The following is a 55,536-nucleotide window of genomic DNA, read 5'->3' on the forward strand; positions in this document are numbered from 1 at the left end:
ACGGCACCGCGGGCGGCCCCGGCAACGGCGGGCTGCCGTTCGGGCCGCTCGGGCTGGTCGGCTTCCCCGGCGCGTGGGCGGCCGGCGGCGTCGGCGCCCTCGCGCCCGGCACCAGCGGCGGAGGCGGCGGAGGCGGTGGCGGCGGCTGGTACGGCGGTGGCGGCGGCTCGTCCGGCGGTGCTCCCCCGGTCCCGCTGATCGCCGGGTTCGACGGCGGCAACGGCGGCTCGGGCGCGAGCCACACCACGGCGGGCGCGAGCAACGTCAGCGTCACGGAGACCACTGACGACGCCTCGGTCACCATCTCCTACCAGGTACGCGACACGACCCTGAGCTACCTCGGCGCGACCTCGGGCCCGGTGGGCGCACCGGCGAGCCTGCGCGCCCGGCTCACGTACACCACCGGCGGGGCCCCGATCCCGGGCGCGACGGTCCAGTTCGCGCTGACCGGCACGCCCGGCTGCAGCGCGGTCACCGACGCGGCCGGCGAGGCGGCGTGCACGGTCACGCCGCAGGCTCCCGCGAACGCCCGCGCGCTGACCGCCTCTTACGCCGGGGACACCGTCCGGCACGCGTCGAACGTGTCCACGTCGTACGAGGTCAGGCGCAAGCCGACCACGCTGACCTGGACCGGTGACGCCACCGGCGACTACCACGACCCGGTGACGCTGGCCGCGAAGCTGACCCTGACCGACACCGGCACGGCGCTGCCCGGCGAGCCGGTCACCCTGGCCCTGAACGCGGCCGAGTCCTGCGACGCCGTGACCGACGGCGACGGCGTCGCGAGCTGCACGGTCGTGCCGCAGGAGACCCCCGGGCCGTACCCGGCGACGGCTGATTACACCGGGGACGAGGTGCACCTGCCCAGCACGGCGACCGCGGAATTCACCGTCACCAAGGAGCAGACCCGGCTCGCGTACGCCGGAGATCTGTTCGTCGCCAACGACGAACCCGCACGGCTGGCCGCCCGCCTCACCGAGGGCTCGGCGCCGCCGCTGCCCGGTGACGGCACGCCTGTCGCAGGCGCCCCGGTGACGTTGACGCTGGGCAGCGGCCCGTCGGCGCAGTCGTGCACCGCCGACACCGACGCCACCGGCACCGCGGCCTGCGCGATCGCCGACGTGGCCCAGCCGCTGGCCGCCGACGGCAGGCTGCCCGTGTCGGCCGCCTACCCCGGCAGCGCCTTCTACGAGCCGAGCCGCGCCGCCACGACGGTGGGCCTGCAGCACGAGACCGGCCGGGCGTACGGCCTCTCCGGCAAGCTGAAGGTCCTGGTCGGCTCCTCGACACTGCCCGCGTCCCCGGACACCGGCGCGGTGCGCACCGCCGATCCGTCGGCCACCGGCACGCCCTGCACGGCCACGGTGAACGTGCTGGTCCTGCGGGCGGCGGCGCTGTGCGCGAACGTCACGACACGCACCGCCCCGGGCGGCTCGACCGCCACCGCGACCGTCGGTTCGGTCGAACTGGGCCTGCCCGGCCTGCCCGCCATCGCGCTGCGCGACGTGCGCACCACGTCCGTCACGGACTGCGCCGGGTCCACCGGCACGGTCACCGTCGGGCAACTGCTGATCGGAGGCGTCGCGGTCACCGCGACCACCGGTCCGAACAGCATGGTCGCGATCCCGGGCGTGCCCGGGGCGAAGATCGTGTTCAACGAGCAGGTGCCCGCCGACGGGGGTCTGACGGTCAACGGCGTGCGCATCGTCGTCCCGCCGACGCTGGGCGTCAGCGCCGACCTCGTGCTCGCCTCGGCCACCAGCGACATCCACCACTGCCGCTGACCGCGACGGGCGGCCGGGCCTGCGCGGCCCGGCCGCCCGGCCTCACGGCTACATGCACACCCGCCACTGCCCGTCCTCCTTGAGCAGCGGAACGCCCAGCGAGTACGTCGATCCGTCGTCCGCCCTGGTCAGCTTCAACGTGACGACGCCGCTCACGGTCGAGTTGTGCTGCTCCACGCTCACCCCGGTCACCGAGTAGTCCTTGACCCGCGGCCGGGCGGTCTGCTCCGTGATGAACTGCTGCTCGGTGGTCAGCTCGCGCGTGCGCCGGCACAGCTGCGCGTACGCGCCCGCGTAGTCACCGGCGATCAGGTCGTCGGCGTACGCCGTGGCGGCGTCCCTCGCGGGTGCGGTCGCCGCGTCGATGCCGCGCCAGGCGAAGTAGCCCGCGACGGCGGCACCGCCGCAGCACAGCACGAGGACGATCGCGACGATGATGAGGATCTTGCGTACCGGGCTCTTGGGCTGCGGCGGGCCAGGGGGCAGAGGCGTCATGGCGCTCACTGTGCGCGACGGCCGCAAGTGCCACGCGGCCCGCGCCGGCATGTCGCCTCGCGACCCGGCAGGGTCACGGTATGCGTGAGTTCCGGTTCTCGTCGAACGTGTTCGCGGTGCCCCCGGGCGAGGCCTTCGTGCAGCGCTGCCGACAGGCCGAACAGCTCGGTTACGACACCATGTCCGCCGCCGACTCCTGGGTGCGCCCGCCCCGTTCCCGGTGCTGGTCGCGGCCGCGGCCGCGGCGGCCGAGCGGCTGCGGGTCGGCACGCTGGTGCTCGACGTGCCGTTCTGGAACCCGGCGCTGCCGACCCGGGAGATCGCCACAACCGACCTGCTCACGGGCGGGCGGCTGGAGGCAGGCGACGCGCCCTCGGCGACCACGACAGGTGGCGCACGCCATGGGAAAATGGCCGGGACATGACCATCGCGGCGCACGTCGACGGCGTCCCGGCACCGCACCTGCGGCCCTACATCCGCCGTTACCTCGGCTATCACTACCGCGGGTTCGCCCCGGGCGTGCACCTCGGCCTGCCCTCACCCGACCTGACCGTGGTGATCAGCTTCGAGGAGCCGACTCTCGTCGCGCTGAGCCCGGATCATGCGCCGAGCGGCTACACCGCCCTCGCCAGCGGTCTGGCCATGGCTCCCGCGTTCATCCACCACGACGGCACCCAGTTCGGCGTGCAGCTGGCGCTCACCCCGGCGGGCGCTCGCGCCCTGTTCGGCATGCCCGCCGCGGCGCTGGCGGCGGCCGTCGCTCCGCTGCCGCTCGAACCGCTGACCGACCGGCTGCGTATGGCATCGTGGCCGCAGCGGTTCGCCCTGCTCGACGCGGCCCTGACGCGTCGCCTCGCCCCGGTGGAGCCCGCGCCCGAGCTGTCCTACGCCTGGCGGCGCATCCTGCGTTCCGGTGGCGCGCTGCGCGTCGGCGAGCTCGCCGCCGAAACGGGCTGGAGCAGACGGCACCTGTGCGCCCGTTTCGCCGCCGAGTACGGCGTCGGGCCCAAGGATGCCCTGCGCATCGTCCGTTTCGGGCGTTCGACGCGGCTGGTCCGGGACACCCACCGGCCGGCGCTCGCCGAGATCGCCGCCGCGTGCGGGTACTACGACCAGGCCCATCTCGCCCGGGAGTGGCGCGAGTTCGCGGGCGTCGCGCCGTCGCACTGGGCGCAGGCGGAGGAACTTCCCATTCATCCAAGCCAGGAGCACGTCGACGCGGCCACGCTGGTCGTATGAGTGACAACGCCATGGTCTGGCCCTGCCTGACCTATACCGACGCGCCCGCCGCCATCGCGTTCCTGGAGGAGGCGTTCGGGTTCAAGGCCACCGCCGTGCACGCCGACGGGCAGCGGGTCGAGCACGCGGAGCTGCGCTGGCCGCCCGGCGGCGGGATCATGCTCGGCAGCCCGCGCCCGGACGACGTGCACGACATCCCCGCCGGTCAGGGCCTGGTCTACCTCGTCACCGACCAGCCGGACGCGCTGTTCGCGCGGGCCGTGGCCGCCGGGGCGACCGTGCTGCGCGAGCTGCGTGACGAGGACTACGGCTCCCGTGGTTTCAGCGTCCGCGACCCGCAGGGCGTCATCTGGAGCTTCGGCACCTACTCAGGCGCGTGAGCCCCGCTTCTGGCAACAGCGGGTCCCCGCCCACCGGGGGGCGGGGACCCGCTGCCAGGACACGTCACGCGTGGATCGTGGTCCGCGAGCTGATCCCCCTCAGCCGACCGGCGAGAGTTCTGCGGCGCTCGGCGCCGGTTCCGGCCTGCGCCTGGCCTCCCGCCAGGCGGGCAGGTAGAGCGGGGCGGCGACGGCGAGCACCGCCGCGCCGACCAGCATCGCCGTGCTGATGCTCGTCGCGGCGGCGAGCGCGGTGAGCACGACCCCGCCCAGCGCGCCGGCGGGCTGGCCCATCATCGAGTTCAGTGAGATCACGCTGGTCCGGTAGGGACCGTCGACCTGGCGGTGCAGCAGCCCGGTGTGCAGCGGATTCGACGCGCCGTGCACCGCGTAGCAGGCCAGGAACGCGACCAGCACGCCCACCGGCCCGGCGAACAGGCCCATGCCCACCACGGTCAGGCCCTGCAGGATCCGCAGCAGCGCCGCTCCGGGCGCGGCTCCGGGCCAGCGCAGCAGCAGCGGGGTCAACGCGGCCCCGGCCGCCGACACGAGCCAGGCCGCCGAGTTCGCCGGGCCGAGCAGCGCGGCAGCCCGGTCGGCGTCGCCGACGACCTCGGCGAGCCGCACCGGCAGCAGCGACTCGAAGGTGACCATGCCGAAGCCCCAGAACAGCTCGACGGCCACGAGTGCGAGCAGCACCCGGGAGCGGCGGAGCAGCCCGAACGCCTGCCCGACCATCCGGGGCGCCTCACGCACCGAGGCCCGCAGTGCGGCCGCACCGCGTGCCGGGCGCACCTCGACCATCAGCGCCAGCAGCACGGCCAGGGCGACCACCTGCATCGCCGTGGCGGCGACCACCGGGACGGTGAGCGCGCTGAACGGACCGACCGGGCCCAGCGCGATCAGGCCACCGCTGAGCAGCGCCCCGGCGGAGATCGCCACACCGATGACGGTGCCGGCGTACCCGAGGCCCGGTTCGTACTTCGCCTCCGGGTCGGCGGCCAGGGTCGCGTCGACGTACCACGACTCCAGTGGGCCCGAGTCGAGCGCCCGGTGGATGCCCTGCAGCGCCCAGACGGCGAGGAACAGCGCGACCGAGTCGGCCACCACGAACAGCCCGAGCGAGAGCAGGTTGATGATCCATGCGGTGGCCAGCACCGGCTTGCGGCCGAGCGCGTCCGCCAGCCCGCCGGTGGGCAGTTCCAGGGCGAGCACGAGGATGCCCTGTGCGGTGAAGACCAGCCCCATCTGCGGCAGGGTCAGCCCGCGCTCCTGCATGAGCAGGATCAGCACCGGGATGATGAGGCCGGCGGGCAACCAGCGCAGGCCGTGCAGCAGCAGGAAGCGGCGGCGGACCTGCTTGACGGTCAGCGCGCTCACCGCAGCTCCTCCGCCCGCGGGAAGTCCACCAGGAACACGTGGACCTGTGCGGCGCCCTCCTCCTCGGCGAATACGGCGTCCTGCCGGTACTTCACGATCAGCTCCCAGATCTCGTCGTTGAGGGCGCGCAGCCGCGACGGCGCGAGGGTCAGCACGGTGTCGCTGATCGTCGCGGCCTCCCGCCATTCCTGCGGGGCGGTCTGCTGCGCCGCCAGCCAGCGCTCGGCCTGCTCGCCCATGAGTTTCAGCTGCTGGTGCTCGATCCATGCGGCGGCGGCACGGGCGTCGGGGTCGTCGTCGAAGTCGGTCGGCCGCCAGGTGCTGGTGTCATGGGCGGCCCGCCAGAAGCGCTGGCGGCCGGTGCCCAGCTCGGCCTCCTCGACAACCAGGCCGACGTCGCCGAGCTGGCGCAGGTGGTAGCTGGTCGCGCCGGTGTTGGTGTCGAGCAGGCGGGCCAGCGTGGTGGCGGTGGCCGGGCCGTCGAGCCGCAGCAGGCCCAGCAGGCGGGCGCGCAGGGGGTGGGCCAGGGTCCGGATCTGCAGGGCGTTCAGGTGTACGACGCTGTGCGAAACAGCGTTCGACTCGTCGTCCATGTGATGCACAGTATCTGTGCACACTTGTTGTGCACAAGAGGTGTGCACAACAAGTGTGCTTAACCGAGCCCCGCCCCACCCGGCTCCGGCTCCGGCTCCGGCTCCGGCTCCGGCTCCGGCTCCGGCCGGATGATCGCTGTTTGCGGTCAAGACCTGCGCTCAGACCCCACTTTTTGACCGCGAACGGCGATCATCACTGCAGCCTGCGACCGCCCGGCGTTAAGAAGGGCACCTTCCTCTACGCATAGCGATAAGAAGGTGCCCTTCCTTCGTTCGGGTGGGTTAAAGGCGGGCGGCGAGGCGGGCGGCGCCCTGTTCGCCGGGGCCGGCGAGGACGGCGGTGGTGGCGGAGAGGCGGGCGGTGATGTGGCGGATCACGGCGGCGCGGACGGGGGCCGAGGTGGTCAGGACGCTGCCGGCCAGGACGACGGGGCCCGTGGTGTGGACCTCGGCGAGGGTGTCGGTCAGGTGGGCGGCGGCGCGGTCGGCGAGGGCGAGGGCCTGCGGGTCGCCGTGTTCGGCGGCGGCGCTGACCAGTGGGGCGAGCCGGGAGAGATATCGCGGGGGTTGGGCGTGCAGGGCGCCGATCAGGTCGTCGGCCGCCTGGCGGGAGGGGGCGGCCGGGATCGTGCCGAGCACGGTCTCGGCGACGCCGCGGGTCAGCAGGCCGTCCGGGACGCGGGTGTACAGCTCACGCGCGGTCAGCGCGGCCGCCTCGCGGCCGAGCCAGAAGCCGGAGCCGAGGTCGCCGAGCAGCCAGCCGATGCCGTCGGCGGTGGTGGTCATGAACCCGTCCTCGATCCGGGCGGCGATCGCCCCGGTCCCCGAGATGAGCACGGTGCCGCACGGTTCGAGCGTTCCGGCCGCGTAGGCGACCTCGACGTCGCCGACCGGCCGCACCGGCACCGTCAGCCCGAGTTCGGCGAAGGCGGCGGAGAAGGCATCGGCCACCACGGGGTCGGCGAACCGGCCGGTGCCGGCGATGCCCATCACGGCCGAGCGCACCTCGCGCGGGTCCAGCCCGGACAGTGCCGCCCGCACGGCGGAAGCGACCGAGGTCACGGCGTCGGCGAGCGGCACCGAGACCGGGTTGCCGGCGCCCGCGCGGCCGAAGCCGACGCGGGCGCCGTCGAGCGTGGTGATCAGCGCCCGCGACGACGTGCCGCCGACGTCGAGGCCGAGGACGAGTGTCACGGGCGCTGATCCTTTCACTTCACGTCGAACCTGGGAACCCGCTCAGCAGCGGCCCAGGTCCTCCCACTGCTGGGTCCAGCCGGGCTCGCTGCCCTGCGTCCACCAGCGGGCCCGCCACAGGTGCACGCCGTCGCCGGACTTCGGGCCGCCGGGGTTGCCGTTGGCGCTGCGCTCCCACTTGACCTGGTTGCCGGTCGTGTAGACGCCGCTGATGTTCCACAGCGGCGCGTTGACGCAGCCCGTGCCGCCGGTCGGCGGGGCCGACGGGGACGGCGACGTGCTCGGCGGGGCCGACGGCGAGGACGACGGCGGCGTGCTCGGGCCGGTGCTCGGCGACGCGGTCGGGCAGGTGCCGCCCGCGCCGACGCTGTCGGTGTGGCTGACGCCCTGCGCCCGGTACGAGGCGACGCGGGCGTTGGCCTGCGCCGGGGTGAGCACCTCGTTCTGCGTGTACAGCAGGTAGTCGACCTGCTGGCGATAAGTGGCCATGCCGCCGGTGTGCGCGGCCGAGTCGATGAACCACAGGTTGAAGTTGATCGACATGTTCGTCTCGGGGTAGTAGATGCCGCTGTGGTCGGCGACCAACGTCCCGTCGATGTAGTACTTCACGTGTCCGGCCGAGACCGTGAACACCAGGTCGTGCCAGCCCGCGTAGGACTGCCGCTGCTCACCGTGGGCGTTGACGGCCTCCCACGGGTCGGGGCGGTAGGTCTCCCAGGTGGTCTCGTACATGATGTTCGACGGCTCGCCCCACCCGCCGTTGGGCAGGTACTCGAAGTCGATCTCGCCGTAGTTCGGGTCCATCGGGGCGGCCAGCGGGGTGATGGTGAAGAACGTCTCCACCAGGTGGTCGCCGTCGTTGCCGGAGACCGGCGCGTCGGTGAACTTGACCCGCGAGGCGTACGTGCCCTCGAAGAACTTCTGCTGGTGCAGGAACTCCGCCTGGCTGGTGCCGCCGGCCGTGCCGTCGGTGGACGCCTGCAGCTGCAGGGACTTCGCGCCGTCCACGGTCGGGAACGAGACGTTGGACGCCGGCCAGGACGCGCCCGGGATGCCGGGCCCGCCGGAGTTGGTGCGCACCGACCAGCCGCGCTGGTTGATCAGCGGGTCGGCCGGGCCGCTGTAGCTGAAGTCGTCGAACAGGGCGTTGCAGACGGCCGCCGAGGCGACCGCGGTGGTGCCCGCGGTCAGTGCGACCAGTGTGCCGGCGGCGAGCGCCGTCACGGTGGCGCCGACAGCCGCGATGATGGGACGTCGGAGGGTCACTGTTCTCTCCTTTCGGGGTGGCGGACTACGGTGGTGGGCAGCCCCGGCGCGCCGCGTGAGAGGCGGCGCGCCGGGGTCCTTCTGCCCCCGTGGGTCCGTGGGAGGTGCCTTCTTGCGGGCACGGTCGGGCACGCCGAAGAGCGCGCTCTCCCCGAGTTCGGCGTAGACGCTCGTCCGTGCGGTCCGTGGGTGGTGCTACTTGAGCGCGCCGGAGGTCAGCCCGGCGCGGATCTGCCGTTGGAAGAAGACGTACGCAAGCAGGACCGGCAGGATCGCGATGATCAGCCCGGCGAACAGGCCGCTCCAGTCGCTGCGGTAGCCCTGGCTGACCGCCAGCTCGGCGAGGCCCTGGGCGAGCACGTAGTGGTCCGGGTCCGGGTTGAGCACCTTCGGCAGCAGGTACTGGTTCCACAGGCCGAGGAAGTTGAAGATGCCGACGCTGACCATCCCGGGGCGGGCCATCGGCAGCATGACCCGGAAGAACACCCCGGCGTGCGACGCGCCGTCGATGAACGCGGCCTCGGCGACGGCGCCGGGCAGCGAGCGGAAGAAGCCGTGCAGGAAGAACACCGTGAACGGCAGGGCGTACGCGGCGTACACGAGGATCAGCCCGTGGTAGGTGCCGAGCATGCCGAGGTTGTCGACGACGAAGAACAGCGGCACCAGGGCCAGGAACACCGGGAACAGCATGCCCGCGATGAGCGTGTAGTACAGCAACCGGTTGCCCGGGAACTCGTAGCGGGCCAGGCAGTACGCGGTCAGCGCGCCGAGCAGCATGGTCAGCGCCAGCGCGCCGCCCACCACGATCAGCGTGTTGAACAGGTACTGCCCGATCGAGGCCTGTTCCCAGGCCCGCGACCAGTTGTCGAAGCGCGGTGACGCGGGCGGCGTCCACGGGCTGTCGAAGATCTCGGCGTCGGTCTTGAACGACGACATCAGCGCCCACAGCAGCGGCAGCGTCACCAGCGCGGCCCACAGGGTGAGGAAGGCGTGTTTGGTCCTCATGCCAGCTCCACCCGCTCCCGCTTGGTGACCCGCAGCAGCAGCACCGCGATCGACAGGGTGAGGAAGAAGATCGCCACCCCCATCGCCGAGGCGTAGCCGAACTTGCCGAAGGTGAACGCGGTCCGGTACAGCCCCAGGCCCATGACCTCGGTGCTGTTGTCCGGGCCGCCCGGCCCGACCGTCATGATCTGCACCAGGGCGAAGCCGTCCAGTGCCGCGATGCCCAGGTAGATCCAGCCGACCTGCACGCTCTCCCAGATCAGCGGGAGCGTGATGCGCCCGAACACGGTCATCGGGCCGGCCCCGTCGATCGCCGCGGCCTCCATGATGTCGTCGGGCACCGACTCCATCGCGGCCGAGAACAGCACCACGTAGAAGCCCACCGACGACCAGATCATCACGGCCATCACGCACCACAGCGCCAGGTCCGGCTCCGCCAGCCAGGACTTGCGCCAGGAGTCCAGGCCCACCGCCGACAGCGCGCCGTTGAGCAGCCCGCTGTTGGGGGTGTACACGAACTGCCAGAGCACCGCGATGATCGCGACACTGAGCAGTTGCGGGAAGAAGTACACCACCCGGTAGACCCGGGTGCCCTTCGTGGCGGCGGCCAGCGCCAGCGCCAGCACGATGACGGCCAGCGGCACGACAAGCAGCATCAGCCCGTTGTTGCGCAGCCCCGCCAGGAACAGCGGGTCATCCCACAACTTGCCGAAGTTGTCGAACCCGGTGAACTCCGGGGCGCTGTCCACGCCGTTCCAGTTCGTGAACGCCAACTGGAACGCCTGCAGGTACGGCGACAGCACGAACACGCCGTACAGCGCCAGGGGCACGATCAGCGCCCCGACCAGGAACCGGTACTTGCCGTGCCGCATGGCCGATCACCGCTGGTGCTTGACGATGGAGCTGTCCTTGGCGACCGCGTCGGCGGCCTTCTGCACCCGCTCGGCCCACTGCTGCGGGTTGATCCGCTTGGTGGCCAGCTCGCCGGTGGCGTCGTCGAGCGCCTTGCTCAGCGGCGCGTACCAGGTCCGGAACTTGTAGCTGAACACGTTCGGACCGGCCGCCTTGACCGCCTCGGCGACCGAGCCCAAACCGCTGCTCAGGCTCAGCCCGTCGGTCGCGCCGGTGACCACCGGCAGCGCCTTGGCGCTCTCGGCGAAGCCGCGCGCCACCTTCTGCGAGAACAGGTGCCGCAGGAACTCCAGGCCGCCGGGCACGTTCTTGGCCTTGGCGGGCACGATGAACGACTCGCTGCTGGCCGCCATGACCGCCCCGTTGGGCAGCTTGTCCGAGCCGGTCAGCGCGGGCACGGTGCCCATCACCATGTCGAACCCGGCCGGGGTGACCGCCTGCTGCTCACCCTCCAGCCACGACCCGCACGGGATGAACGCGACCTGGCCCTTGCACCAGGCGTTCTGCGCCTCGGTGTGGGACAGGCCCTCCGAGCCGGGCATGATGTGCCCGCGCACCGCGAGCTGGTAAATGGCTTCGGCGGCGGCCAGCATCGCCGGGCTCTGCCACGCCCCGGGCTGCAGGTTGTCGATCGACTTCACCAGCTCGAAGCCGCCGGCCTTGGCCGCGAGCGACACCAGCGGGTCGTTGAGGTACTCCGGGTACTTGCCCTGCCAGGTCCACGGGTGCAGACCGGCCTTCTTGATCTCGTCGTTGAGGGTGAGCATCTCGTCCCACGTCTTCGGGAACGTCCACCCGTGCTTGGCGAACAGCGACTTGGAGTACCAGACGCCCCACAGCACCGACGAGTAGTTGAGCACCAGCGGCTTGCCGTCGAAGGTGCCGTCGGAGATCACACCCGGCATCAGGGTGTCGCGGACCTTCTTGGCCGGGTCGTCCAGGCTCGGCGCGTCCAGCAGTGACGTCAGGTCGGTGAGCTTGCCGGCCGAGACGAGCGTGGCCAGGTCGAGGCGGCCCGCGCCGCTGTTGTCGACGACGTCCGGCGGGCTGTCGGCGACGAAGCGCGGCTGGAGCACCTCGCCGACGCCCTGGATGCCCTTGTGGTCGACGGCGACCTTCGGGAACTTCTGCTTGAGGCTGGTGCCGGCGTCGATCGCGTACTGGTCGCCGTACCCGCCCTTGAAGATCACGACCTCGAGCGCGGCCTCGCCGGAGACGCCCAGCGGGTTCTCCGCGCTGGTGTCGCCCTGCTTGACCTTGTCGCCGTCGTCGCCGCCCGCGGTGGCGCAGGCCGCCAGGCCCGTGCTCGCCGCGACCGCGGCCACTCCGGCCAGCGCGGTGCGTCTTGTAAGGTTCATCGTGTCGCCCTTCATGCACTTCAGGAGGGGTTGATGTGTTACGCGATACGCCGGATGCGCCCGGCGTATCGCGCTTCCAACTGCTGGTTGTGCTCATAGCCGCCCGCGATGTTCGCGGACAGGTAGATGGGCGGGGTCTGCCCCGCCTCCGAAAGGCGCCGGACCACCTCGGTGACGACCATCTGGGCCAGCACGGCCGCGGTCACCGACGACACCGCGCCGGACTGGTTCTCCAGAATCACGTCGCCGTACGGGGCGCCGTTGTCGAGCACCACGTCGGCGATCTCGCTCAGCCGCCTGCCGGACGGGTGCCGCGGCTCCGAACGCGCGGTGTGCTCCAGCGACGTCACCGCGATCAGCCCGTGCCCGCGCTCCTTGATCAGCAACGCCAGCTCGACCACCACCCCGTTGATGCCGGAGTTGGAGGCCAGCACGAACACGTCCGCGGGCTCGATCGGGGCCAGCTCGTAGAGCCGGTGCGCCACCTCGGTGCGCCGCTCCAGCAGCTGGTCCTCCAGCACCTCGACCGGCTCGCCGCCCCACAGCACGATGTCGCGCAGCGCGATGCGGTTGGTCGGCACCAGCCCGCCGGCCCGGCCCGCGATCTCCATCGCGAGGGCCTCGGAGTGGCCGCTGCCGAAGGCCTGCACCACCCCGCCCGCGTTCAGGCTGTCGGTGATCAGGTCCGCGGCCCGCTGCACGTTGCCGGCCTGGGCGGTGCCCACCTTGCCGACCAGCTCGGTGATGGCTTCCAGGTACGTCTGCGCGTTCATCTCGCTCCTTCGTTGTGCTGCCTTGCCCGATCGCCCCACCGGGACCGGTCCGCCACGTGGCCGCCCGACGTTCTCCCCCGGCGACCCCGGTCCCCGGCGGCCCGGTCCCGGCTGTCCGCCCCGCGATCAGTCAGCGGCGCTGCGCGGGACGACCGGCCGCGACAGGTCGGCGGCCTCCCGGGCGGCGCGGCGGCGGTGCGAGGTCGGCTCGTCGTGCAGCCGGTGCGCCTGCACCGCCCGCGCCGTCACCTCGAAAGCCTCGGTGGTACGCGCGTACGTGCGCTGCGCCACCGCGACGTAGATCAGGTCGAGGGCGACCAGCTGGCCGTGCAGCGCCGACAGCGCCGCGAGCCGGAACGTGGTCTCGTGCACCGCCGTGGTCAGCACCACGTCGACGGCCTCGGCCAGCGGCGACTTGTCGAACGAGGTCACCGCGACGGTCAGCGCGCCCTGGTCGGCGGCTTCGGCGAGCACCTCGATGACCTCCCGGGTACGCCCGCTGTGCGACAGTCCGATCGCGACATCACCCGGCCCGAGCAGCGCAGCGTTGGTCAACGCCTTGTGCGCGTCCTCCCGGTGCCAGCAGGGCACCCGGATGCGCTCCAGCCGGAACGCCAGCTCACGAGCGGCGGTGCCGCTGCTGCCGAGCCCGAACAACTCCACCCGGTTGGCCCCGGCGATCGCGTCGGCGACCCGCGCCACCTGGGCCAGGTCGAGCCGGGCCGCGGTCTCCTGGATGGCACGGGCGTCCGCACTCGCGATCACCCCGAGCACCCGGTCCATCGGGTCGCCGGGCTCGATCTCCCGGTCGATGTCGGTCTCCCAGCGCGCCTGCGCCTCGCGCCCGCTCTCGGTCGCGATGGCCACCCGCAGCGCCGCGTATCCCTTGAACCCCAGCACCCGGCAGAACCGGGTCACCGTCGCGGTCGACGTGCCGGCCCGCTCGGCGAGGTCCACGATGGAGGCCTGCGCGGCGATCGCGGGGTCTTCCAGGATCTGCTCCGCCACCCGCTGCAACGCGTCGGGCAGGTTGGGCAGCTCCATCCGCATCCGGCCGATCACACCCTGCACAACAATTCCCTTCATCGCGGTCCGTTGATGAAGAAAATTACGACCCACACTCCAAAGTGTCAATCCCAACCAACAAAAATTTTGACCCCCAAACCCGTTACCCACCAGCAATAATTTACACCACCACACCCGACCCCCCCCACCCCGCGCCCAAACTAACAACCACTTGCGCCATCAGCACCCCCCTGAGGGCGCAAGTCTTTAAGAGTTGTCGCAGGTGGGGCGGGCGGTCGAGGCGGGTGGTCGAGGCGGGTGGTCGAGGTGGGGCGGTCGGTCAGATGCGGACGAAGCCGATCATGGCGGAGCCGATGCCGGCTTGGAGGACGGTGGCGGAGAGGAGGACGGCGGCGGGCCAGAAGCGTTCGGTGCGGGCGCAGAGCCAGGCGGCGGCGATCTGGAGGTAAACGGCCAGGAAGATCCAGAGGCGGACCGTCTCGCCGCGGTTGATGCCCCACAGGTCGAGCACGATCAGCACGGCGATGCCGGACAGGGTCAGCACCGCGGCCGGGTGCGCCGACCGGCTGCGTACCGCGTCCCAGGTCGCGGCCGCGAGCAGCACGCAGGACGCGATCCCGGCAGCCAGCGCCAGGTACCACAGGTTGCGGGTGACCCACATGCCGTACGGCCGCCAGCGCGCGTTGAAGTCGTTGGCGTCGGCCAGCACGTACGCGAAGTTGTCGAACAGGTCGTAGCCGAACAGCCCGCGCATGAGCACGTAGCACGCGGCGAACCCGGCCAGCGCCGACGCGACCAGGCGCAACGTGTCCTGCCAGGTCAGCGAGCGCTGTCGCAGCGCGACGCCGAGCAGCGCCGCGAACACGATGCCCAGCACCAGCGGCAGCGCCTCGAAGAACACGACCAGGTAGAGCGCCCCGCCCAGCCCGAGCGCGTAACCGAACCGGCGGGTCTTCAGGAAACGGACGTGCAGCCACAGCGCGAGCAGGATCGGCACCGGGGAGACGGCGTTGAGCACCGGCGCGAAGTACAGCACGCCGGGCAGGAACAGGCCCAGGACCAGGGTGTACAGCGCGATGCGGCGGTCGCCGGTCAGGTCGCGCACGATGAGCCACAGCAGCACGGCGGACACGTTGGCCAGCGCCAGCACGGCCACGCCCATCGCGGCCGGGCCGAGTCCGAGCGCGTCGAGCAGGAAGTACAGCAGGGTCTTGCCGGGCATGTTGGTGCGCGCGTGCGGCGGGAGCTGCTCGACCAGCCCCATGTAGTTCCCCATGAACTCGCCGATCCCCCAGCGCTGCGACGGGGAGTAGAACGAGTTGGCGCGGTCGCTGGCCACGATGTCGCCGAGCGACGGCAGGGCGTACACCCGCAGCAGCAGTTGCAGTGGGACCACCGCGACGAACCAGCCCGCGACCACGGCCGCGTCAAAGCGCTCGGGCAGACGGCGCGACAGCCACAGCAGCCCGAGCGCGACCGGCGCGACCACGAGCGCGGGCCACACCACGTGCCACTCCCCCGCCGCCCGGTCGTACGGGTACGTCCACCCGGCCAGGCGCGAGCCGGTCGGCAGCCGCCGCAGCAGCATCGCGACCAGGGCGAGCACGGTCAGGCCCGCTCCGGCGAGCGCCGCCCCGGCCACCAGACGCGGCACACCCCGCGCCGGCGCGACCGAGGACGTGGTGCTGGCGGGTCGCTTCTCGACGAGAACCCTGTTCACGTGTCGCCTCTCCTCACCCGTGCGTGCAGTCCTCAGGGGCTAACGAGTCAGCATGCGAAGATGGCCCCGACCGAGGTCGGGGCCATCTGTCAGCAGGTATTCAGGCTGGGCGGACGGCAACGGGAGCGACGCTGCTCCCGGCCCGGATCACCCACGCGACGGCGGGGTGCTCCACGGACTCCGGGGCGACTTTCGCGGCACGCCCCGTCCGCCATGTGCCTTGATCGTTTCCACGTCCACGCCGGCGGTCGATGCCGGCGCGGGTTCTGCGGAGGCCCGCAGAGAGAAGGCGAACATCGCCTCGGTACGGACGGCCGGGGTCACGCCGGCACGACCTGGGTCTCGCTCACGATCGAGAGGATCTCCTCGATCGAGACGTTTGCCCTGCTCGCCACATGTTCGATCGGAACATTGCACGCGATGGCCTCACGGATCGCGGAACGCCACACCTTGTCGGCGTCGTCGGCGCGACCGGCAGATGCCTCGTCCACCAGACACAGCGCCAGATCAGAGTTGACGTACACAGTCGATCTCCTCCTCCATGGGCGCCCGGGGTCTGAGGGCGCCTGGGGCCGCCCGGCGCACCGGACGTCCTCACCTGAACAAGGCTCCGTCAAACGGGGGTCTGAAACATCCGCCACCACGCGTAAAGCCCGATCCGGAAGAAACAGATTAATCGCCCAACCAGGCCCCTCCCACCTCACAAGATCATCCGAATTGCCCGGCACGTGGGCGTATTCCGCTTCATGATTCGGACATCTGCCCGGCAAGTCGGACGATCTTCGCGGCGCGACCGGGCGACGTGTTCGCGGACGGACGCGCCGGGACTGGCCGGGATGGGCCGGGCAGTCACGAACGGGACGGCAGTCGTGCGGAGGGGCCGCGGCGGCACGACGGCCGGGAACGGAGCAGCGTGGGACAGGTACGTCGGGGGTGGCGGTTAGGCTCCGGCGCATGGTCGATGATCAGGAACTCGCCCTGGCCCGCGCCCGGGGCGACCGGTGGCTGCCCGAGACCAGACCGGAGACCGTCGAGGACGCGGGCCGGTTCGTCGACGGCGTCGGCTGCGCGCTGCTGTTCCCCGCCGCGAACGCGCTCGCGCCCTCGCTGTACGAGACCGTCGCCGACGAGGACGCCGTGGCCTGGGCCGACGGCATGGGCGAGGCCGAGTCCACCGTCTGGGCCTGGAAGGACGCGCTGCCCGAGGCCGGGCTCGCCTGGTACGGCAAGTTCCTCTTCCGCCGCGCGAGCCTGCTCTCCCCCGACCTGCTGCGCGCGCTCTACGCCGGCCCCGGCGAGCCGGACGACCACGAGGACCTCGACCTGCCCCGCGAGGCGCACGAGATCGCGCGGGCGCTGCTCACCGGGCCACTGACCTCACGCGCGCTGCGTGAGCTGATCGGCGACCGGGCCGCGTACGAGCGCGCCATGACCGAACTGCAGCGCCACCTGCTGGTAACGTCCGCTGGCGTGCGCGAGCAGCGCGCCGGCTGGCCGGCCTCCATCGTGGACCTGACCTGCCGCCGTTTCGACGTCGGCGGCGGGCAGGATGTCCCCGCGGCCGCGCGCCGCTACCTGGAGACCGCCGTCGAGGCGAGCCCGGGGCAGCTCGCGCGGGCGTACGGCTGGACCGCCGCCGTCGCCCGGTCCCACCTGGACGCCCTGGTCGCCGCCGGACAGGCGCGGCGGCGGGGCAACTCCTACCGCAGCCAAGGAGCACCTGATGTGCCACAGTGACGACAGCCAGGCCCCGCAGGCCCCGAACGCGGGCGCGGTCGCCGGGCACGGCCCGCTCGAACTGCACGCCGAGGACGGCAACACCCTCGCGGCATACCGCGCGATCCCGCAGACCCCGAACGGCATGAAGATCGTCGTACTGCCGGACGTGCGCGGCCTGCACCCGTTCTACGTGGGGCTGACCCAGCGCCTGGCCGAGGCCGGGTACGAGGCGATCGCGATCGACTACTTCGGCCGCACCGCCGGGGTGGCCCAGCGCGACGAGAGCTTCCCCTACATGGAACACATGCCTCAGGTCACGCCCGCGCACGTGTACGCCGACACGGCGGCCGCGATGGCGGTGCTGTGCGAGTCCGAGCCGGACGCGTCGGTGTACACCGTCGGGTTCTGCTTCGGCGGCAGCATGTCGTGGCGGCTGTCCGCCAGCGACCTCGATCTGGCCGGGGTGATCGGCTTCTACGGCCAGCCGGCGCGGGTCGCCGACGTCGTCGACGAGGTGGACAAGCCGATCCTGATGCTGGTCGCGGGCGCGGACTCGACGCCGGTGAGCGAGTTCGAGAAGCTCGCCGCACAGCTGGAGGAGGCCGGCGTCGCCCCCGAGATGCACGTCTACGAGGGCGCGCCGCACTCGTTCTTCGACCGCTCCTTCGAGCAGTGGGCCGACGCGTGCACCGACGCCTGGAACCGCATCATCTCCTTCACCGCCCGGCACCGGCACTGACACTCTGAGCCATCGATACCGGCCCTGTGAGAGCGCTCTCACAGGGCCGGTATTACGTTATGCCGTCCCGCGACCGTCACGCTCCGTCCACGTCGCGGGATTAACTCAGATGCCATTGCCCGGAAACATTGACGTATCGAGGGGTTGCCCGATAGTTTGCGCGCAGAGAGCGCTCTCACAGTGCGCTCCGCACACCGTTCCTCCGCTTCTCCCGCCATGCCAGCCCCAGCCCCGGAGGCCATGCACATGGAACCGTCCATCCGGTCCGTGACCCCAGGCGTCGCACGCCGCGCGGGTCACCGACGCCACTCCTGGGCGCGCCACCGCGCCCTAGTCCTCGGCGCGGTCGCCGTCCTGTCCGCCGCCCTGTTCGGCATCGCCGTCGCGCAGACCGCCCAGGCGGGCACCGTCGGCGCCGGCAGCTACCTCGACAGCCTGCCCGCGGGCCGCTCGCTGCCCGTCGGCTGCGGATCGCTGTCGACCAACCCGCGGCAGTACGTCACCGCCAACGCCCCGGCCGGCGGCGTGCCCACCAACGACTGGTGGTCCTCGCTGCTGTTCAAGAAGTTCGACTGCAGCTACAGCGAGCCGCTGCACGCCCACCCGATCTCCTACGACACCCTCGCGGGCGGCCTCGGGTTCTCCTACAACACCACCGCCGCGATCAGCGGCAGCGCGACCGGTCCCGGCGAGTTCCACTACCCGTACGTGCAGGACATGCTCGTCGGCGTGGCCGGGCTGAACTCCCCCGACACCAAGGTCGACGGGTGGAGCGACTGGACCGTGACGCCGTACTGGAGTGACGGCGCGCGGACCATGAAGGCCACCATCGGCCACGGCCTGCCGTTCGCGTACTTCCAGATCACCGGCGGCAACGCTCAGCTGACCACGGCCGCGACGCCGACCGTATGGTCCAACAGCGGCGGCCAGATCGGCTTCAACGTCAACGGGCGCGACTACGTCGCGTACGCCCCGACCGGCTCGACCTGGACCGTCAGCGGCACGTCGATCAGCTCGACGCTGAACGGCCAGGGCTTCTTCTCGGTCGCGGTGCTGCCCGCCGGAGCCGACCGGGCCGCGCTGGCCACGACCTACGGCCAGTACGCCCACGCGCACGTCACCGGCACCCGGGTGTCCTACAGCTACAACCAGGCCGCCAGCACGCTGAACACCACGTACACGTTCACCACCACGGCGCGGCAGGGCTCGCAGACGGCCACCGTCGCGGCGCTGTACCCGCACCAGTGGAACAGCCTGACCGGCGCGTCCCCGCTGGCGAACACGTACACCAGCGCCCGCGGCCAGATGAAGATCCTCACCGGGATCGGCTCGTTCACGACCTCGATGAAGTACACCGGCGTGCTGCCGGAGATCCCCGCGGTCGCCGACAGCTCCGGCGCGGACCTGACCACGATCACCAACTACCTCAACGCGGTCGCGGGCAACCCGGCCGACTTCCGCGGCGACGACACCTACTGGACCGGCAAGGGCCTGGGCCGGGCGGCGCGCATCGCCGAGATCGCCGACCAGCTCAACCTGACCTCGATCCGCGACACCGCGCTGAGCACCATCCGCACCCGGCTCAACGACTGGTTCACCGCCTCGGCGGGCAAGACCACCCGGGTCTTCTACTACAACAGCGCCTGGGGCACCCTGCTCGGCTACCCGGCCTCGTACGGCTCCGACCAGGAGCTCAACGACCACCACTTCCACTACGGCTACTACGTGGCCGCCGCCGCGACGCTGGCCAAGTTCGACCCGACCTGGGCCACCAGCAGCCAGTACGGCGGCATGGTGGACCTGCTGATCCGCGACGCCAACAACTACGACCGCACCGACACCCGCTTCCCGTACCTGCGTGACTTCGACATCTACGCCGGTCACGACTGGGCGGCCGGGCACGGCGCGTTCGGCGCGGGCAACAACCAGGAGTCCTCGTCGGAGGGCATGAACTTCGCCAACGCCCTGATCCAGTGGGGCCAGGCGACCGGCAACGCCGCCGTGCGCGACGCGGGCATCTTCATCTACACCACGCAGTCCGCGGCGATCGCCGAGTACTGGTTCGACGTGCGCAACCAGAACTTCCCGGCCGCCTTCGGGCACAACACGGTCGGCATGGTCTGGGGCGACGGCGGCGCATACGCGACGTGGTTCTCCGGCGAGCCGGAGATGATCCAGGGCATCAACATGCTGCCCATCACCGGCGGCCACTTCTACCTCGGCGACAACCCGGCGTACGTGTCGACCAACTACAACGAGCTGGTCACCAACAACGGCGGCGCGCCCACGGTCTGGCAGGACATCCTCTGGGAGTTCCTGGCCCTGGGCAACGGCACCACGGCGCTGAACAACTTCAACGCCAACAGCGGGTTCACCTCCGAGGAGGGCGAGTCCAAGGCGCACACCTACCACTGGATCCGCAACCTGGCGGCGCTGGGCAACGTCGACACGTCGATCACCGCCAACCACCCGCTGGCCAAGGTGTTCAACAAGTCGGGCGTGCGCACGTACGTCGCGTCGAACATCGCCAACACCGCGATCACGGTGACCTTCTCCAACGGCACCACGCTGAACGTGCCCGCCTGCAAGACGGTCACCTCGGGCGCGTTCACCTGGACCGGCGGCAACGCCTGCGGCGGCGGCAACCCGTCGCCGTCGAACCCGCCGTCGTCGCCGCCCGCCTCGCCGAGCCCGTCGCCGTCGGCTCCGCCGTCGCCGAGCCCGTCCACCTCGCCGAACCCGCCCGGCAACTTCGCCGCCACGCGTTACCTGGTCTCCGGCGGCGGCCTGCCCGGCACCGCGGGCGGGGCGGGCACGGCCACCGTGGTCGCGGCCAACGGCAACTGGGACGGCGTGCCCACCAACCCGCAGGTGTTCACCGCCGCCGGCCTCAACGCCACGCACAACGGCGGCGCCACCAACTTCGACATGTACGTCGACGCGGGCGCAGGGGTCGGCAACGCCACCCAGGTCCGGGTGTCGTACGACTTCACCGGCAACGGCAGCTGGGACCGACTGGAGACGTACAACTATTTCCCCACCGACCCGGTCGCCGGCTACGAGCACTACACCCACGCGTCGGGTGTGAAGACCACCACCGGCTCGTTCGCCGCGCTGGCCAACGGCTCGGTCCGGGTGGAGGTGTGGAGCGCCATCGGCAACGGGGCGACCACCCTCGGCATCGGCAACCAGTCCCGGGTCGTGCTGCCCTACACCGGCACCACGAGCCAGCCCTCGGTCAACGTGGCGCTGAACAAGCCTACGCTGGTATCCAGCACCGAGAACGCCACGTTCCCGGGCTCGGCGGCCGTGGACGGCAACGCCACCACCACCCGCTGGTCCAGCGCGTTCAGCGACCCGCAGACGATCCGCGTCGACCTGGGCCAGACGTACTCCATCAGCCGGGTGCGCCTGGTCTGGGAGGCCGCCTACGGGTCGGCATACCAGATCCAGACCTCGCCCGACGGCAGCACCTGGACCACCATCCGGTCCGTCACCGGCGGTGACGGCGGCGTCGACGACCTCACCGGCCTGACCGGCTCCGGCCGCTACGTCCGCGTCAACGCCACCACCCGCGCCACCGCCTGGGGCTACTCCCTCTTCGAATTCGAGGTCTACGCCCCCTGACCGCTGAAGTGAAGTGCAAGGAAGGGCACCTTCTTATCGCTCCGCGTATAAGAAGGTGCCCTTCTTAACGCCCGCCGCGACGCGGCTGGGCTTGCCCGCGATGATGCGACGCTGAGGGCACCGTGACGCCCTGGTCGGAACCTGTTGTCACCGCTCCCCGACACAGGAGGAACCATGAACAAGCTCCACCGGGCCGCAATGGTGATCGCTGCGTTCGCGATCGTCGGCCTCACCGCCCCGGCCGCGCCCGCCGCCGCGGCGGAGCCGGTCGACAAGCACTGCGTCGCCCGCGCCAACGTGGCCGAACCGCAGGCGATCTGCTTCGACACCTTCGACAAGGCGCTGCAGTTCGCCAGCGGCGGCGTGCTCTACGACCTGCCCAAGGGCAGCAGCGTCGCGGCGAAGGTCGACGCCCTGAACGCCAAGTTCGGCGTCAACGTCGTCAACACGGTGATCAGCATCGAGTACACCGGCAGCAACCACACTGGCTCGGACCTGATCTGGGTCGGACAGTCCGGCAACTGCAGTACGTCGACCGGCAACACCGACTACACCATCTCCAGCATGCCCGCCGGCTGGGACAACGTCATCACGTCGTACAGGGCCTACGCCAACTGCTGGATCAAGCACTTCGAGAACACCGGCCACGGCGGCGCGGTGGTCGGCTACGAGGGGGCCCGGTCGTACATCGGCGGGGCCTTGGACAACCGCACCAGCTCGCAGCGCTGGAGCTGACCGTCGCAGCAGATTTCCGGGGCAGCTCCGCCGTCGCGGAGCTGCCCCGGCTCAGTACGACGGATGCACGGCCACGACCAGTGCGGTCGCCGCCCAGTCGGACAACTCATCTCCGTCCCGCCAGCGCTGGTAGCGGGCGGCGAGCCGCGTACCAGATTTCGACGGCGTGCCACCGGCCGGTGTTGCGGCCGACGGTGCTCGGGTAGCCGTATTCGCTGCTCTCAGCCATGCATCCGATCTTGCAAGGTGAAGCATGCTTGAGGTCAAGGCGCTGTGACCCGGAACAACACCACGTCTCCGAAATGGTCGGTGCACGCCTGCGGGTAACGGCGGCGCAGCAGCGACCCGAAGAAGTCCGGACTGGTCAGTGCGGGGACGTCCGCGGTGAACGCCTTCTCCGCCGGGCTGCCGGTGTAGACCAGCACCACCTCGCGCGCCTGGCGCAGCGCCAGCCGCAGGAACCGCGACAGCTCCCGCTGCTCCATGAACCGCCACACGTCCACGCTCACCACCGTGCCGAACGTGCCGTCCGGGTACGGCGACCACACCCCGAGCAGGTGCAGGTTGGTCTCCGACTCCGGCCGCCCGTGGTCGTAGGTCACCGACCCCTCCCCGAGCGCCACCCCTTCGGTGCCGAACGCCTGGCACAGCACCGCCCCGGCCAGCTCGGCGGCCAGCAGCGGCGACACGTCCGGCAGCCGGCCGAGCCCCAGCTCGGCACAGCACGCCAGCGCCCGGCGGTAGTGCCGGATCTTGCGGGTGACGTCGCTCGGCGCGGGCATGTCGACCAGCTCCGCCGCGAGGCTGCGATGCCTGCGCCGGAACAGTTCCAGGTTCTCCTGGTAGTCGCCCGCCAGGTTGGTCAGGTCGCGCACCGCGGGCACGTGGAACCCCGCGGCCAGGCCGTCGTAGCCGAACCCGGCGTCGCCGAGCACGTGGTGGATCCGGTACGCCAGGTCGGTGTCCTCGAAACCCCAACGCGCCCCGTACGCCTCGTCGAACAGGCCCGCGTCGAGGACCGTCTGCCGGGGCATGGACACGTTGTTGGTCAGCGCGAACACCCACGGCGCACCGGCCAGCCACTGCTCCGGCTCGCTGTCGCGGCCGGGGACCCGGAACCGGAAGTCCTCGTGCACCGGCCGCACCAGGTCGAGGGTGAGCGGCTCACCCGCCTGCGCGGCCGCGAGCACCGCCCAGTCGCCCTCGTAGCGCTTGCCGATCAGCACGGAGGGTCCGTCGCGCCCGTCGTGGAAGGCCAGGTGCCTGGCCAGCAGGTGCGGCTCGGCCAGCACGTCGCTGTCGAGGAAGCAGAGCAGCTCACCGGCGGCCAGCCGGACCGCCTGGTTGCGCGCCGCCGCCCGCCCCAGGTTCGCGGGCAGGCTGTCGAACCGGAACCGGAAGGGGTACGCCGCGGCGGCGAGTTCGGCATACGGCAGCGGATCGGAGCCGTCGTTGACCACGACGACCTCGAACAGGCCGGGGTCCAGGGTCTGCGTGCGCAGCGTGGACAGGGTCAGCGCCAGCGTGTGCGCGTCGCCGAACGTCGGGATGAGCACACTCAGCCGCGGATCTCCGCCGGACATGTCACTCCTTCAGCGGCGGGGCCGCGCTCTCACGGGGCTTACCGTCCGATCCTGAAGGTTTCGGGAGAGCGCTTCAACAACAACTCAGCCAGTGGAACATGTCGATAGGTCGACATCGAAAACCGTTTCGCGGGCAGGACCGCCCGGTGCTACCTTGACGGCGTGATCTTCTCGTCGTGCCAGGTGATGATGCCCCGCTTCCGGGGCTGCTGACACGCGCGTTCACGACCGCGAGGCCCGAGTCCGGGGCCTCGGCACGGGTCGACGCTCCGGCTTCATCTCAAGCCAGGAGGAAACGATGACCCGCTTCTATCTCACCACCACCATCCCGTACGTCAACGCCGCCCCGCACCTCGGCTTCGCCCTGGAGGCGGTGCAGGCCGACGTGCTCGCCCGGCACCGGCACGCCGTCGGCGACGAGGTCAGGCTGCTCACCGGCACCGACGACAACTCACTGAAGAACGTGCTCGCCGCAGAGCAGGCGGGCGTGGGCGTGCAGGAGTTCGTCGACGCCAACGCGGCCGCGTTCGCCGGGCTGCGCGAGCCGCTCGCGCTGTCGTACGACGACTTCATCCGGACCAGCCGCGACCCGCGCCACCGGCCGGGCGTCGAACGGTTCTGGCGGGCCTGCGCGCACGACCTCTACCGCGACACCTACACCGGCCTGTACTGCGTGGGCTGCGAGCACTACCTGACCCCCGATGAACTCGACGGGGCGGGGCACTGCCCCGAGCACGGGGTGCCGCCGCAGCGCGTCGAGGAGCGGAACTGGTTCTTCCGGTTGTCGAAGTACGCCGCGCCGCTGCGGGAGGCGATCACCGGCGGGCGGCTGCGCATCGAGCCGGAGTCGCGGCGCAACGAGGTGCTCGCGTTCATCGACGCCGGGCTGCGCGACTTCTCGATCTCGCGATCACAGCAGCGGGCCCGCGGCTGGGGCATCACCGTGCCCGGCGACCCCGACCAGGTGATCTACGTCTGGTGGGACGCGCTGGGCAACTACCTGACCAGCCTCGACTACGGCGGCGGCGGGGAGGCGTACCGCGCCTGGTGGGAGGGCGCGGACCGGCGGGTGCACGTGATCGGCAAGGGCGTGCTGCGCTTCCACGCCGTGTACTGGCCGGCGATGCTGCTGTCCGCCGGGCTGCCGCTGCCCACCGACATCCTGGTGCACGACTACCTCACCGCCGACGGCCGCAAGATCAGCAAGTCGTCCGGGGCGACCGTCGACCCCGTGGCGCTCGCCGAGACCTACGGCACCGATGCGCTGCGGTGCTGGCTGCTGCGCGAGGTGCCACGGGTCGGCGACGCCGACTTCACCGTCTCCCGGCTGGTGGCCCGCGCCAACGAGGACCTCGCGGGCGGCGCGGGCAACCTGGTCAACCGGATCGTCACCATGGCCCACCGCTTCCGCGCCGGCCGCGTCGACCTCACCGTCCCCGCCGCGGCGGACGCGAAGGACCTGGTCGCCGCGTGTGCGGACGCGCCCGCCCTGATCGCGGCGGCCCTGGAGGACTTCGACTTCCGCCGCGCCACGGCCGCCGCCTGGGCCGTCGTCGAGGAAGCCAACCGCCACATCGACCGGATACGCCCCTGGGACCTGGCCAAGGCCGAACGCGGCGGCGACCCCTCTGCCGGACCACAGCTCGACGCCGCCCTGTCCGTGCTGCTCGGCGCGTGCCTCACCTTCGCCGACCTGCTGGCCCCGTTCCTACCCGGCGCATCCGCGCTGATCACCGCCCAGTGCACCGCCGCCCCCGACGGCCCCCTACCGCCGGTCACCCCGCTCTTCCCCCGGCTGGAGTCCCCCTGACCCCCACCCCGGCCCCACCCACGCCCCACACGCCCCACCTCGTTGATCATGAACTTATGGCACGGCTCGACGGCGAGTCCTGTCCACAACTTCATGATCGATCCACCGGTCCGGTGCCCGCGGAAAGGGTGGGGCGTGGAGCGGGCCGGTCAGGAAGTGACCGACCGGTCGGCCAGGCGGGGGAAGGCACTGAAATCGACGGGCGGGTCACGGAGATCGCTGTTTCCGGTCAGAACCTTCAGTAAGACCACAGATCTTGACCGGAAACAGCGATCTCCGCCCGGCCGCCGAACAACGCGCAGATCGATCATGAAGTTGTGGGCACGACACGCCGCCGAGCCGTGCCATAAGTTCATGATCAACGCGGGGGCGGGGGGGGCATGGGTCGGGGCTGGGCGGGGTATGCGGCGGGCATGGGCGAGATCCGGGTGGGGACCGCTTCGTGGACCGACAGCACCCTGCTGGCGTCGGGGTGGTATCCCGAGACGGCGAAGACGCCGGAGGAGCGGCTGCGGTACTACGCGCGCAAGTTCCCGCTGGTGGAGGTGGATGCGACCTATTACGCATCGCCGGCGCAGAGCACGGTCGAGCTGTGGGCGGCGCGTACGCCGAAGGACTTCGTGTTCAACATCAAGGCGTTCAGCATGCTCACGGGGCATCCGACCAAGGTCAGCGCGCTGCCGAAGGACCTGCGTCCGGAGACCGACAAGCCCAACGTGTACCCGGACGGGCTGCGGCCGCAGGCCTACGAAGAAGTCTGGAGCCGGTTTCTGTCCGCGCTGGATCCGCTGGTCGAGGCGGGCAAGCTCGGCATGGTGCTGTTTCAGTTCCCGCCGTGGTTCACCATCCGGCGCGACAACAAGCAGTACCTGATCGAGGTCGCCAAGCGCTGCGCGCCGCTGCGGGTGGGCATCGAATTGCGCCACGAGTCGTGGTTCAAGGACGACAACGCCGCCGAGACGCTGGACTTCCTCCGCGAACATCGGCTGCCCTACGTCTGCGTGGACATGCCGCAGGGGCACAAGAACTCGGTGCCGCCCGTGCTGGCCGCCACGGCCGACCTGGCCGCGGTGCGCTTCCACGGCCACAGCGACAAGTGGACCAGCAGGGACATCCACGAGAAGTTCGGCTACCTGTACTCGCCGCGCGAGCTGAAGGACTGGGCGCCGAAGCTGCGCGAGCTGGCCGGCGAGGCCGAGCAGACCCACGTGCTCATGAACAACTGCTACTCCGACTACGCCCAGCGCAACGCGTCCCAGCTCATCGACCTGCTCGGGGCGAAGTGACCATAGGGGCGCCATGCAAGGAGTTGACGAATGTCGGTTAAGAACAGAATGTGCACAGTGTAAAATCCTTAGATCTATGATAGACAATGTCCTATGGACATTGCCTTCGCCTTCGACGAGGCATACGCCGACCACGCCCAGGTCGCCGTCGAATCCGTGCTCGACTGTCACCCCGGGCGCGACGATCTCACGTTCTGGCTGCTCACCACTGCTGACGTCGCCAAGGAGCGGGAGCCCGCGCTGCGCCGGCAGCTCGCCGGACGCGGCAGGCTGCGGCTGCTCACCACCGGCGACGACTTCCGCGACCTGCCCGTGGTCGACGAGGACTGGCTCGCCTACGTCAGCACCGGCATGTACCTGCGCCTGCTCCTGCCCGACCTGATCGGCGACCAGGCGCGGCGGCTGCTCTACCTCGACGCCGACGTGCACGTCTGCGGAGACCTGTCACCACTGTGGGAGATCGACCTCGGCGACGCGCCGCTGGCCGCCGTACGCGACGCGTTCACCGCCACGTTCGCCACGCACGGCGGCGTGCCCGGGTCCAGCCCGGAGCACGACCCGGACGCGCCCTACTTCAACTCCGGTGTGCTGCTGATGAACCTGCCCGTGTGGCGGCGCGAGCGGGTGTCGGCGCGCTGCATGGACTACCTGGCCGCGTACGCCGGCCGGTTGCGCTTCCCGGACCAGGACGCGCTCAACCTCGTGGCGTACGGCCGCTGGCTGCGCCTGCCGCACCGCTGGAACAACATGCGCAGCTTCCTGCTCGAACAGTCCCCGCAGCCGGCCGACGCGGACGTGCGCATCATGCACTTCGCGGGCCCCCGCAAACCGTGGACCGACGGCTTCCGGCCCGGCTTCCGCCAGCAACGCCACCGCGCGCTGTCCGCCAGGGTGGCCGGCTACGCGTAGCGCGCTCAGTGGCCGAGGATGCCGCGCACGCCGTGGCTGATCAGCAGGGCCCCGAAGACCACCAGCAGCCCGGCCATGACCAGCAGGTGGTGCTTGGACAGCCAGTTCTTGAGCCGGCCCAGCTGCCGCGCGGCGCGGTCGCCACCGGCCAGGTAGAGGACCACGGGCACCGCCACCGGCAGGCACGCCACCACCGCGAAGACGCTCAGCGCCACCATCGCGGCGACCGTCGACGACGCGGCCAGGCTCTTGGCGGCGGCCACGCACAGGGCGAAGTTCTTCGGGTCGACGCCGTACATCAGCAGCGCCAGGACCGCCGCCTTCACCGGTGACCAGCGGTCGGCGCTCGCCATCCACTTCGGCATGGCGTGCTGCCCGTTGCTGCGGCGATGCCGGACGACGTGCAGGTATGCGGCGAACAGCAGCACCAGCCCCAGCCCGATGCGCACGACCTGCGAGAGGGTGCCGCCCTGGTGCTCGCCCTCCAGGTAGCCGTAGCCGGTGAGGATGTAGACGGCCGCGCCGACCGCGATCACCCCGGCCAGCGCCCCGGCCAGGAAGGCGGGCCCGGCGATCCGGGCCCGGTCGGAGAACAGCACGAGGATCACCGCGATGATCGGCAGCGGGCTCGCCGCCACCCCCAGCGCGTACGGCACCACCCCCGCGACCGCCCCGCCCACACCACCATCCTGGAGGGACTCCGCCCTGGCCGCAGGCGGTTCCCTCTGACGATCTTGCAGGTCAGAGGGCGGAGACGGCGGTGACCTTCCAGGTGCCGCCGGTGCGGACGAGAGTCAGCACGACGCGGTTCTGGTCGACCTTCTCACCGGTGATGTTCACGTTGCGGCGGTACTGATTGACGAACAGCAGCAGCTCGACGCGGTCGGGGGCGGCGGTCACCACGCTGACCCCGGTGACCTGCGCGGTCACCACGGCCTGCTCCTTGACCGCGGCCTCCTTGAGCGAGGCGGTGGTGCGGGCGTACTCGTCGGCGAACGTGCCCGCCGCGAACGAGCGCCCGCTCGCCGCGCTCTCGTCGAAGGTGCGGTAGTCGTACGAGAACAGCGCCACCGCCGCCGCCGGGGCCACGGCCGCGCACTCCCGCGCGGCCGCCTCCGCCTCGTCCGCCCGCCGCTGATCGAACCAGAGGAACCAGCCGACGCCCACGACGACCGCGATCGCCAGGGACAGCGCGAGCACCGCCCGCCGCGGGCGGCGCGCCGGCTCGTCGCGGGACTCGTCGCCCGGCACGTCGTCGAGGTGCACGTCCGTCACGGCCATGTCCATGGTCACCGTCTCTCCCCTATCCCACGAACTGCAGCTTGGCGACCAGCCACGTGCCGCTGCCCGCGTCGCGGGCCAGGTCGAGCTGGATGCGGTAGTGGGCCACCCGGCCCTCGGGCGCCTTCACGTTCTTCACGGTCGCGTCGGCGGCGACCAGCACCACGGCCGAGTCGGCGTCGGCGGACACCAGCCCCGCCCGCAGCGCCGAACCGGTGGACTCGACCTTGTTCTCCAGCACCGCCGCGCGTACCGCGGGCATGCCCTGCTGGAACTGCTCGCCGAACTCGCCGGTCGCGGCGACCGCGACCCGGGCGAGGTCCTGGTCGATGGTGGCTGCGCTGACCGACACGAAGTCCACGACGAACTGCCGGGCCGCGGCCACCGCCTGCTCGCGCACCCGCTCCTGCTGCTGCGCCTCGTACCGGCGCCAGCCGAGCCAGCCGGCCGCGCCGAGCGCCACCACCAGCAGCGCCACCAGCACCGTGGTCAACCTGTGCCTCATCGTCGTCTCCTCCATCGGCCGGTCAGGGCGCGAGCCCGTTGAGCAACAGCAACTTCCAGGACTGCCCGCCGGCCGTCGCGGCCTGCCCGCCGGTGCCGCCGAACTGCAGCGGCAGCCCGTCCGGCCCGATCACCAGCCCGGTCACCGGGTCGTACCCGGCGACGGTGGTGCCGGGCGCCGGCGCGATGGGGCTCGCGCCGGCGCCCGGGCCCGCGGGCGCCGCACCCGCGCCCAGAGGCGCGGGGGACGGAGGGGCACCACCCCGCGGGGCTTGAGTGGAGCTGCGTACGCCCGAACCGCGTCCCAGCTCGGCGTTGGTGCACCGTAGGGACTGTCCGGACTTCGTGTAGTTGCACGCGGGCGGATCCCCCACGTTGAGCACCAGGCCCAGGTGGGCCGTGCCGTCGCCGGGCGCGACGGTGAACCCGCCGGCGACGACCAGCGGGTACGTGACCAGGATCTGCTCGATGCCGTTCAGCCGCCGCACGGCCACCCCGTTGACCATGATCAGGTTGCCGAGCAGCGGACCGAGCGACGGGTCCAGGTCGCGCAGCAGCGCCAGCAGCTCCGCCGAGGCGGGCGGGCCGTTGGCCAGCAGGCGGCGCAGGTCCGGGTCGGCGGCGCGCACCGTCGCCGACAGCTGAGCGAGCGCCTGCGCGAACCGCCGGATCTCGTCGGCGGAACGCGCCTGGGTCTCCAGCACGGTGGCCGCGTCGCGGATCAGCGCGAGGGTCTGCGGTAGGTACCTGTTCGCGTCGGTGAGCAGGGCGTCGCTGGAGTCGAGCAGGGTGCGCAGCGCGCTCTCGTTGCCCGCGAACGCCGTGCCCAGCTCGTCGACCAGCACCCCGAGCTGCTCCGGGTCGACGGAGGCGACCAGCGCGTCCAGGTTCGACAGCAGCGTCTCCACCGGCAGCGGCACCCCGGTCCGGTCGGCCGGGATGACGTCGCCGCCGGCCAGATACGGCCCGGCGTCGGTGTTCGGGCGCAGGTCGACGTACTGCTCGCCGACGGCGGAGCGGTGCGCCACCACCGCGCGCAGGTCGGCCGGCACCCGCGTGTCGCCGTCTAGACGAAGATCCACGCGCACCCCGTCGCCGTGTAGCCGCACCGCGTCGACCCGGCCCACCGGCACTCCGCGGTAGGTGACCGAGGCGTTGGCGAATATCCCGCCCGCCACCGCGAAGTCGGCATGCACGGTGTACTTGCCGGTCAGCCCGTCGCCGAGGCCCACGTACCGGACCGCGACGTAGCCGACGCCGAGCACCGCCACCAGTGCGAACACCAGCAGTTGCAGCCGCGCGAGCCGAGTGAGGATCATGCCTGACCTCCGCCGGCGGCCAGGCCGCCGGCCGTCGGGAACTCCCCTGCGGCGGTCAGCAGTTCGTGGAGGCCACCGCTGACGCGGACCACCTCGCCGGTCGCCGGGTCCCAGCGGCCGTCGCGGCTCGCGGCCAGGCCGAGCGGCAGTCCGGGCAGGCCCGGCAGGATGCCGCTGGGCAGGATCCCGCTCGGCAGCGGAAGCGGCAGCGACGGCAGCGGCAGCGCCGGCAGGCTGGGCAGCGGCAGAGGCAGCTCCGGCAGCGGCAGGCCGGGCTTCGTCGGTGTGCCCGGCGTGGACGGGCCCGCGGCCAGAGCGTTGGCCAGGATCGAGGCGGCGTCGAGGTCGAGCGTGGCGTGCAGGCGTACGAAGTCGCCGGCGATCGCCTTGCCCGCGTTCGGCGGGAACGGGTAGGACAGCGCGAAGTCCAGCCCGCGCGGCAGCGCGTCACCGGCCTTGACCAGCTGCTCCAGCAGCGGTTGCAGGGCGCGCAGCGAGCGCAGCGTGTCGTCGCGGCTGTCGGCGATGACGCGTTCGCCGACCGCGCCCAGGTCCCGCAGCGCGGTCAGCATCGCGGTCAGCTGCGGGCGCTGCTCGGCCAGCACGGTCAGTCCCGGCTCCAGCGCGTCGACGGCGTCGGCCAGCGTTCCGGTCTGCTCGGCCAGCCGCGCGGAGAACCGGTCCAGCGCCTCGATGGCCCGGACGATGTCGTTCTTCTGCGCGTCCAGCCCGGCCACGAACCGGTCCAGCTCGCGCAGCGCGCCCTTGGCGTCGCCCTCCCGGCCGGACAGCGCCTTCGTGACCTCCGCGTTGATCGTCTTGAGCTGCCCGAGGCCGCCGCCGTTGAGCAGCAGCCCCAACGCGCCGAGCACCTCCTCGACCTCGGCCCCGCGCCGGGTGCGGGCCAGCGGGATGGTGTCCCCGTCGGACAGCGTGCCCTGGGCCGCCTCGCCCTGCGGGCCGGCCAGCGCCACGAACTTCTCGCCGAGCAGGCTCGACTGCCGGATCGCCGCCGTCGCGTTGTCGGGCAGCGCGACCGTGTCGGCGACGTCCAGCCGCACCACCGCGGTCCAACCGCGCAGCTCGATGCCGGCGACGCTGCCGACCGTCACGTCGTTGACCTTCACCGCGGCCTGCGGCACCAGGTCGAGCACGTCGGCGAACTCGACGGAGACCTGGTAGGACGGCCCGTCCGGCCCGCCACCCGGCAGGCCAACGTCACAGCCCGCCAGCAGCGCCGACGCCGTCAGGGCGGTCACCGTCCGAATCCCGGCCCTCACTTTTTCACCACCGCCTTGAGCAGCCGCTGCAGTTCGGCGGTGAGCGGCAGCTTCGCCGTCTGCAGCGCCTTGGCCAGTTCTGTGCAGGCGGCGGGCACCTGCGCCACCGGGACGCTGCTGACCAGCAGCGAGCAGACGAAACTCGCCGGCTCGTACGGGCCGAGCGCGTTGTCGCGGGTGTCGATGGTGCCCGAGCGCGGGTTGTAGGCCAGGTTCAGGTTGGACAGGGCCAGCGGGGCCACGTCGAGCACCTGGGCCAGGGCCTTCTGCTGGCGGGCCAGCACCCCGGTCAGGTCGGCCAGTGCGGCGACGTTCGCCTTGAGTTCGGCCCTGTTGGCCTTCACGAACTCCGACACGTCGGCCAGCGCCAGCGACAGCGCCCGCACGGCGGCGGCGAGGTCCTCACGCTCGGCGGCGAGCTGCTCGGAGACGTCGGCCAGCCGGTCGTTGAACTGGCGCACCGTGGCGTCGCTCGCGGCCAGCATCGTGGTGAACTGCTGCAGGTCGGCGACGGAGCCGAACAGGTCGTCGCGCCCGGCCGACAGCGTCGACATCGCCTGCGACAGCCCGGACAGGGTCTGGTGCAGCTCGTCGCCGTTGCCGCGCAGGTTCGCCGCGCCGGTGCGGACCAGGTCGCGCAGCGCGCCGTCGGCGTTGGCGCCCTGCGGCCCGAGGGCGGTGCTCAGCTCGTCAAGGGACCGGTAGACCTCGTCCAGCTCGATCGGCACCGAGGTGCGCTCCATCGGCAGCTCGGCCCCGTCGGCCAGCTTCGGTCCGCCGGTGTAGGCCGGTGCGAGCTGCACGTACCGGTCGCTGACCACACTCGGTGGGACGATCAGCGCCGTGGCGTCGGCGGGCACCGGCCAGTCGCGGTCGTAGCGCAGCTCTACGCGTACCCCCTTGCCCTGCGGGGTGACCGCGACGACCTCGCCGACCTCGACCCCCAGCACCCGCACCTCGGATCCGGCGTGGATGCCGACCGCGGCCGGGAAGTGCACGGTCAGCCGCAGCCGGTCCGGCTCCTGCCGGACCACCAGCGCCGCGGCCGCCACGGCCACCGCCAGCACGGCCGCGCCCGCGACCCGCCGTCCTCGCCGGTTCATCGGCGACCTCCCGTCGTCGGGGTGAAGCCCTGCACGAGCCCGTCCACGTACGAGTCGAACCACCGGCCGTTGCCCGTCACGTTCGCGAACGCGGTGACGAACGGGGCGAGGCTGGTCAACGTCGCCTCCAGCCGGGTCCGGTTGCGCTGCAGCACCCCGACGACGGTGCGCAGGTTGCGCAGCGCGGGGCCGAGCGTGTCGCGGTTGTCGGCGACCAGCCCGGACAGCTGCTTCGACAGCTCGACGGTCGCCTCCAGCAGGGTGTGGATGGCGTCGCGGCGGCGCTGCACCTCGGCCAACAGCAGGTTCGCGTCGCCGAGCAGTTTGCGGAACTCCTCGTCGCGGTCGGCCAGCACCTTCGTCACGCCGCGGGTGTGCGACAGCAGTTCGCGCAGCTGCTGGTCGCGGGAGGCGACGGTCTGCGAGAGCCGGGACAGGCCGGACAGCGACGCCCGCACGCTGGCCGGGGTGTCGGCGAACGTCTCCGACAGCACCGTGAACGCCTGCGCGAGCTGCCCGGTGTCGATCTGCTGCAGCGTGCCGGCCAGCCCCTCCACCGCCTGCATCACGTCGAACGGCGACGAGGTGCGGGTCAGCGGGATCTCGGCGTCCTCGGCCAGCCGCCCGTCGCCCTGCGGCGCGAGCGCCAGGTACTTCTGCCCGAGCACCGTCTTGATCCGGATGGTCGCCCCGGTCTCGGAGCCCAGTTCGGCGTCGCGGACCCGGAAGGTGACCCGCACGTACGGCCCGGAGTCACCGCGGGCCAGCGCCACCTTCGTGACCTTGCCTACCTTGACCCCGGCGATGCGCACCTCGTTGCCCTCGGCCAGCCCGGACGCGTCCCGGAACGCCGCGTGGTATGTGTCCCCGCCGCCGATCAGCGGCAGGTCGTCGATCCGGAACGCGGCCAGCAGCAGTCCCGCCGCGACGGCGAGGCCGACCGCGCCGACCAGCGCGGGCCGGGGCCTGCGCGGCGGCCCGCCGGTGCGCCGCAGACCCCCGCCGATCGCACGGGCGGCCGCCGCCCGCAGGCGGGTCAGCGGCCGGGTCGGCAGGATGCGCTTCACCGGCCACCCCCGGAGCACTTGGCGGAGGTGCCGTTGAGCGTCGCCGGGTTGAGGGTCTGTCCGGCGGCGACGACGCGGCCGTCGAAGTCGCACAGGTAGAAGTTGAACCAGGACCCGTACGAGGCGGTGCGGGTCAGCGCGTCGAGCCGGCCGGGTGCGGTCGCCAGGGTCTGCTCGATCACCGCGGTGTTGTCGATCAGCGTGCCGGCCAGCTTGTTCAGCGCGGCGATGTCGGCGGCGACGCTGGGCCGGGCGTCGCGCAGCAGCGACGAGGTGGCGTCGGCCAGGCCGCTGAGGTTGGTCAGCGCGTCGCCGACCGCCTTGCGGTCCCCGGCCAGCCCGGACACCAGCAGCTGCAGCTGCTTGACGGTCTCCGACAGGCGGGCGTCGCGTTCGTCGAGCGTTCCGAGCACCGTGTTCAGGTTGGTGATGACCCGGCCGATGACCTCGTCGCGGTCGGCGAGCGTGCCGGTCAGCGACGCGGTGCGGCGCAGCAGGTCGGCCACGGTGCCGCCCTCGCCCTGCAGCATCTTGATGATCTCGTACGCGAAGCCGTTGACCTCGTCCGGCGACAGCCCGGCGAACAGCGGCCGGAAGCCGTTGAACACCACCGTCAGGTCCAGCGCGGGCGTGGTCTGCGCGAGCGGGATCAGCCCGTGCTCGGGCAGCGGGGCGGTGCCGCCGGGCCCCTCGGCCAGGGCCAGGTAGCGCTGGCCGACCAGGTCTCGGTAGCGGATCTTCGCGCGTACGCCCGCGGCGACCACAACCTGCTCGTCCACGGTGAACTCCAGCTCCGCGACCGTGCGGTCGACCAGCCGGATCTCCGTCACCTCGCCGACCTTCACGCCCGCGACGCGCACGTCGTCGCCGACCAGCAGCCCGGTCACGTCGGTGAACCGGGCGCGGTAGGTATGCCCGCCGCCGAACCCGAACGAGCCCAGCGTCTGCGCCAGCGCGCCGGTCAGCACCAGCGTGACCGCGGCGAACGCCAGCAGTTTGAGCAGCGGACCCCGCACGCCCCTCATGACGCGTTCACCACCGTTCCACGCAGCAGCGGACCCCACAGCAGGACCGCGACATCGGGGACCTGCTCGGGCGCGGCCCCCTGGGCCAACCCGAGCAGGGGTTTGAGCAGCGCCTGCTCCTGCGCGGTACCGGCCGAGCCCATGTCGGCGTACGGCAGCGCCGAGCGGTTCGCGCCGTAGGCGTAGCCGTCGTCGATGGGGTGCTGGGCCGCCGGGACCTTCGGGTCGGGCAGGCCGCGGCACTCGGGTCCGTCGTCGGCGCCGTAGACCGGCCGGTCGGCGGCGGTGTACTTGCCGTTGTCGCGGCCCACTTCGAGGGTGATGTGCATGCGCCCGGTGCTGAACACCTTCTCCACCCGGGGCTGCAGCGCGACCAGGCCGCGCAGCAGGCACGGATACTGCGGGGCGTACGCCGCCAGCAGCTCCAGCACCGGGCGGCTGACCTGCCCGACCTGGACGATGCGCGCGTCGTGCCGGTCCAGGAACTCCCGCCCGCGCCCGGCCAGATCGGTGGTGTCGGCGAGGAAGCGGCTCAGCTCTGCGCGCTGGTCGACGACGGTCCGCGCGGTGACGGTGACGTCGCGCAGCAGCGCCAGCAGGTCCGGCAGCGCCCCGTGGTAGACGTCGAGCACCTGCGCCAGCCGCTTGACGTCGGTCGCGATGACCGGCATCTGCTCGTTGAGCGCGGCCAGGTAGGCGTTGGCGGTGGTCAGGTTCCGGCCGAGCTGGTCCCCGCGGCCGTCCAGGGCGTACGCGAGCGCGCCGAGCGTCGCGGCGAGCTTGTCCGGTTTGATCGACTGGAGCACCGGCAGCGCCCGGTCGAGCACCTGCTCCAGCTCGACGGCGCTCGCCGACCGGTCCTGATCGATGACCGCGCCGGGGCGCAGCCGCGGCCCGGCGGGGACGGCCGGCGGCACGAGTTCCACGTAGCGCTCGCCGAACAGCGTCTTGGGCAGCAGCCGCGCCGTGACCTCGGCAGGGACCAGGCCGATCAGCGCCGGGTCCAGGGCCAGCCGCAGGGTGGCCGCGTCGCCGTCGGCGCTGATCTCGCGTACGTCGCCGATGACGACGCCGCGCAGCTTCACGTCCGCGCCCTCGGACAGCTGCATGCCGACGTGGCCGGTGCGCAGCGTCACCCACTCCACCGGCGTGAACGCCCGCTGGTACACCAGCACCGACAGCGCCAGCGCGCTCACCAGCCCCAGCACGAACCCGGCCCCGAGCAGCCGCTGTCTCATGCCCGCTCCTCGCTGCGCTCGTCGCAGGCATGTCCACGTGCTGCCATGATTCGCTCGCTGCGCTCGCTCATGCCGTCACCCCGCGATCCGCACGGTCGTGCCCGCGCCCCAGATGGCCAGGGAGAGGAAGAAGTCGACGACGTTCACCGCGACGATGGCGGTGCGCACCGCGCGGCCGACCGCGATGCCGACGCCCGCCGGGCCGCCGCTCGCGGTGAATCCGTAGTAGCAGTGGATCAGCACCACCAGCACGCTGAACACCAGCACCTTGCCGAACGACCAGAGCACGTCGCCCGGCGGCAGGAACAGGTCGAAGTAGTAGTCGTAGGTGCCCGGCGACTGCCCGAAGTACACGGTGGCGATGCCGCGGGTGGCGATGTAGCTGGCCAGCAGGCCGAGCACGTAGAGCGGGATCACCGCGACGAAACCGGCGATCATCCGGGTGGTGACCAGGAACGGCACCGACGGGATCGCCATCACCTCCAGCGCGTCGACCTCCTCGGAGATCCGCATCGCGCCGAGCTGCGCGGTGAACCCGCAGCCCACCGTCGCCGACAGGGCCAGCGCCGCGACCAGAGGAGAGATCTCCCGGGTGTTGAAGTAGGCGGAGATGAAACCGGTGAAGGCGCTGCTGCCGAGCTGGTTGAGCGCCTGGTAGCCCTGCAGCCCGACCTCGGTGCCGGTGAAGAAGGTCAGGAAGCAGATGACGCCGATGGTGCCGCCGACCACGGCCAGCCCGCCGGTGCCGAAGCTGATCTCGGCGAGCAGGCGGGCCACCTCGCGCTTGTACCGGCGCAGCGTGCGCGGCGTCCACGCCGCCGCTTTCAGGTAGAAGGCGAGCTGGCCGCCGAGGCCGTCCAACAGCCGCCACATGTCAGGACCCCTTCTGCGGGACGACCTGGAAGTACACCGCGGTCAGCACGAAGTTCAGCGCGAACAGCAGCATGAAGGTGATCACCACGGACTGGTTGACGGCGTCGCCCACGCCCTTGGGCCCGCCCTTGGCGTTCATCCCCAGGTACGTCGCGACCAGCGCGGCGACCAGGCCGAAGACCAGCGCCTTCAGTTCCCCGGAGATCAGGTCGGGCAGTTGCCCTAGCGCCTGGAAGCTGGCCAGGTACGACCCCGGCGTGCCGCCCTGCATGATCACGTTGAAGAAGTAGCCGCCGGACACCCCGACGACGCTGACCACGCCGTTGAGCAGCACCGCGACCAGCATCGACGCGAGCACCCGCGGCACGACGAGCCGGTGCACCGGGTCGATGCCCAGCACCCGCATCGCGTCCAGCTCCTCGCGGATCTTGCGGGCGCCGAGGTCGGCGCAGATCGCCGAACCGCCCGCCCCCGCGATGATCAGCGCGGTGACGATCGGGCCCGCCTCGCGCACCACCGCCAGCACCGACGCCGCACCGGTGAACGACTGCGCGCCGAGCTGGCGCACCAGCGACCCCAGCTGCAGCGCGATCACCGCGCCGAACGGGATCGACACCAGCGCCGCCGGCAGGATCGACACCGACGACAGGAACCACGCCTGCTGCACGAACTCGCGCACCTGCCACGGCCTGCGGAACACCGCCCGCAGCGCACTGCCGCAGAAGATCAGGAAGTCGCCGACGGCGACCAGCGCCCTCATGCCTTCTCCTCGCTGCGCTCGTCGGCAGCATGAACGCGGGCCTGCACGATTCGCTCGCTGCGCTCGCTCATGCGCGGTCCTCATAGGCCGGCGGCTCGAACGAACCGGGCGGCGGGTTCACCCCGTGGGCGGCGCACCACCGGCCCGGGGGCCGCTCGGCGCGGCGCGGGCCGCCGTCGGAGGGGCGCAGCTGCATCGGGATCGGCGGCAGCGCGGCCAGGCGGCGGCCGGAGGCGGCCTCGGCGGCCAGCTCGTCGGCGTCCTTCTCCTCGGACATCCCGATCGGGCCGACCCGCTGCGCGTTGAGGAACTGCCGCACCACCGGCTCGGTGCTCGACAGCAGCATCTCCCGCGGCCCGAACATGGCCAGGTGCCCGTGGTAGATCAACCCGATGTTGTCGGGCACCGTGCGGGCGGTGTTGATGTCGTGCGTGACGATCAGGAACGTCGCGTCGAGCTGCTGGTTCAGGTCCACGATCAGCTGGTTCAGGTACGCGGTGCGCACCGGGTCGAGGCCCGAGTCGGGTTCGTCGAACAGCACGATCTGCGGGTCGAGCACCAGCGCGCGGGCCAGGCCCGCCCGTTTGCGCATACCCCCGGAGATCTCGCCGGGCAGCTTGCGCTCCGCTCCGGTCAGGCCGACCATCTCCAGCTTCTCGCCGACGATCACCCGGATCTGCGCCTCGGTCATGCGGGTGTGCTCGCGCAGCGGGAACGCCACGTTGTCGTAGATGTCCATCGAGCCGAACAGCGCGCCGTCCTGGAACAGCACCCCGAACAGCTTGCGCACCTCGTAGAGCTCGCGCTCGGGCAGCGCGGGCAGGTCCCGGCCCTCGATCCAGATCGAGCCGCGGTCCGGGCGCAGCAGCCCGACCAGGGTCTTCAGGAACACCGACTTGCCCGTCCCGGAGGGCCCGAGCAGCACCGAGATCTCGCCCGCGGGCAGCGTCAGGGTCACGTCCGACCACACGGGCGTACGACCGAACGACTTGGTCAGCCCCTCGACCCGCACCTCGACGCCCACCGCGCTCCCTCCGTAGTCCGCCCTCACATATCGCTGCGAGGGCGCGCGGTGTTACACGAGAATTTCGCGCGATCGCTCGGCTCGGGTTTCAGTGCCCGGCCGCAGGCCGATAAGGTGCACGTACTCGTACGTGCGGCGCGGCGGTCGGGGACCCGGGGAGGAGGTGTCGTCGCCTTGACCTGGTCGGAGACCGAACTCGTAGCACGCGCCACCCGCGGCGAGGCCGACGCCACCGCGACCCTGCTGGCCGACGTGCGCCCCGGTGTGATCCGCTACTGCCGGGCCCGGCTCGGGCCGGTCGGCGGCGCGTACACCACCGCCGACGACGTAGCCCAGGACGTCTGCATCGCGCTGCTGCAGGCGCTGCCCCGCTACCGGCAGCAGGGCGTGCCCTTCTCCGCCTTCGTGTACGGCATCTCGGCCCGCAAGGTCGCCGACGCGCAGCGCGCCGCGATGCGCCACCTGTCCGCCGCCGTGCCGTCGCCGCGCACCGAGGCCGACCCGCTCGACCAGCCCGACGACACCCCCGGCCCGGAGCAGCAGGCCCTGGAGAACGACCAGGCCCGCCGCCTGGCCCGGCTGCTCAACCTGCTCCCCGACCCGCAGCGGGAGATCATCGTGCTGCGGGTCGCCGTCGGCCTCACCGCCGACGAGGTCGGCGTCTCCCTGAACATGTCGGCCGGAGCCGTCCGCGTCGCCCAGTCCCGGGCCCTGGCCCGCCTGCGCGCACTCGCCGACGACCTGCGCGAGGACACTGCTCCGCAGCCCGCCCTGGAGAGGAGGCCCGCATGAGCACTCTTGATCGTGATGACGCGCTGCTGGACGGGCTCGGCCTCGGCGGGGCCGCCCACACCGACGACCCGCTCGCCGGGATGCTGGCCGCCTGGCGGGACGACCTCGTCGAGCCGCCGTTCGCGCCGAGCCTCGACCTGGACATCGCCGAACAGGCCGCCCTGGCCGACCCGATCGACCTGGACTCCGACGACGACGAACCGCCGGCCACCGTGCTCCGGCCCGCCGCCTCGGGTCACCCGGACGCCTCGACCGCCGCGAGCCATGTGGTCGCCGCGGGAGCGCCCGCGTCCACGGGCCCGGCGGGATCGTCGCGCCCGCCCGGTCGCCGCGCCGGCCCGGCCCGGCCTGTGCGGGGTGCGCGCCTGCGTCCAGGGCGGATGCTGCTCGCCGCCGCGCTGCTCGTCGCCGTCTTCGGCGGCGGGGTCGTCCTCGGGGCCGGGGCAGGGCAGCCCGGCACCCCGCTGTGGCCGGTCACGCAGCTCGTCTACGCCGAGCGCGCCGACTCCCGCGTCGCCGCGCAGGACACGGCAGAGCTGCTGGCACGGGCCGAGCGTGCCCTACGGGAGCAGCGGCACGGCGACGCCGAGACGCTGCTCGGCCAGGCTTGGGACCGGCTGGGCGAGGTCCGCGAGAAGTCGGACCACGAGCGGCTGCGGGCCGAGTTGATGCGCCTGCTGACCACGTTCGCCGCGGACACGACGCCGACCGCGGCCCCGCTGCCGACGCCGACCCCGGCCGGCTCTCCCGCACCGTCCGCCGGAACCGCCACGCCGGCCCTGGGCCGGACCGACAGGCCATCGCCCAGCCCCACCCCGGGCTCCGGCAGCCTCCTGCCGGGTCTGCTGCCCTCGCTGCCGCCGATCCTGCCGTCGCTGCTGCCGGATCTGCCGCTGCTGTGAAACGCCGGAGCTCCGCCCGTGTGACACGGGCGGAGCTCCGGTATGACGAGCGCTGGGATCAGGGGCAGCTCAGAACCGCGTCGAGCGGGTCGGAGCTGCACAGGTCGAAGCCCGGCCCGCCGTCGGCGTTGTCGTTGCCGGACACCCCGTCATCGATCTTGATGAAGTCGGTGCCTTCCTCGCCGTACACCATGTCGTCGCCCTTGCCGCCGCTGAGCAGGTCGCGGCCCGGGCCGCCGTAGATGACGTCGTTGCCGCCCTTGCCGTTGATGATGTCGTTGCCGCCGAGGCCGCAGATGACGTCGTCGCCGAGGGTGCCGTTGATGATGTCGGTTCCCGAGGTGCCGGTGATGGTGCAGCCCGGCACGGCCGGGCCGACGGTGGTGAACTCGGTGTCGGCGTTGTTCGTGGTGTCCTGGTCCGGGGTGGCGCTGGTGATGCCGCCGCTGTTGCGGATCCTTCCGGACGCGGTCGGGTCGACCCTCACCACCAGCGTGAACTGGGCCGTGTCGCCGGCGCCCAGGCTCGCCCGGGTGGCCGTCACCTCACCGGTGCCGCCCGCCGGCGGCGTTGACAGCGTCCAGCCGGCGGACGGCGTCGCGAACGATACGAAGGCGGTGCCGGCCGGGATCCCGTCGCGCAGCACGACCGACTGGGCGGTGTTCGGCCCGGCGTTGCGTACGGCGATGGTGTAGGTCAGGTCCGAGCCCGCGGTCACCGGGTCCGGCGCGTCGATCTTCGTGATGGCCAGGTCCGCCGACGGCTGCTGCACCGTGGTCGTCGCCGTGGCGCTGTCGTTCGTCGCGTCGGGGTCGGTCGTGGCGCTGCTGACGGCCGCGGTGTTGGTGAGCGTGCCGGTCACGCCCGTGCCGACGTTCACGACGATGGTGATCACAGCTCCGGTGGCGTCGGCGGCGAGCGTCGCGGCGGTCGCGGTCACCGTGCCGCCGCTGCCCACAGGGGGCGTGGTGAGCGTCCAGCCGCCCGGCGCGGTGGCCGACACGAACGTGGTGCCGGCGGGCAGGGTGTCGGTCAGCTCCACCGACTGCGCCGCATCCGAACCGGCGTTGGCCACGGTGATCGTGTAGGTGAGGTTCTGCCCCGCCGTCATCGGGTCCGCACCGTCGATCTTGGTCACCTGCAGGTCCGCCTCCTCGACGGCGGGCGGGCTGTTGCGGGGGGTGGGCGCGCCGGCCGAGAAGTCGAGGCTGTTGTTGTCGGTGTCGACCTGCCCGGCATCGTCGCGCAGCGCGGCGGTGGTGTTGGTCAGCGTCGGCGCGGGGCCGGCCTCGGCGGAGGACGCGGAGGTGCCGTAGCCGACGAAGTCGTGCACTCCCGCGAGAGTGGAGCAGCCCGTCGCGCAGGTGAGTGCCGTCTGGTTGGTGACCAGGGCGACCTTGCCGGAGCTGAGGCTCATCGCGATGTCGCCGACGGCGTTCGGGGCCGGCAGCGGCGTCGTGCCGCCGGGACCCTGGGCTTCCTGGACGAGGTAGTACGTCCCGGGAAGGATCTCGCCGCTGAGCGGGGTGGTCTGCCACGTGTTGCCGGCCGCGCTCGCGTACTGGACCGTCCACCCGGTCACGTCGACCTCGGTGGCACCGCGGTTGTACAGCTCGATGAAGTCGTTGGTGTAGGTCGCGCCGGTGTTGCCGCCGCCGCCGTACACCTGGCTGATCACGATGTCGGGCGAGACCGCCAGCGCGGGCGTGGGCAGGGACAGACCCGCGACCCCTACCGACAGGCTGACCACGGCGGCCGACGCCGCCCTGCGGACCCACTGACGCATGCGTACCTCCTCGAACCCCGGACCGGGGACCTGCTGCTCCTGTCCGATCAACTGGGGAGGTTTGAGTTGGTTACTTATTGCAACTATCTGACTACTTAACGTTCAGTCGATGATGCCGTTGCAGCGCGCCTGCCACAGCTCGCGGCGCGCGGCCCTGGTGTCCAGCTCGCGCAAGCCGGAGACCGCCCAGAACCGCAGGGAGTCGTCGTCGCCATACAGGTGCTCCCGGAACACCGGCAGCGCCGCCTCCGAACGCGCCGCGCCCAGCAGTTCCAGCAGCCAGCACCGCAGGCCGCCGTCGTCCCGCTCCTGCTCGAAGGCCTCGATCAGCTCCGGCACGTACTCCGCCGCGCGCCGGGCCAGGTCGTGGAAGCCGTCCTCCATCTCCTGGGGGTCACGCGAGCGCATCTGCCGCATGCAGTCCTGGAAGAACTTCGACACCGCCGCACGCTAACCCGCGGCGGCGGCCTGCTCCACGTGGATTTCCGAGGGCCAGTCGCCGAGCAGGTGGCGGCGCAGCAGCGCCGCGTGCGACAACGGGGTACGCAGGTCGGCCGGGTCGCCGTTGAGCGTGTAGTCCAGCAGCACCAACGGGCCGCGCTCGGCCAGTTCACGCAGCAGCGCCACCTCGGCGGCGGCAGCGCCTTCCAGCACGTGCCGGTACGTCGGCAGGTAGATCTCGCGGCGTGCATGCTCGTAGCCGAGCAGGACCGTCCCGTGCAGACCGCGGCGGTGACCCAGCGGCGGGCCGTACGCGGCCGCGGTGCGCTTGAGGCCGCGCATCGCGGTGACGGCCAGCTTGCCCGGGTCCACATCGGCGTGCATGAACACCTTGAGCGCCTGCCAGACACCCTCGACGGACTGACTGGTCACGACAGGCGTGAACGGCACCGGGATGTCGCCGTGCGGAAAGAACGGGCTCAGCAGCACCCACGGCTGCGGCCCACGCGAGGTCACATCAACGACCACGGCTCCCGGGTACGCCGCTTCGATCGAGGCGGCAGCACGCCGCCTGCTCGCCACGTGCACCTGCATGGCGCCTCCCCCTCAACGACGCACCCGTCACAGCATGATGCGCGGCAGGTCCGACATCCCGAGCCACGAGTACCACCACGTTCGGTCGACGAAGGCCTATCTTGTAGTCGTGGAGGAATCATCGACGCAGCCAGGCTCGCCGATTGATCGCAAGTCCGCCGAGCTACATCGTGATCAGGTCCGCCAGGAGCTTGCCCTGTTCGGCTACATCGGTGACTTGGCCATCACGGACGAGGGTCGCGCCACGGCCCGACACCGACTCGACAAGCACCGCGCCAGTAAAGCGGCTCGCGAGCGGCGCTAGATCGTCGAGGCCGTCAGGCTTACTGCGCACCGGAACCTGCGCGGACATCGCGGGACTGCCTACATTGGTGGCATCCGTCGCGATGCTGTGCAGGCAGCGTGGACGGGCCGGGTGCCATGCTTTCGGATGGGAGCTGCCATGTCCGAGGACCAGCTGGGTCAGCGCATCAGGCAGGCGCGGCGGCGGCGCGGTTTCGCGCAGGCCGACCTGGCCGCGCAGGCCGGCGTATCGGTCGACGTGATCCGCAAGCTGGAACAGGGCAGGCGGCACACCGCGCGGATGGACACCCTGATCCGGATTGCCGCTGCGCTCGACCAGACCGTGGCCGACCTCGTCGGCAAACCCAAGGGGCTCGTGGTCGGCGGCCAGGACGCCGAGGTATACCGCCTGCGACGCGCCGTGCTCGACGTCATTTCCGCCGAAACGGAGCCTCCAGCCTCCTCCGTGCTCCGTGCCGAACTGGGCGAGAACTGGCGGCTCTACTGGGCCGGACGCTATGCACCGCTGGCCCGGGCGCTGCCTGATGGGATCACCGCCGCACGGGCGTGCGTGCGCGCCGCGCGCCCGGGTGCGGAGACCATCCGCGCACAAGAGGTGCTGGCCGACTTCCTCCACCTGACCGCGTCCCTGCTGGCCCATCTGGCTCACGACGACCTGGCCGCGCTCGCCATGCACCAGGCGCTGGCGGCCGCGTACGCGAGTGACAATCCGCTGGTGGCCGCAGGGCTGTCCGCCAGCCGAGTGTGGCTGCTCTCCCGACAGGGATTGACCGCGGAGGCCGAGAACCTCGCCATGGCCACCGCTCGCGAGGTCGAGCCGCGCATGGGCACCACGAACGTCGATCAGGTCGCGATCTGGGGTGAGAACCTTCGCTACGGCTGTGTGGCTCTGGCCCGGGGCGGACGCCATGCCGAAGCCCGTGAGCTACTGCCACGGCTGGCGGGCGCCGCCGCTCGCATCGAGGCCGAACGCCCGTCGCGTCCGTGGCAGGCGCGCGTCGAGGACAAGAAGGGCACCGCGCCGCTGGCCGGGCTCGGCTTCGGCGCGACGCTGGCGGGCATCACCGCAGTGACGGTGGCTGCGGCCGACGACCGCTACCGGGAAGCTCTCCGCCTGGAGGCGCTGGTCCCGGCGTTCGATTCCATCTCCCCTTCAATGCGGTCGAGGCACCTGCTCACTGTCGCCTGGGCGCAGATGGCCGAGTTCCATTCGGCGGAATCGGTCAACACGCTGCTCCGCGCGGAGAAGTTGGCTCCGGAGATGCTCGCCCACCAGACGGTAGCGCGGACGATCGTCACCGAACTACTACCCCGCCGCTCTCGGCAGCGCCTCCCGGGACTGGTGTCCCTCGCCGCGCGCATGGGGATACCGAGCAGCTGACCAGCGCTGACGGCGGCGGGTAGGACACGTGGTCCTACCCGCCGCACCACATCATCGTCTAAGTAGGGCAAGAGGTCCTCACGGCCGCCGAGCTGCCTGTCTACGGTCAATCGGCAGATGTCAGCCATCAGTGAGGGAGACGAGCATGTCGCGCGGAGCGGTGTCTCACGACAATGCGCGAGGCGGTCGTGTCCTGGACCGAGACCAGTTCATCGCGTACGCCCGTACCCGCATCGCCACGGCGACGACACTGCTGGCTGGGCACTACCTGGCACCCGGCGGGTGCGGGTGCGGCAGGCCGTGGCCGTGCCCGCAGCAGGAGTCGCTGTCCGCCGTCGCCGAGCACTACCACGGCAGGATTGCGTTGCTGGACACGACGGTCGCACTGCCCGTCGTCACCTCTCGCACCCCACCGACCACCTCAGACACCGCCCACCGGACGCTGCGGAAATTGCTGCGCCGACTCCTCGACCGGAGGTGAACGAACCGCGTCGACTCACCGCCTCTCTCGGCGTCGACGCGTCGGCAGTCTCCCGTCCTCTCTCCCAGGACGGTCGAGGGGGAGGTCCTGGACTCACACCCCAGGGCCTCCCCGATCCTGCATCCTCGTTCAGACCTCGGTGACCGTCAGCACGCGGGCGTTCGGGGCGAGGTCGCCGATCTCGACGCGCAGCTTGGCGCGGTCCGGGTCGGCCAGGTAGTCGTCGAGGCCGGCGCGTGAGGCGAACGAGATCACGTGCACCTCGGCCTCCGGGCCGCGCAGCCGCTGCTCCAGCAGGCCGCCGTGGCGCGGCAGCAGCGCCAGCACGTCGTCCTCGTACCGCTGCACGGTCTGCTCATGGCCGGCCGGATAGTCCACGACGGCCACCAGGCGCAGCCGCGGCGCGACGGTCGGCCCGTCGAGGCGCTTCCAGAAGTGCACGTCGGACACGTCGCCGGGATACCCCTCGGTGCGGCCGGTGGCGACGTACCCGTGGCGGCGGTAGAACTCGGGGGCCTGGAACGTGAACGACGAGACGCTGATCCGGTCGCAGCCGCGGGCCCGGGCCTCGTCCTCGGCGGCGGCCAGCAGGCGGCCGCCCCAGCCGTCGCGACGGTGCTCGGCGTGCACCCACACCATCGAGATCCCGGCGCTGGTGCCCCAGGTCCAGCCGGTCAGCCCCGCGATCACCGCGCCGTCCGGGCCGGTCACCCGCACGGACAGGGTCCGTTCCTCGTGTACGCCCACCGCGGCGTTGTTGAACGCGGTCAGCTCCCGGTCCAGCAGCGCGGTGAGTTCCTCGTCCTTGTCCCCCACCACCAGCAGCGCGGACGTGTATGCGTCGGTCACCCGCGGAGTATCCCCATCCCCATCATCACCGAGCAACCCGGTTCTCACACCGGGTTGGGCTGGAAGCTGGCCGTGATCAGGGCGAACTCGTCGAGGTTGTCCTGCCACTGGGACTCCGGTGTCGACCAGTAGATGGCGTGCGCCTGCTTCGGCCCGGTGACGAACCCGCGGTTGATCACGTGGACCCGCCCGGAGGTGCCCTGGTAGGTGAACTCCCAGTCCGCACAGGCGATGAAGTAGTCGACCTTGACGATGCGCACCCGGCGGTAGTCGTTCCAGTGGCCCGCGCGCACGCGGTTGCCCTCCTGGCGGGTCCAGTCGGCGACCGGGTCCTTCTTCGGGCTGTCGGACTGGTCGATGAGGAGCAGCCGGCCGCCGTCGGGCTCCTTGAACCGCACGATGGTGCGGTCGCGGGTGACCTTCCATGAGCGCGGCACGGCCACCGCGAAGCCGGTCCGGTCCTTGTACATGTACCAGCCCTCGGGCAGCACCAGCCCGCTCGGCGACGGCGAGGGCGAGGGCGAGGGGCTCGGCGAGGCCGCCGCGGACGGGCTCGCGGCCGCCGAAGGCGACTGGCCGGCGGCGGCGTCACCGCGCGGCTTGCCGCCCAGGCGCGGCACGACCACGACCGCGATCACGGCCAGTACCACGGCCGCCGCCGCGGCGATCGCCAGCATGCGGCTCTTACGGGGTCGCGCCACGAGCGCGCCCTCGGGCGGGCCCGGCACCTCGGCCGCACCCACCGCGCGATCGGCCACCCCCGACCCGGTCCGCTGACCGGGCACGGCCGCCGCGGAAGCGGCTTTCGGCTTCGCCGCGGCAGCCCCGGCTCCCGCTGCGGCCGGCGCGGTTCCGGGCACAGCCGCGGCGGAACCTCCGGCAGCAGGCGCCTTCGGCTCGACCGGCGTCTTGGCCTTGGCAGGTGACTCGGCCTTGGCAGGGGTAGCGGGCTTGGCGGGTGTCTGCGGCTCGGCGGGTCGCTGCGGGTCGGGCAGTGTCCGGGCCGGTCGCTCGGCCTCGGGCGCGGCCGGCGTGGCGGCGGCTCGTGCGGGCAGCGCCAGGGGTGGCGAGGTGCGCCGCTGGCCGGGAACACCACCGGGGAGTACGCCCGAAAGGAATCCCCCGCCCCCGCGGCGGCCGACGGCCACCCGAAGCAACACCTGCTCGGCCTCGGCCGCGGTCATACGCAGGCGCGGGTCCTTGCGCAGCAGGCCCGTCAGCAGCGGCTTGAGCGGCCCGGCCAGGCGGGGCGGGGCGGGTTCCTCGGTGGCGAGCGCGGCGAGTGTCGCCATCGCGTTCGGCCGCGCGTACGGGGACTGGCCCTCGACGGCGGCGTAGAGCGTCGCGCCCAGCGACCACAGGTCGGCGGCGGGCCCGACCTCGCCGCCTTCGACGCGTTCCGGGGAGATGTAGGACGGTGAGCCGAGGATCAGGCCGGTCCGGGTCACGGCGGGGTCGCCGGGCAGGGTGGCCAGGCCGAAGTCGGTGAGCACGACGCGGCCGTCGTCGCCGAGCATGACGTTGCCGGGCTTGACGTCGCGGTGCAGCATGCCCGCCCCGTGCGCGGCGCGCAACGCGGCCAGCACGCCGAGGCCGATGTCGGCGACCTTGACCGGGGCCAGCCGTCCCTGCTCGCCCATCAGGGCGGCCAGGGACTTGCCCGACAGGTACTCCATGACGATCCAAGGACGACCGTCGACGGTGACGACGTCGAAGATGCGTACCACGTTGGGGTGGCTGAGCCGGGCGATCGCGCGGGCCTCTCGCAGCGAGCGGGCGTTCATCTCGGCGCGCTCCGCCTCGGTGAGGCCGGCCGGGGGGACGACCTCCTTGACCGCGACGTCGCGGTGCAGGGTCTCGTCGCGGGCCAGCCAGACCATGCCCATCCCGCCCTGGCCGAGGGGTTCGAGCAACCGGTACCGGTCTGCGAGGACACGAGGTGGCACAGCGGGCATTCGAGGACCCTACCCAAACGGGTGAAGCCCTACACCACGCAGGGAACCAGAGTGTGATCCAGATCCGACGGGACCTTCAGCCGTATGATGCCAACCGTTCGGCGCACCGGAGCCACCGTTCGGCGCGTGTCAGGACGACGAACGGCAAGTCTGACGGCCCGAGCTGCATATCCTCCCTCGCACCGTTGATCCGTCCCCTTCGTGCGAGGAGGCACGTGCCATGGGTGAACCCGCACCCGACCGGCGACCCGGCGATCGCGATCACAGTCCGTGGAACTGGCTGCTGATCGTCCCGATCGTGCTGCCGCTGATCACGACCTTCTACAACGCGTCCAGTCCGGACCTGCTCGGCTTCCCACGTTTCTACTGGCAGCAGCTGTCGTACATCCTTGTCGGCGTCGCCACCACGACGCTGGTCTACCGGGTGACCAAGCGCCGCAGCAGCGGACCTCGGATCCCCGCCAGCCGCAGCAGCAGGGAGGGCTGAGCCGTGTGGCGTGACCATCTCACCGAGATCATCGTCTTCGCGGTGCTGTTCGTCGGCGTCAGCGCGCTGGGTTTCGTCGCCTCGCGGTGGCGGCGGCCGCAAACCATGGAGCACCTCGACGAGTGGGGCCTGGGCGGGCGCAACTTCGGCTCGTGGATCACCTGGTTCCTGGTCGGCGGCGACCTCTACACCGCGTACACCTTCGTCGCCGTGCCCGCGCTGGTCTTCGGCGCCGGGGCGATGGGCTTCTTCGCGGTGCCGTACACCGTCATCATCTACCCGCTGTTCTTCCTGGTCCTGGTGCGGTTGTGGTCGGTGTCGCACCGGCACGGCCTGGTCACCCCGGCCGACTTCGTGCGCGCCCGGTTCGGCTCCCCGACGCTGGCGCTGCTCGTCGCGATCACCGGCATCGTCGCCACCATGCCCTACATCGCACTGCAGCTCGTCGGCATCGAGGCGGTGCTCAAGACGATGGGCGTCACCGGCGAGTCCACCCTGGCCAGGCACGCGCCGATCATCATCGCGTTCGCCATCCTCGCCGCGTACACCTACCAGTCCGGCCTGCGTGCCCCCGCGCTCATCGCGTTCGTCAAGGACACGCTGATCTACATCGTGATCCTGGTCGCGGTGTTCTGGCTGCCGTCGCAGCTCGGCGGCTGGGGCGCGATCTTCGGCGCGGCGCAGGCGAAGTACGACGCCAGTCCCGCGGCCAGTGACGGGCTGCTGCTCAACGCCAACAACCAGCTGCAGTACATCACGCTGGCGTTCGGCTCGGCCCTGGCGCTGTTTCTCTACCCGCACTCGGTCACCGGTGTGCTCGCCTCCCGCAACCGCGACGTGATCAAGCGGAACATGTCCGCGCTGCCCGCGTACTCGCTGCTGCTGGGCCTGCTCGCGATGCTCGGCTTCGCCGCTATCGCCGCCGGGGTCAAGCCGCTGCCCGGCGCGAACCCTGGCTCGGTGGACACCAACACCATCGTGCCGGTGCTGTTCGACAAGCAGTTCCCGGACTGGTTCGCGGGCGTCGCGTTCGCCGCCATCGGCATCGGCGCGCTGGTCCCCGCCGCGATCATGTCGATCGCCGCGGCGAACCTGTTCACCCGCAACATCTACAAGGAGTACCTCAACCGCGAGGCCAGCCCCGCCCAGGAGGCCAAGGTCAGCAAGGTCGCCTCGCTGGTGGTGAAGGTCGGCGCGCTGCTGTGCATCGTACTGCTCGACCCGCAGTTCTCCATCGACCTGCAGCTCATCGGCGGCGTGATCATCCTGCAGACGCTGCCGTCGGTGGCGCTGGGCCTGTTCACCCGCTGGTTCCACAAGGGCGCGCTGATCATCGGCTGGGTCGCGGGCATGGGCCTGGGCATGTGGATGCTCTACCAGATCGCCAACCCGGCGACCGGGCGCATGCACTTCGCCGGCTCGGCGTTCCCGCTGGAGAAGTTCGGCTTCGACACCAAGGCGACGATCTACGTCGGCTTCGTCGCGGTGCTGGCCAACATCATTTTCGCGGTACTGGCGACGCTGGTGCTACGGGCCGGGAAGGTCACCGACGGGCCCGACGCCACCGAACACGACGACTACTTCGTCGACGAGGACTCGCCCCGGCGCGGCATCGACTCCGAAGGGGAGCCGGTGGCCGTCGCCTGAGCCGTGCGGGCCGCCGCGGGCATCGGACGCGGCGGCGGGCACGGCCGAGGGTGGGCGCGGAGGTCCCCCGCGCCCACCCTTTTCCCGTCTCTACTGCAGGTAGCCCTCGACCTGCTTGACGTCGCCGGCCTTCGCGTCGTCGGGGTTCTCCCCCGCGTCCTTGAGCGCGCGGCGGCGGCGCAGCAGGTCCCAACACTGGTCGAGGGTCTCCTCCAGCGACTGGAGCCGGGCGGACTCGGTCTCGGGGTCGATCGCGCCCTGCACGCGCTTGGTCCGCAGGTCGTGCTCCTCGGCGACCAGCGAGTCGATCCGCGCGAAGATCTGCTTCTCGTCCATGTCTCCAGCCTCGCACGCCCCGCCGCCGCCCGCCCGGCGATCCGGCCGCCTCCCCCACCGGTTTCCTATCGACGTTGGCCTATTACATCGACTGGGAGGGGGGAATTCTCGACGTGATAGGCCAACGTCTATGAAATCGGGCGGCGGGGCGGGCGGCACGGGTGGAGCCGCCTGGCGGGCCGTCGGGCGGGTGTGCCGCAGCGGAGTCGCGGGAGGCCCCGGGGTCAGCCGAGCCAGCCGTAGAGACGGTCGACGTGGATGCGGACGGCCAGGCGGCCGTCGGCGACCATCGCGGCCCGGTACTCGGACCAGTCGGGATGCTCGCCGCGGATGTCCCGATACAGCCCCACCAGCTCCTCCACGGCCGCATCGAACGGCTCCGCGGCGGTGGCCGACAGCTCGGCGAGCCCTTCCGCGACCGCGTACGAGCCACCGCCCGGCGTGGTCACGTAGAAGCCGGCGCGGGGGTCGCGGCGCAGGTTGCGCACCTTGGCCCGGTCGGCGGTGCTGGAGAACCGGATCACGCCCTCCCCGGCGAGGTAGTCGACGTTGGACAACTGCGGCCGCCCGTCTCGTTTGATCGTGGCCAGCACACCCCGGCCGGTACGCCCGATGATCTGCCACAGGCGGTCCTGCTCGCTCATCGCCACACCCCTTCCCCGCGGCCCCGGTGCTTCACGCCGCGACCCTGGCCGCCGACATCAGCTCGGCCATCAGCCGCAACTCGTCCAGCATGCCCCGGGCCGAGGCGTCCATGGCGGGGTTCGGGGCGAGCGCACCGTCCGCGTCGACGGCCTGGCGCAGGTGGATGTTGACCGATTCGGCCAGCGGCACCATGCGCAGCGCGCTGAGCACCGGCTTGAGCTGCTCGACCGCGCGCATGCCGGCCGAGGACATGCCGTAGCCGACGAACCCGGCGGGCTTGTGGTGCCACTCCCGGTAGAGGTAGTCCAGGGCGTTCTTCAGGGGCGCGCTGTAGCCCCGGTTGTACTCGGGCATCACGAACACGAACGCGTCGGCGGCATCGGTGGTCTCGCTCCAGCGCCGGGTGTGCTCGCGGGCGTACGGGCCGCCGGCGACGGGCTGGCCGGGCTCGTCGTGGAACGGCAGGTCCAGCTCGGCGAGGTCCACCACGTGCACCTCGAACCCGCCGTGGGCGGCGGCGACGCGGGCGAACCAGTCGCCGATGACGTGGCCGACGCGGCCGGGCCGGGTCGAGGCGACGACGTTGAGGCGGGGCGCAGCAGACTCTGTTGACATGTCACCAACCTAGCGGTGCGGTTGGTGACATGTCAACAACGGGGTATGGTGCTCCGGTGACCGAACCCCGCTGGCTCGATGAGAAGCAGGCTCGCGCCTGGCGCGGCTACCGGCGCATGCGCGCCCTGCTCGACCTGCAGATCACCCGCGACCTGGCCGCCGACAGCGGGCTGTCCGACGCCGACTACGACGTGCTGTCCAACCTGTCGGAGACCTCACCGCACCGGCTGCGGCTCACCGAGCTGGCCGGCACCATGCTCTGGTCCAAGAGCCGCCTGTCGCACCACCTCACCCGGATGCAGCAGCGCGGACTGGTGGACCGGGAGGAGTGCGCTGGAGACGCCCGCGGCTCGATCATCGTGCTGACCGAGGCCGGGCTCCGCGCCATCGAGGAGGCGGCCCCCCACCACGTCGCCTCGGTACGCCGCCACATGATCGACCTGCTCACCGACGACGAGATCGCCGCCCTCGACGCCCTCACCCACCGCGTCATCACCCGCCTCACCACCCCCACCTGACCCACCGCCAAACCCCCAGCCCACCCGCTCCGCGAGGATGGCAAGGTGCCCTTCCTCTACGCATAGCGATAAGAAGGTGCCCTTCCTTCGGCTGGGGTCGTCTAACCTGGACGCCGGGCTCCGGCTGCGCGAGGCGCCGGGGCGGCGAGAGGGCGGCTATGGGCGGGACGGCGCTGGTCACTGGCGGTACGGGTGGGCTCGGGTCGGCGGTGACGGCGGCGCTGCTGGACCGGGGCTGGCGGGTGGTGGTGCCGTGGTACGCGGAGGCGGAGCTGTCGCGGCTGCCCGCGGGGGCGGACGGGCTCGTGCTGGTGCAGGCCGACCTGACCGACGCCGCCTCGGTGGGTGTGTGCGCGGCGCGCGCCGCCGCCGACGCCGACCGGCCGTTGCGGGCCGTGGTGAACCTCGTCGGCGGGTTCGCGATGGGCGGGCGGGTGCACGAGACGCCCGTCGAGCAGTTCGAGGCGCAGCTGCGACTGAACCTGCGCCCTGCGTACCTGGTCTGCCAGGCGACGCTGCCGCACCTGGTCGGGGCGGGCAGCGGGTCGGTGGTGCTGGTGTCGAGCCAGGCGGTGCGCAAGCCGTTCAGCGGCGCGGCCGGTTACCTGACCGCGAAGACCGCGGTGCTGGGCCTGGCCGGTGCGCTGCACGCCGAGTACGGCAAGGACGGCGTACGCGTCAACACGATCCTGCCCGGCGTCATCGACACCCCGGCCAACCGCGCGGACATGCCCGACGCCGATCGCAAGGGCTGGACCGCCCCCGCCGACATCGCCGACACGGTCGCCTACCTGTGCTCCGACGCCTCGCGGGCGGTCCGCAACGCCCAGCTCAACGTCTGAGGCGTCGTCAGGAGTCGCCGTCGCGGTTGTAGAGGCCGCCCTCGACGAACATCATCCGGGCCACCGGGTGGCCCGACTCCGATGCCATCCGGAACCACTGCTCGGCGGCTTCGAGCCCGCTGCGCTGCTCGGCCAGGCGGCCCATGTCGAACATCGCCTCGCGGTCACCGGCCCAGGCGGACTTGCTCAGCCAGTGCTCGGCCCCGTCCCAGTCGCCGGTCACCTTGAGCATGCTGCCCAGCGCCCGCATCGCGACGGCATCGCCCTTCTCCGCGGCCGCGCGCATGAGGTCCATGTCGCGCAGCATGCGCCGGGTCATGATCGCGCGCAGGCCGAACCGGCCGGCCGAACGCATCCAGACCACGATGACGCCGAGCGCCCAGGCGATCCAGCCCACCGTGGTCAGGGTGCCGCTGTCGATCGACAGGCCCCAGACGACGAGCACGGTGCCGAACACCAGGAACAGCATGACTTCCTCCCCAGGACCCGCTGTAACGTTCCCAATACGATGAGTCAGTGTCAAGTGGACGGTGCCTGCCGAGGACAGCATCGCATCAGCCACCGACCAAAAGGACGCCTGCTCAAGGCGGTGGCCGACACCGCAACACAGGTCCCCGCCCCGGCCCGGTCCGGGGCTTGCTCAGCCGAGGTCGGGGTGCGGCAGGTAGCGGTCCAGGGCCATCGGGTCGCCGCCGCCGGAAAGGAACTGGTCCATGTCGGCGATGGTGAACCGGGCCTCCAGCAGCAGCGGCAGCAGCGGGTTCGGGCCGAGCACGCACAGCTTGGCCGTGCCCACCGCGCGGTGCCGGGCCAGCACGGCCAGCAACGCGTCCGCGCAGGCGCGGGTGGTACGCCCGCCGGCCGGGCCGACGAGCAGCGCCCCGCCCGACTCGCGCACCATCGCGTAGCCGTCACCGAGCCGGTAGGTGCTCACCCCGGGCAGGGCGGCATACCAGGCGAGGTCGGCGTCGCGGCGGCCGCCTGACGCGTCGGCGTCGAGGTCGGCGATCTCCGCCGGGGTCGCGGGAGCCGGGCGCAGCCCGTGGTCGGGCAGGGCGGCCAGCGGGCCGCGCAAATACAGCAGCGGGCTCACCGGGCGCATGCCCTGGCGCACGTAGAGCGCGAGCGCACGCGGGTCCGACGAGGCGAAGGTGACTCGTGGCGCGTCGCGGGGCAGCAGCGACTCCAGCAGTGACCGGCCCAGGCCCGAGGACTGGTGTTCGGGCAGCACGAACAGGTCGGCCAGGTGCAGCAGGCCGCCCCGGGCGAAGGTCGCCCCGAAGCCCACGACGGTGTCCCCCGCGAGCCCGGCGTGCAGGCGGCCGTTGGCCAGTTCGCGGTCCAGGTAGTCGGGGCGCTGCGGCCAGCCGGCCAGGTTGCCGAAGCGGTTCGCGACGGCGCGTACGCCGGCCAGGTCGGCCGCGCCCGCCTGCCGCACGGAGTACACATGTGCAGCGTAGACGGCCCGGACGGCAACGCGCCCTTGACGGACACTATTCACTCGATGAATAGTGGTCCGCATGTCAGCGTCCTATGTGTTGCTGGGGCTGCTGGCGCGGGGGCCGATGCACGGTTACGAGCTGAAACACGCTTACGACCAGCGGTTGCCCCGCGCCAAGCCGCTCGCGTTCGGACAGGTCTACAGCACTCTCGGGCGGCTCGAACGAGACGGCCTCGTCACCCAGGCCGGACAGGACCAGGCCGGCGGTCCGGAGCGCACCTCCTTCGCCATCACCGACGATGGTCGCGGCGCGCTCGAAGCCTGGCTGAGCGAGGTCGAGGCGCCCGCCCCGTACGTCACCAGCGCCCTGCTCAGCAAGGTCGTCGTCGCGCTGCTGGTCGCCGACCCCGACCGCGCCACCACGTACCTGAGCGCGCAGCAGCAGGCCCACACCGCCCGCATGCGCGAACTCACCCGACTCAAGTCCGAACAGGACCTCACCGTGGGCGACCAC

The 55,536-nt window shown here is 71.7% G+C and carries 57 protein-coding genes (1 of these 57 only partly in view); 20 read left to right on the forward strand and 37 right to left on the reverse strand.

Going from position 1 to position 55,536, the window contains the following annotated elements:
• A partial coding sequence (locus tag AB0B66_RS26695) for a choice-of-anchor P family protein (protein WP_360535026.1) occupies positions 1–1,784 on the forward strand: 1,784 nt, incomplete at its 5' end.
• A 48-nt stretch (positions 1,785–1,832) separates the two neighbouring features.
• Here AB0B66_RS26695 and AB0B66_RS26700 read toward each other — a convergent pair.
• Complete coding sequence (locus AB0B66_RS26700) at positions 1,833–2,279, reverse strand: hypothetical protein (RefSeq protein WP_360535028.1); 447 nt, start codon at positions 2,277–2,279, stop codon at positions 1,833–1,835.
• A 220-nt stretch (positions 2,280–2,499) separates the two neighbouring features.
• On the opposite strand from AB0B66_RS26700, the gene AB0B66_RS26705 reads away from it, so the two are divergent.
• From AB0B66_RS26705 to AB0B66_RS26715, 3 genes are read left to right on the forward strand one after another with little or no spacing between them, the layout of a single operon-like run.
• Entirely contained in the window at positions 2,500–2,703 is a 204-nt protein-coding gene (locus AB0B66_RS26705) for an LLM class flavin-dependent oxidoreductase (RefSeq protein WP_360535030.1), read from the forward strand.
• Positions 2,700–3,518, forward strand: a complete 819-nt coding sequence (locus AB0B66_RS26710) for a helix-turn-helix transcriptional regulator (RefSeq protein WP_360535032.1) — start codon at positions 2,700–2,702, stop codon at positions 3,516–3,518. Before AB0B66_RS26705 ends, AB0B66_RS26710 begins: the two co-directional genes overlap by 4 nt.
• Positions 3,515–3,898 carry a VOC family protein gene (locus tag AB0B66_RS26715; protein ID WP_360535034.1) on the forward strand — a complete coding sequence of 128 codons (384 nt, stop codon included), beginning with the start codon at positions 3,515–3,517 and terminating at the stop codon, positions 3,896–3,898. Before AB0B66_RS26710 ends, AB0B66_RS26715 begins: the two co-directional genes overlap by 4 nt.
• A gap of 99 nt (positions 3,899–3,997) precedes the next feature.
• Here AB0B66_RS26715 and AB0B66_RS26720 read toward each other — a convergent pair whose 3' ends face one another.
• The 11 genes from AB0B66_RS26720 to AB0B66_RS26770 all read right to left on the reverse strand — a co-directional run bounded on the left by AB0B66_RS26720 (position 3,998) and on the right by AB0B66_RS26770 (position 15,649).
• Positions 3,998–5,278 carry an MFS transporter gene (locus AB0B66_RS26720; protein ID WP_360535036.1) on the reverse strand — a complete coding sequence of 427 codons (1,281 nt, stop codon included), beginning with the start codon at positions 5,276–5,278 and terminating at the stop codon, positions 3,998–4,000.
• The gene (locus AB0B66_RS26725; RefSeq protein ID WP_360535038.1) at positions 5,275–5,871 is read right to left on the reverse strand and encodes a helix-turn-helix domain-containing protein; all 597 of its coding nucleotides are present in this window, start codon (positions 5,869–5,871) and stop codon (positions 5,275–5,277) included. The genes AB0B66_RS26720 and AB0B66_RS26725 overlap by 4 nt, the downstream gene beginning before the upstream one ends.
• Before the next feature lie 282 nt (positions 5,872–6,153).
• Positions 6,154–7,065, reverse strand: a complete 912-nt coding sequence (locus AB0B66_RS26730; RefSeq protein ID WP_360535040.1) for a BadF/BadG/BcrA/BcrD ATPase family protein — start codon at positions 7,063–7,065, stop codon at positions 6,154–6,156.
• Between the two features lie 42 nt (positions 7,066–7,107).
• The gene (locus AB0B66_RS26735; protein ID WP_360535042.1) at positions 7,108–8,331 is read right to left on the reverse strand and encodes a family 16 glycosylhydrolase; all 1,224 of its coding nucleotides are present in this window, start codon (positions 8,329–8,331) and stop codon (positions 7,108–7,110) included.
• A 195-nt stretch (positions 8,332–8,526) separates the two neighbouring features.
• A complete protein-coding gene (locus tag AB0B66_RS26740; protein WP_360535044.1) occupies positions 8,527–9,336 on the reverse strand; it encodes a carbohydrate ABC transporter permease in 810 nt (269 codons plus the stop codon).
• Positions 9,333–10,208 (reverse strand): sugar ABC transporter permease, encoded by an 876-nt coding sequence (locus AB0B66_RS26745; RefSeq protein WP_360535046.1) that lies wholly within the window; start codon positions 10,206–10,208, stop codon positions 9,333–9,335. Before AB0B66_RS26745 ends, AB0B66_RS26740 begins: the two co-directional genes overlap by 4 nt.
• 6 nt (positions 10,209–10,214) lie before the next feature.
• Positions 10,215–11,606: an N-acetylglucosamine/diacetylchitobiose ABC transporter substrate-binding protein gene (gene ngcE / locus AB0B66_RS26750; RefSeq protein ID WP_360535048.1), complete on the reverse strand. Its 1,392-nt coding sequence runs from the start codon at positions 11,604–11,606 to the stop codon at positions 10,215–10,217.
• A 38-nt stretch (positions 11,607–11,644) separates the two neighbouring features.
• Positions 11,645–12,379 (reverse strand): SIS domain-containing protein, encoded by a 735-nt coding sequence (locus AB0B66_RS26755; protein ID WP_360535050.1) that lies wholly within the window; start codon positions 12,377–12,379, stop codon positions 11,645–11,647.
• 126 nt (positions 12,380–12,505) lie between these two features.
• Complete coding sequence (locus AB0B66_RS26760; protein WP_360535052.1) at positions 12,506–13,465, reverse strand: MurR/RpiR family transcriptional regulator; 960 nt, start codon at positions 13,463–13,465, stop codon at positions 12,506–12,508.
• A 259-nt stretch (positions 13,466–13,724) separates the two neighbouring features.
• Entirely contained in the window at positions 13,725–15,125 is a 1,401-nt protein-coding gene (locus tag AB0B66_RS26765; protein WP_360535054.1) for a hypothetical protein, read from the reverse strand.
• A 320-nt stretch (positions 15,126–15,445) separates the two neighbouring features.
• Positions 15,446–15,649 (reverse strand): hypothetical protein, encoded by a 204-nt coding sequence (locus tag AB0B66_RS26770; RefSeq protein WP_360535056.1) that lies wholly within the window; start codon positions 15,647–15,649, stop codon positions 15,446–15,448.
• 430 nt (positions 15,650–16,079) lie between these two features.
• Here AB0B66_RS26770 and AB0B66_RS26775 point away from each other — a divergent pair, with 430 nt between their 5' ends.
• The 4 genes from AB0B66_RS26775 (at position 16,080) to AB0B66_RS26790 (ending at position 21,945) form a co-directional block, all read left to right on the forward strand.
• Complete coding sequence (locus tag AB0B66_RS26775; protein ID WP_360535058.1) at positions 16,080–16,862, forward strand: hypothetical protein; 783 nt, start codon at positions 16,080–16,082, stop codon at positions 16,860–16,862.
• Complete coding sequence (locus AB0B66_RS26780) at positions 16,849–17,583, forward strand: dienelactone hydrolase family protein (RefSeq protein WP_360535060.1); 735 nt, start codon at positions 16,849–16,851, stop codon at positions 17,581–17,583. Before AB0B66_RS26775 ends, AB0B66_RS26780 begins: the two co-directional genes overlap by 14 nt.
• 267 nt (positions 17,584–17,850) lie before the next feature.
• Positions 17,851–21,210: a glycosyl hydrolase gene (locus tag AB0B66_RS26785; protein WP_360535062.1), complete on the forward strand. Its 3,360-nt coding sequence runs from the start codon at positions 17,851–17,853 to the stop codon at positions 21,208–21,210.
• Positions 21,211–21,384: 174 nt separating this feature from the next.
• The gene (locus tag AB0B66_RS26790; protein WP_360535064.1) at positions 21,385–21,945 is read left to right on the forward strand and encodes a hypothetical protein; all 561 of its coding nucleotides are present in this window, start codon (positions 21,385–21,387) and stop codon (positions 21,943–21,945) included.
• 106 nt (positions 21,946–22,051) lie between these two features.
• Here AB0B66_RS26790 and AB0B66_RS26795 read toward each other — a convergent pair whose 3' ends face one another.
• Both AB0B66_RS26795 and AB0B66_RS26800 read right to left on the reverse strand, forming a co-directional pair.
• Positions 22,052–22,174 carry a hypothetical protein gene (locus AB0B66_RS26795; RefSeq protein ID WP_360535066.1) on the reverse strand — a complete coding sequence of 41 codons (123 nt, stop codon included), beginning with the start codon at positions 22,172–22,174 and terminating at the stop codon, positions 22,052–22,054.
• Between the two features lie 34 nt (positions 22,175–22,208).
• Positions 22,209–23,528: a glycosyltransferase family 2 protein gene (locus tag AB0B66_RS26800; protein ID WP_360535068.1), complete on the reverse strand. Its 1,320-nt coding sequence runs from the start codon at positions 23,526–23,528 to the stop codon at positions 22,209–22,211.
• A gap of 298 nt (positions 23,529–23,826) precedes the next feature.
• On the opposite strand from AB0B66_RS26800, the gene AB0B66_RS26805 reads away from it, so the two are divergent.
• The 3 genes from AB0B66_RS26805 (at position 23,827) to AB0B66_RS26815 (ending at position 27,533) form a co-directional block, all read left to right on the forward strand.
• Positions 23,827–25,338 carry a methionine--tRNA ligase gene (locus AB0B66_RS26805; RefSeq protein ID WP_360535070.1) on the forward strand — a complete coding sequence of 504 codons (1,512 nt, stop codon included), beginning with the start codon at positions 23,827–23,829 and terminating at the stop codon, positions 25,336–25,338.
• Positions 25,339–25,751: 413 nt separating this feature from the next.
• Positions 25,752–26,624, forward strand: a complete 873-nt coding sequence (locus AB0B66_RS26810; protein WP_360535072.1) for a DUF72 domain-containing protein — start codon at positions 25,752–25,754, stop codon at positions 26,622–26,624.
• A gap of 93 nt (positions 26,625–26,717) precedes the next feature.
• Positions 26,718–27,533: a glycosyltransferase family 8 protein gene (locus AB0B66_RS26815; RefSeq protein WP_360535074.1), complete on the forward strand. Its 816-nt coding sequence runs from the start codon at positions 26,718–26,720 to the stop codon at positions 27,531–27,533.
• A gap of 5 nt (positions 27,534–27,538) precedes the next feature.
• On the opposite strand, the gene AB0B66_RS26820 is transcribed toward AB0B66_RS26815, so the two are convergent.
• From AB0B66_RS26820 to AB0B66_RS26875, 12 genes are all read right to left on the reverse strand, one after another.
• Positions 27,539–28,213 carry a GAP family protein gene (locus AB0B66_RS26820; RefSeq protein WP_360535076.1) on the reverse strand — a complete coding sequence of 225 codons (675 nt, stop codon included), beginning with the start codon at positions 28,211–28,213 and terminating at the stop codon, positions 27,539–27,541.
• A 61-nt stretch (positions 28,214–28,274) separates the two neighbouring features.
• Complete coding sequence (locus AB0B66_RS26825) at positions 28,275–28,826, reverse strand: hypothetical protein (RefSeq protein ID WP_360535078.1); 552 nt, start codon at positions 28,824–28,826, stop codon at positions 28,275–28,277.
• Positions 28,827–28,836: 10 nt separating this feature from the next.
• Positions 28,837–29,319: a hypothetical protein gene (locus tag AB0B66_RS26830; RefSeq protein WP_360535080.1), complete on the reverse strand. Its 483-nt coding sequence runs from the start codon at positions 29,317–29,319 to the stop codon at positions 28,837–28,839.
• A 22-nt stretch (positions 29,320–29,341) separates the two neighbouring features.
• On the reverse strand, positions 29,342–30,637 hold the full coding sequence (locus AB0B66_RS26835) for an MCE family protein (protein WP_360535082.1): 1,296 nt from the start codon (positions 30,635–30,637) through the stop codon (positions 29,342–29,344).
• Positions 30,634–31,896, reverse strand: a complete 1,263-nt coding sequence (locus AB0B66_RS26840) for an MCE family protein (RefSeq protein ID WP_360535084.1) — start codon at positions 31,894–31,896, stop codon at positions 30,634–30,636. The genes AB0B66_RS26835 and AB0B66_RS26840 overlap by 4 nt, the downstream gene beginning before the upstream one ends.
• 17 nt (positions 31,897–31,913) lie before the next feature.
• Positions 31,914–33,020 carry an MCE family protein gene (locus tag AB0B66_RS26845; RefSeq protein ID WP_360535086.1) on the reverse strand — a complete coding sequence of 369 codons (1,107 nt, stop codon included), beginning with the start codon at positions 33,018–33,020 and terminating at the stop codon, positions 31,914–31,916.
• Positions 33,017–34,087: an MCE family protein gene (locus AB0B66_RS26850; RefSeq protein ID WP_360535088.1), complete on the reverse strand. Its 1,071-nt coding sequence runs from the start codon at positions 34,085–34,087 to the stop codon at positions 33,017–33,019. The genes AB0B66_RS26845 and AB0B66_RS26850 overlap by 4 nt, the downstream gene beginning before the upstream one ends.
• A complete protein-coding gene (locus AB0B66_RS26855) occupies positions 34,084–35,112 on the reverse strand; it encodes an MlaD family protein (RefSeq protein WP_360535090.1) in 1,029 nt (342 codons plus the stop codon). Before AB0B66_RS26855 ends, AB0B66_RS26850 begins: the two co-directional genes overlap by 4 nt.
• Positions 35,109–36,350 carry an MCE family protein gene (locus AB0B66_RS26860; protein WP_360535092.1) on the reverse strand — a complete coding sequence of 414 codons (1,242 nt, stop codon included), beginning with the start codon at positions 36,348–36,350 and terminating at the stop codon, positions 35,109–35,111. Before AB0B66_RS26860 ends, AB0B66_RS26855 begins: the two co-directional genes overlap by 4 nt.
• 75 nt (positions 36,351–36,425) lie before the next feature.
• Positions 36,426–37,223: an ABC transporter permease gene (locus tag AB0B66_RS26865; RefSeq protein WP_360535094.1), complete on the reverse strand. Its 798-nt coding sequence runs from the start codon at positions 37,221–37,223 to the stop codon at positions 36,426–36,428.
• A 1-nt stretch (position 37,224) separates the two neighbouring features.
• Positions 37,225–37,983, reverse strand: a complete 759-nt coding sequence (locus tag AB0B66_RS26870) for an ABC transporter permease (protein ID WP_360535096.1) — start codon at positions 37,981–37,983, stop codon at positions 37,225–37,227.
• Positions 37,984–38,050: 67 nt separating this feature from the next.
• Complete coding sequence (locus tag AB0B66_RS26875) at positions 38,051–39,007, reverse strand: ABC transporter ATP-binding protein (protein WP_360535098.1); 957 nt, start codon at positions 39,005–39,007, stop codon at positions 38,051–38,053.
• A 174-nt stretch (positions 39,008–39,181) separates the two neighbouring features.
• Here AB0B66_RS26875 and shbA point away from each other — a divergent pair, with 174 nt between their 5' ends.
• Together shbA and AB0B66_RS26885 are read left to right on the forward strand one after the other, a co-directional pair.
• Positions 39,182–39,799, forward strand: a complete 618-nt coding sequence (gene shbA / locus AB0B66_RS26880) for an RNA polymerase sigma factor ShbA (protein WP_360535100.1) — start codon at positions 39,182–39,184, stop codon at positions 39,797–39,799.
• Positions 39,796–40,701, forward strand: coding sequence for an anti-sigma-D factor RsdA (locus AB0B66_RS26885; protein WP_360535102.1), 906 nt, complete (start codon positions 39,796–39,798; stop codon positions 40,699–40,701). The genes shbA and AB0B66_RS26885 overlap by 4 nt, the downstream gene beginning before the upstream one ends.
• Before the next feature lie 58 nt (positions 40,702–40,759).
• Here AB0B66_RS26885 and AB0B66_RS26890 read toward each other — a convergent pair whose 3' ends face one another.
• The 4 genes from AB0B66_RS26890 to AB0B66_RS26905 all read right to left on the reverse strand — a co-directional run bounded on the left by AB0B66_RS26890 (position 40,760) and on the right by AB0B66_RS26905 (position 43,874).
• Entirely contained in the window at positions 40,760–42,487 is a 1,728-nt protein-coding gene (locus tag AB0B66_RS26890; protein WP_360535104.1) for a lamin tail domain-containing protein, read from the reverse strand.
• Positions 42,488–42,589: 102 nt separating this feature from the next.
• Positions 42,590–42,928 (reverse strand): HEAT repeat domain-containing protein, encoded by a 339-nt coding sequence (locus AB0B66_RS26895; RefSeq protein ID WP_360535106.1) that lies wholly within the window; start codon positions 42,926–42,928, stop codon positions 42,590–42,592.
• Positions 42,929–42,937: 9 nt separating this feature from the next.
• Positions 42,938–43,522 carry a hypothetical protein gene (locus tag AB0B66_RS26900; RefSeq protein WP_360535108.1) on the reverse strand — a complete coding sequence of 195 codons (585 nt, stop codon included), beginning with the start codon at positions 43,520–43,522 and terminating at the stop codon, positions 42,938–42,940.
• A 163-nt stretch (positions 43,523–43,685) separates the two neighbouring features.
• Positions 43,686–43,874: a hypothetical protein gene (locus tag AB0B66_RS26905; protein WP_360535110.1), complete on the reverse strand. Its 189-nt coding sequence runs from the start codon at positions 43,872–43,874 to the stop codon at positions 43,686–43,688.
• 90 nt (positions 43,875–43,964) lie between these two features.
• On the opposite strand from AB0B66_RS26905, the gene AB0B66_RS26910 reads away from it, so the two are divergent.
• A complete protein-coding gene (locus tag AB0B66_RS26910; protein ID WP_360535112.1) occupies positions 43,965–45,206 on the forward strand; it encodes a helix-turn-helix domain-containing protein in 1,242 nt (413 codons plus the stop codon).
• 145 nt (positions 45,207–45,351) lie between these two features.
• Positions 45,352–45,687, forward strand: coding sequence for a hypothetical protein (locus AB0B66_RS26915; RefSeq protein WP_360535114.1), 336 nt, complete (start codon positions 45,352–45,354; stop codon positions 45,685–45,687).
• Between the two features lie 129 nt (positions 45,688–45,816).
• Here the strand turns inward: AB0B66_RS26915 and AB0B66_RS26920 are convergent, their stop codons facing one another.
• Both AB0B66_RS26920 and AB0B66_RS26925 read right to left on the reverse strand, forming a co-directional pair.
• Positions 45,817–46,536, reverse strand: coding sequence for a GNAT family N-acetyltransferase (locus tag AB0B66_RS26920; RefSeq protein ID WP_360535116.1), 720 nt, complete (start codon positions 46,534–46,536; stop codon positions 45,817–45,819).
• A gap of 44 nt (positions 46,537–46,580) precedes the next feature.
• On the reverse strand, positions 46,581–48,491 hold the full coding sequence (locus AB0B66_RS26925; RefSeq protein WP_360535118.1) for a protein kinase: 1,911 nt from the start codon (positions 48,489–48,491) through the stop codon (positions 46,581–46,583).
• A 220-nt stretch (positions 48,492–48,711) separates the two neighbouring features.
• On the opposite strand from AB0B66_RS26925, the gene AB0B66_RS26930 reads away from it, so the two are divergent.
• The gene (locus tag AB0B66_RS26930) at positions 48,712–48,978 is read left to right on the forward strand and encodes a DUF3311 domain-containing protein (RefSeq protein ID WP_360535120.1); all 267 of its coding nucleotides are present in this window, start codon (positions 48,712–48,714) and stop codon (positions 48,976–48,978) included.
• Positions 48,979–48,981: 3 nt separating this feature from the next.
• Positions 48,982–50,625 (forward strand): monocarboxylate uptake permease MctP, encoded by a 1,644-nt coding sequence (gene mctP, locus AB0B66_RS26935; protein ID WP_360535122.1) that lies wholly within the window; start codon positions 48,982–48,984, stop codon positions 50,623–50,625.
• Positions 50,626–50,715: 90 nt separating this feature from the next.
• Here mctP and AB0B66_RS26940 read toward each other — a convergent pair whose 3' ends face one another.
• From AB0B66_RS26940 to AB0B66_RS26950, 3 genes are all read right to left on the reverse strand, one after another.
• Positions 50,716–50,961 (reverse strand): DUF2630 family protein, encoded by a 246-nt coding sequence (locus AB0B66_RS26940; protein WP_360535124.1) that lies wholly within the window; start codon positions 50,959–50,961, stop codon positions 50,716–50,718.
• 224 nt (positions 50,962–51,185) lie between these two features.
• Entirely contained in the window at positions 51,186–51,605 is a 420-nt protein-coding gene (locus tag AB0B66_RS26945; protein ID WP_360535126.1) for a PPOX class F420-dependent oxidoreductase, read from the reverse strand.
• Between the two features lie 31 nt (positions 51,606–51,636).
• Positions 51,637–52,221, reverse strand: coding sequence for an NAD(P)H-dependent oxidoreductase (locus AB0B66_RS26950; RefSeq protein ID WP_360535128.1), 585 nt, complete (start codon positions 52,219–52,221; stop codon positions 51,637–51,639).
• A gap of 56 nt (positions 52,222–52,277) precedes the next feature.
• On the opposite strand from AB0B66_RS26950, the gene AB0B66_RS26955 reads away from it, so the two are divergent.
• Both AB0B66_RS26955 and AB0B66_RS26960 read left to right on the forward strand, forming a co-directional pair.
• Positions 52,278–52,739 carry a MarR family winged helix-turn-helix transcriptional regulator gene (locus AB0B66_RS26955; protein ID WP_360535130.1) on the forward strand — a complete coding sequence of 154 codons (462 nt, stop codon included), beginning with the start codon at positions 52,278–52,280 and terminating at the stop codon, positions 52,737–52,739.
• A gap of 158 nt (positions 52,740–52,897) precedes the next feature.
• Entirely contained in the window at positions 52,898–53,581 is a 684-nt protein-coding gene (locus AB0B66_RS26960; protein ID WP_360535132.1) for an SDR family NAD(P)-dependent oxidoreductase, read from the forward strand.
• A 7-nt stretch (positions 53,582–53,588) separates the two neighbouring features.
• Here the strand turns inward: AB0B66_RS26960 and AB0B66_RS26965 are convergent, their stop codons facing one another.
• Together AB0B66_RS26965 and AB0B66_RS26970 are read right to left on the reverse strand one after the other, a co-directional pair.
• A complete protein-coding gene (locus AB0B66_RS26965) occupies positions 53,589–54,050 on the reverse strand; it encodes a hypothetical protein (RefSeq protein WP_360535134.1) in 462 nt (153 codons plus the stop codon).
• Between the two features lie 171 nt (positions 54,051–54,221).
• Positions 54,222–55,028, reverse strand: a complete 807-nt coding sequence (locus tag AB0B66_RS26970; RefSeq protein ID WP_360535136.1) for a GNAT family N-acetyltransferase — start codon at positions 55,026–55,028, stop codon at positions 54,222–54,224.
• A 73-nt stretch (positions 55,029–55,101) separates the two neighbouring features.
• On the opposite strand from AB0B66_RS26970, the gene AB0B66_RS26975 reads away from it, so the two are divergent.
• Positions 55,102–55,536 carry the 5' portion of a PadR family transcriptional regulator gene (locus tag AB0B66_RS26975; RefSeq protein WP_360535138.1) on the forward strand. 102 nt of this gene lie beyond the right edge of the window, so only the first 435 of its 537 coding nucleotides appear in the window; its start codon is at positions 55,102–55,104; the stop codon falls past the right edge of the window.

The sequence above is a fragment of the Catellatospora sp. NPDC049111 genome (assembly GCF_040648615.1).
GTDB lineage: Bacteria > Actinomycetota > Actinomycetes > Mycobacteriales > Micromonosporaceae > Catellatospora > Catellatospora aurea.

Excerpts from the sequence above, each read along its gene's own strand:
- AB0B66_RS26700 (WP_360535028.1), bottom strand. The coding sequence starts at position 2,279 with ATGACGCCTCTGCCCCCTGGCCCGCCGCAGCCCAAGAGCCCGGTACGC.
- AB0B66_RS26710 (WP_360535032.1), top strand. The coding sequence starts at position 2,700 with ATGACCATCGCGGCGCACGTCGACGGCGTCCCGGCACCGCACCTGCGG.
- AB0B66_RS26715 (WP_360535034.1), top strand. The coding sequence starts at position 3,515 with ATGAGTGACAACGCCATGGTCTGGCCCTGCCTGACCTATACCGACGCG.
- AB0B66_RS26725 (WP_360535038.1), bottom strand. The coding sequence starts at position 5,871 with ATGGACGACGAGTCGAACGCTGTTTCGCACAGCGTCGTACACCTGAAC.
- AB0B66_RS26740 (WP_360535044.1), bottom strand. The coding sequence starts at position 9,336 with ATGAGGACCAAACACGCCTTCCTCACCCTGTGGGCCGCGCTGGTGACG.
- AB0B66_RS26745 (WP_360535046.1), bottom strand. The coding sequence starts at position 10,208 with ATGCGGCACGGCAAGTACCGGTTCCTGGTCGGGGCGCTGATCGTGCCC.
- ngcE (WP_360535048.1), bottom strand. The coding sequence starts at position 11,606 with ATGAACCTTACAAGACGCACCGCGCTGGCCGGAGTGGCCGCGGTCGCG.
- AB0B66_RS26755 (WP_360535050.1), bottom strand. The coding sequence starts at position 12,379 with ATGAACGCGCAGACGTACCTGGAAGCCATCACCGAGCTGGTCGGCAAG.
- AB0B66_RS26760 (WP_360535052.1), bottom strand. The coding sequence starts at position 13,465 with ATGAAGGGAATTGTTGTGCAGGGTGTGATCGGCCGGATGCGGATGGAG.
- AB0B66_RS26775 (WP_360535058.1), top strand. The coding sequence starts at position 16,080 with ATGGTCGATGATCAGGAACTCGCCCTGGCCCGCGCCCGGGGCGACCGG.
- AB0B66_RS26780 (WP_360535060.1), top strand. The coding sequence starts at position 16,849 with ATGTGCCACAGTGACGACAGCCAGGCCCCGCAGGCCCCGAACGCGGGC.
- AB0B66_RS26790 (WP_360535064.1), top strand. The coding sequence starts at position 21,385 with ATGAACAAGCTCCACCGGGCCGCAATGGTGATCGCTGCGTTCGCGATC.
- AB0B66_RS26795 (WP_360535066.1), bottom strand. The coding sequence starts at position 22,174 with ATGGCTGAGAGCAGCGAATACGGCTACCCGAGCACCGTCGGCCGCAAC.
- AB0B66_RS26800 (WP_360535068.1), bottom strand. The coding sequence starts at position 23,528 with ATGTCCGGCGGAGATCCGCGGCTGAGTGTGCTCATCCCGACGTTCGGC.
- AB0B66_RS26805 (WP_360535070.1), top strand. The coding sequence starts at position 23,827 with ATGACCCGCTTCTATCTCACCACCACCATCCCGTACGTCAACGCCGCC.
- AB0B66_RS26810 (WP_360535072.1), top strand. The coding sequence starts at position 25,752 with ATGGGCGAGATCCGGGTGGGGACCGCTTCGTGGACCGACAGCACCCTG.
- AB0B66_RS26815 (WP_360535074.1), top strand. The coding sequence starts at position 26,718 with ATGGACATTGCCTTCGCCTTCGACGAGGCATACGCCGACCACGCCCAG.
- AB0B66_RS26830 (WP_360535080.1), bottom strand. The coding sequence starts at position 29,319 with ATGAGGCACAGGTTGACCACGGTGCTGGTGGCGCTGCTGGTGGTGGCG.
- AB0B66_RS26835 (WP_360535082.1), bottom strand. The coding sequence starts at position 30,637 with ATGATCCTCACTCGGCTCGCGCGGCTGCAACTGCTGGTGTTCGCACTG.
- AB0B66_RS26845 (WP_360535086.1), bottom strand. The coding sequence starts at position 33,020 with ATGAACCGGCGAGGACGGCGGGTCGCGGGCGCGGCCGTGCTGGCGGTG.
- AB0B66_RS26855 (WP_360535090.1), bottom strand. The coding sequence starts at position 35,112 with ATGAGGGGCGTGCGGGGTCCGCTGCTCAAACTGCTGGCGTTCGCCGCG.
- AB0B66_RS26860 (WP_360535092.1), bottom strand. The coding sequence starts at position 36,350 with ATGAGACAGCGGCTGCTCGGGGCCGGGTTCGTGCTGGGGCTGGTGAGC.
- AB0B66_RS26865 (WP_360535094.1), bottom strand. The coding sequence starts at position 37,223 with ATGTGGCGGCTGTTGGACGGCCTCGGCGGCCAGCTCGCCTTCTACCTG.
- AB0B66_RS26870 (WP_360535096.1), bottom strand. The coding sequence starts at position 37,983 with ATGAGGGCGCTGGTCGCCGTCGGCGACTTCCTGATCTTCTGCGGCAGT.
- AB0B66_RS26885 (WP_360535102.1), top strand. The coding sequence starts at position 39,796 with ATGAGCACTCTTGATCGTGATGACGCGCTGCTGGACGGGCTCGGCCTC.
- AB0B66_RS26890 (WP_360535104.1), bottom strand. The coding sequence starts at position 42,487 with ATGCGTCAGTGGGTCCGCAGGGCGGCGTCGGCCGCCGTGGTCAGCCTG.
- AB0B66_RS26900 (WP_360535108.1), bottom strand. The coding sequence starts at position 43,522 with ATGCAGGTGCACGTGGCGAGCAGGCGGCGTGCTGCCGCCTCGATCGAA.
- AB0B66_RS26905 (WP_360535110.1), bottom strand. The coding sequence starts at position 43,874 with ATGTCCGCGCAGGTTCCGGTGCGCAGTAAGCCTGACGGCCTCGACGAT.
- AB0B66_RS26910 (WP_360535112.1), top strand. The coding sequence starts at position 43,965 with ATGTCCGAGGACCAGCTGGGTCAGCGCATCAGGCAGGCGCGGCGGCGG.
- AB0B66_RS26915 (WP_360535114.1), top strand. The coding sequence starts at position 45,352 with ATGTCGCGCGGAGCGGTGTCTCACGACAATGCGCGAGGCGGTCGTGTC.
- AB0B66_RS26925 (WP_360535118.1), bottom strand. The coding sequence starts at position 48,491 with ATGCCCGCTGTGCCACCTCGTGTCCTCGCAGACCGGTACCGGTTGCTC.
- AB0B66_RS26930 (WP_360535120.1), top strand. The coding sequence starts at position 48,712 with ATGGGTGAACCCGCACCCGACCGGCGACCCGGCGATCGCGATCACAGT.
- AB0B66_RS26940 (WP_360535124.1), bottom strand. The coding sequence starts at position 50,961 with ATGGACGAGAAGCAGATCTTCGCGCGGATCGACTCGCTGGTCGCCGAG.
- AB0B66_RS26945 (WP_360535126.1), bottom strand. The coding sequence starts at position 51,605 with ATGAGCGAGCAGGACCGCCTGTGGCAGATCATCGGGCGTACCGGCCGG.
- AB0B66_RS26950 (WP_360535128.1), bottom strand. The coding sequence starts at position 52,221 with ATGTCAACAGAGTCTGCTGCGCCCCGCCTCAACGTCGTCGCCTCGACC.
- AB0B66_RS26960 (WP_360535132.1), top strand. The coding sequence starts at position 52,898 with ATGGGCGGGACGGCGCTGGTCACTGGCGGTACGGGTGGGCTCGGGTCG.
- AB0B66_RS26965 (WP_360535134.1), bottom strand. The coding sequence starts at position 54,050 with ATGCTGTTCCTGGTGTTCGGCACCGTGCTCGTCGTCTGGGGCCTGTCG.